Below are 56366 nucleotides of genomic sequence, written 5' to 3'. Positions count from 1 at the left end.
TTCACCGACGAGCCGGTGGATCCGGCCGCCGTGCGGCGGGCCGTGGCCGCGGCGGTCACCGCTCCCGCGCCGCATCACACGACTCCCTGGCGGTTCGTGCTCCTGGAGTCCGAGGAGTCGCGTACGCGGCTCCTCGACGCCATGCGGGACGCGTGGATCGCGGATCTGCGGCGGGACGGGAAGAGCGAGGAGTCGATCGCCAAGCGGGTGCGGCGCGGTGATGTGCTGCGCAACGCTCCGTACCTCGTGGTGCCGTGTCTCGTCATGGACGGGTCGCACACGTACGGCGATCCGCGGCGGGACGGGGCCGAGCGGGAGATGTTCGTGGTCGCCGTCGGCGCGGGGGTGCAGAACTTCCTCGTCGCGCTGGCCGGGGAGCGGCTCGGGTCCGCGTGGGTGTCGTCGACGATGTTCTGCCGGGATGTCGTGCGGGACGTGCTGGAACTGCCGGGGGGGTGGGATCCGATGGGGGCCGTGGCGGTCGGACATGCGGCGCAGGAGCCGCGGGCTCGGCCCGAGCGGGACGCCGGGACGTTCGTCGAGGTGCGGTGAGAGTGGTTGCCGAGGTGTGGTGACAGCCCTTGTCGAGGAGCGCGAAGAGTCTTCGGCCTGGTGCGGTGAGAGTGGTGTGCGTCGCGAGTGGCGTGCGTCGAAAGTGGCGTGCGTCGAGAGTCGGGTGTTCGAAGAGGGTGAGCGCCTACTCTCGTAGGGCACCCCGAGTTTCCTAGGACCCTTTTCGTGGCTGGACGTTTCGCTCCTCGGCCGACGCGTACGACTGTGCGCGGCGGGCATGTCGCCGTGCCCGCGGACGCCTCCGGCGGGGTGCCTCGGCAGGCGGTCGCACCTGGACGTACCCGCACCTGGACGCCGCCCTGGCCGGTCGATCTCGGGCTCGTGCTCGGGCCGCTGCGCCGTGGGCCCGGTGATCCGACCTTCCGTGCGACGCCGGACGGGGCCGTGTGGCGGACCAGTCGGACGCCTGCCGGGGCCGGGACGCTGCGGGTCTCGGCGCGGGGCGGGGTGGTGCGGGGTGAGGCGTGGGGGCCGGGGAGCGAATGGCTGCTCGAACAGCTCCCCGAGATGCTCGGCTCGGCCGACGATCCCGATGCCTTCGAGCCTCGTCATCGGCTGGTCGCCATCGCGCGGCATCGACGGCCGGGGTTGCGGCTGATGCGTACCGGGCTGGTGCTGGAGTCGCTCATTCCGTCCGTTCTGGAGCAGAAGGTCACGACGGACGAGGCGTATCGGGCGTGGCGGTTGCTCGTACGGAAGTTCGGGGAGCCTGCGCCGGGGCCCGCGCCGGAGCGGATGGCCGTCATGCCGGCGCCGCGGACGTGGGCGCTGATTCCCTCCTGGGAGTGGCATCGGGCCGGGGTCGACAACAAGCGGGCGTCGACGATTCTGCGGGCCGTTCGGGTGGCGGGGCGGCTTGAGGAGGCGGCGGGGATGGAGCCGGGGGCCGCGCAGGCTCGGTTGGAGTTGGTGTCCGGGATCGGGCCGTGGACCTCGGCGGAGACCGTGCAGCGGAGTCATGGGGCGGCGGATTCGGTGACCGTGGGGGATCTTCATCTGCCGGGGATCGTGGGGTATGCGCTGGCGGGGGATCGGGATGCGGACGACTCCGTGATGCTTTCGCTGTTGGAGCCGTATGCCGGGCAGCGGCATCGGGCGGCTCGGTTGATTCTGTTGTCGGGGCGGACGCCTGCGCGGCGGGTTCCACGGATGCCGCGGGGGGATATCGGGCGGCTGTAGTCGCCCCGGGTGCGGGCCGGGACTATCTCGCCCCCGCCGCCCCTACCCTCCCCCAAGCTCTCGGCTTCACTCGAGCAGGGGGGACCCCCATCATCCCCAGGGGCTCCGCCCCTTCAACCCCGCCAGGGGCGCTGCGCCCCCTGGACCCCCGCATCGGCCTGAACGGCCTCGTCCTCAAACGCCGGACGGGCTGAGTGATACGGGCCCGGGGGGAGGAGGTGGGTGGGCGACGGGATCCGGGCTCGTTCTCGAACGCCGGGCGAGCCGAGGTTTTTGGGGGCGCGGGGAACTGCGCGACCAGCCCCGCCCACCCGCACTTCGATCTCTACCGGCTGCCGACTCCGCCGGCTCTACTGGTCCGACGAGAAGCGGAGCGCCCCCGCTGGGATCTTGGCCTCACACCAGACTCTTACGCCCTCGCGGAGTTCGTTGTCGGGGCCGACCACCGCGCCGTCGCCGATGACCGCCCCCGAGAGGATGGTGCGTTCGCCGATGTGGGCGCGGGCGCCGATGAGGGAGTCGGTGATGACGGCGCCGGGTTCGACGACCGCGCCGGACAGGATCGCGCTGCCGGTGATACGGGCGCCCTCGCCGATGTGCGCGCCGTCGCCGATGACCGTGCCGCCGGTCAGCTTGGCGTCGGGGGCGACCCTGGCCGTGGGCAGGACGAGGCGGTCCCCGCAGCGGCCCGGGACGGCCGGGGAGGGGGCGCGGCCCAGGACGAGGTCCGCGGAGCCTCGTACGAAGGCCTGGGGGGTGCCCAGGTCGAGCCAGTAGGTGGAGTCCACCATGCCCTGGAGGTGGGCTCCGGTGGCCAGGAGGTCGGGGAAGGTTTCGCGTTCCACCGAGACCGGGCGGCCGACCGGGATCGTGTCGATGACCGAGCGGCGGAAGACGTACGCCCCGGCGTTGATCTGGTCGGTGACGATTTCCTCGGGGGTCTGGGGCTTCTCCAGGAAGGCCGTCACACGCCCCGTCGCGTCCGTGGGGACCAGGCCGAACGCCCGGGGGTCCTCGACACGGGTGAGATGGAGGGAGACGTCCGCGCCGGTCGTCTCGTGGGTCGCCACCAGGGCCCGGATGTCCAGGCCCGTCAGGATGTCGCCGTTGAAGATCAGGACCGGCTCGTCGGGGCCGGAGTGCAGGCGCGCGGCCACGTTGCGGATCGCGCCGCCCGTGCCGAGGGGCTCCTCCTCGGTGACGTACTCGATGTGGAGGCCCAGCGCGGAACCGTCGCCGAAGTACGGCTCGAAGACCTCGGCCAGGTAGGAGGTCGCCAGGACGATGTGCTCGACGCCCGCCGCTCTCGCTCGCGCCAGCTGGTGCGTGAGGAACGGGACCCCGGCCGCCGGAACCATCGGCTTGGGGGTGTTCACCGTGAGCGGGCGCAGTCGGGTGCCTTTGCCCCCGACCAGGAGGATCGCTTCTGTCACCTGTCGTCTCTGCTTCCTGCCGGGACCGGCCGAAGGATGATTCGGCCGGCCAGTGTATGCAGTCCGTAGTAAGAGGCCTTCGACGGCAGTGGGGTGTCCTCGATGGCTCCGCGCAGACCTCAGCGGCCCTGGTAGCGGGCCGCGGCCGTTCTGGCCGAGCCGAGTTTGCCGTACAGAAGCTTCCCCGGGCACTCCGTGGCGAACCCGTCCCGATGGCCGGAGATCACGTTCAGTCGTACGTTCTTACCTTTTCGGTAGAGATTGCCACCGCCGGACTTCAGGTATGTCTTGCCGCGCGGATCGGCTCCGGAGAGACCGAGCTTCCATGCCGTGAGCCGCGCGATGGCGGTCACCGCGGCGGCGGCCGGCTTGGTGTTGCCGAAGCTGCCAAGGACCGCGATCCCCATGGTGTCGTTGTTGAAACCGAGGGTGTGGGCACCCATGACGGGCTTCGCCACGCCCCCGGCTCGGCCTTCGTAGATGTTTCCGCACTTGTCTACGAGGAAGTTGTAGCCGATGTCGCGCCAGCCACTGCTCACCACGTGGTAGCGGTAGATACTGCGGATGAGTGAAGGGGCTTGGGAGCAAAGGTAGTTGTTGCCCGATGCCGTGTGATGCACGAAGGCGGCCTTCACCTTTTTGGTGTACACGAAGCCGCCCTCGCGCAGGCTCTCGTCCGCGCCCCAGCCGCGCCGGGTGACGATGCGTGGGCGCTCACCGATGTACGGCTCCACGAGCGGGGCTCCGTCGCGGAGGGCCGGGAGCTCGCGCTCGGTCTCGGCCCTGGACAGTGCCGGGATCTCCGTCGCGCCGAACGGGGCGAGTTCGGCGTTGGTGGCGAAGGTGGCGTTCGTCTCGGCGCTCTCCGCGCCCGCGCTCCCGTTGCCCGTCAGCATGCCCCTGGGCGCGGGTTCCGCGCCGGGGTCGACGAGTTCGAGGTGCATGCCTCTGGGGAGCGGCGACTCGCCGGCTGCCGTGGCTCTTTCGTCCACCTGCGCCTGGACGCGGACCTCGACCCCGTCCGAGTCGCCCACCCACAGCGGCGCCGTGGAGCCGCGCACCCGGCCCGAGCCGCCCTCGGCGGTGTCCGGGTCGGCCGCGTGCTCGTGGTTGTGGGTCTCGATGTCCTGCCAGCCGGACCAGCGGTTGCCTCCGGTGGCGCGGGTACGGACCTGGACGCGGCCGCGCAGTTCGGTCTCGGGGTCGTCCCAGACGACACCGACCAGCGAGAACGACCGTACGCTCCGTCTGCCGAGGCCCTGTTCGGGCGCGGCGGTTCCGAGCGAGCGGTCGCCGGAGAGCGGGACCAGGGGGAGGGACTGGGTGCTGCCCGTCACGGCGGGCTCGGTCCTCGCCGTGAGGGGTCGGGCCTGTGCCGGTGTGGACAGGGTCAGCGGAAGGGTGAGTGCGGCCGCGCAGGTGACGCCGACCGAGGAAGCAAGGATTCCATGCATGCCCCCGATCGTGGACATAGTCATACATATCTGTCCATTGCGGATTTGACGGACCGTCGGGTCACGCTCCGCCGAACCGGTGGCGCGGGTGCCGCGTCCCACCGGACACCCCCGCGTACGCTTGCGCGCGTGAACGCCACCGACCGCACCCCTGCCGACCTGCTGCGATCCGCGCTCGCCGCGGACCCCGCGCGCCCCCTGGTGACCTTCTACGACGACGCCACGGGCGAACGTGTCGAATTGTCCGTCGCGACCTTCGCCAATTGGGTGGCCAAGACCGCCAACCTCCTCCAGGGCGAGTTGTCCGCCGAGCCCGGCGACCGGGTGGCGCTGCTGCTGCCCGCGCACTGGCAGACGGCGGTGTGGCTGCTCGCGTGTTCCTCGGTGGGGGTCCTCGCGGATGTCGGGGGCGATCCCGGTGCCGCCGACCTCGTCGTCGCGGGGCCCGACGCGCTGGATGCCGGGCTCGCCTGCTCCGGCGAGCGCGTCGCCCTCTCGCTCGCGCCGCTGGGACGCCGCTTCCCGACACCGCCCGCCGGGTACGCCGACTACGCCGTCGAGGTGCCGAGCCAGGGCGACCGCTTCCAGCCGTACGCGCCCGTGGACCCGGAGGAGGCCGCGCTGATCGTCGCCGGGGCCGAGCACACGGGGGCCGAGGTCGTCGAGCGGGCCCGGGCGGAGGCGGCCTCGCTGGATCTGACGGGGCCCGGGTCGCGGATCCTGTCCGCGCTGCCGTACGACACCTGGGAGGGGCTGAGCGCCGGGTTGTACGCGCCCCTCGCCTCCGGGGGGTCCGTGGTGCTCTGTCGTCATCTGGAGCAATTGGGCGAGGACGCGTTGGCCAAGCGGATCGAGAGTGAGCGGGTGACTTCGACGGTTCGGTAGTCGCCGGCCGCCGTCCGGGCCGGCTCGTGGGGGCCGGTCGCCTGTCGGGCCGGCTCGTGGGGGCCGGTCGCCTGTCGGGGCGGGCCCCGTGGGGGCCGGTCGCGCCCGCCGTCCCGCCGCGGATCCGTACCTGCCCGGGCTCCGCGCCCCTGACGGGTCCCGTCACCCGTTCGGCCCCTTATCTGCCGCCGTCGCCGGGCCTCCGAGCCATGGTCGTAGGAGCACCGCACGCTCGCACGCCATGAGGGGTGGACTCCGACGTGACCGACAGGACAGGGCCGGGAGCGGGGGCTTCGCCCACCGGGAGCGGGCTCGCACGACGGCGACGGCGACGCTGGGTGCAGTACTCGGCGCTCGGTGTCGCCGTCGTGGTCCTCGGTGCCGTCGGCGTCGGCCTGGTCGCGTACGAGAAGCTGAGCCGGAACATCACGGCCGACGAGGAAGCCGCCGCCGAGCTCGCCCGCTACGAGAAGGAGCGGCCCACCGCGCTGGTGCGCGACGCGCAGAACATCCTGCTGATCGGGTCGGACTCGCGGTCGGGGGACGGGAACAAGGAGTACGGCCGGGACTCCGGGACCGAGCGCTCCGACACCACGATCCTGCTGCACCTGTCCGCGAACCGGCGCAGCGCCACCGCCGTCTCCCTGCCCCGCGACCTGATGGTGGACCTGCCGAGCTGCCGGCGTCCGGACGGCACCCGTACCCGGCCCATGTTCGCGATGTTCAACTCCGCCTTCGAGGTGGGCGGTTCGGCGTGCACGATCCGGACCGTCGAGAAGCTCACGAACATCCGTGTCGACCACCACATGGTCGTCGACTTCCACGGGTTCAAGGACATGGTCGACGCCGTGGACGGCGTGGAGGTGTGTCTGAAGGAGCCCATCGACGACAAGGCGGCCAGGCTGAAGCTGCCGGCCGGCAAGGTCGTGCTCGACGGCGAACAGGCCCTCGGCTACGTCCGCGCCCGCAAGAGCATCGGCGACGGCAGCGACACCGACCGGATGGAGCGCCAGCAGCGGTTCCTCGGCGCGCTCGTCAACAAGGTGCAGAGCAACGACGTCCTGCTCAATCCGGCACGGCTCTATCCCGTGCTCGACGCGGCCACTTCGTCGCTCACCACAGACCCGGATCTGGCGAGCCTGCGCGGGCTGTACGACCTGGTCCGCGGCATGCGCAATATCCCCACGGAACGTGTCCAATTCCTGACGGTGCCCCGAACGTCGTACGTCTACAACGCCAATCGCGACCAGCTGGTGAAACCCGCGGCCGACAAACTCTTCGCTCTGCTGCGCGCGGACGCTCCGGTGGCGGTCGCGAAGGACCTTCCGACGGACCCGCCGAGCGGCGTTCCGACGAGTCTTCCGACGGACCATCCGGCGGATTCCCCTGCGAAACGCAAGAACTCGTACGAGGGTGGTGGCGAAGGCACGTACGACTCGGCATTCGACTACGAAGAGGAGTCGCACGGCAACGGGAAGTCGAGGGGAAAACTGCCCGCGACTCCCACACCCGCGCCGACTTTCCGCGGGAACACGGCGGCCGAGGACGCCTGCAGGTAAAGCGTGCGCCAAGGCGGGAACTGCCCAGCTGAGAAGTCTCTGAGAAATAGGGCGGATTGCCCAGTTGTAGGAAGGTGGAATTTGTCACCACCGTCGCTCGACCCTGAATCGGCCGGATAGTGTGAGCGATCCGGTGCACCCGGCCACGAGGTCCGTCCTGGGGGTCGCGCACTGCTGACCGAGACCCGAGCGCTCTTTGAGGGGGAAGGGCGCCGCGTGGCCCCGACGGAGGATTCAGACAACCGTGGACGCGCAAGGCCGTGGGCGGGCGGACAACATCGACCCCGCAGACCAGTGGGTACTCAACCCGAACACCGGTGAATACGAACTGCGACTGACCCCTTCCGCTCCGCAGTCGGGAGTCCCGAGACCGCGTCGGGGCAGCCCCGCGAACGCGGGACCGGGAGCGGGGACACGCGCGCGCCGGGCGCCGGAACGAGAGAGTCCGACGGCGCCCGGCCCCGACGTGCCCGGGCCGCGCCGGCGCCGTGGCGCGCCGGCCGAGCCACCGCCGGGCCGCCGCAAGGGGCGGACGAAGCCGAAGAAGTCGAAGGCGAAGAAGATAGTGCTGTGGACCGGCGGCACGATGGCCTTCGTACTCGTCGCCGTCTCGGCCGCGGGATATCTCTACCTCAAGCACCTTGAGGGCAACGTCAGCACGACGGACGTCGGCAGCGCGGGCAAGAAGGGCTTCAGCAAGGACGAGGCCTTCAACATCCTGATCATCGGCACCGACAAGCGCACCGGCGCGGGCAACGAGGGCTACGGCGACAAGGGCAGCGTCGGGCACGCCGACACCAACATCCTGCTGCACGTCTCCAAGGACCGTACGAACGCGACCGCGTTGAGCATCCCGCGTGACCTGATCGTCAATGTGCCGGACTGCCCGACAAAGCAGCCGGACGGCACCGAGAAGGTCATCCCGGGCACTCAGAACGTCCGTTTCAACACCAGCCTCGGGCAGGACGGCCGCGACCCGGGCTGCACCATGCGCACGGTCAAGGCGGTCACCGGGATCCCGGTGGACCACTTCATGATGGCCGACTTCAACGCGGTCAAGACGCTGACCAGCGCGGTCGACGGCGTCGAGGTGTGCGTGGCGCACGCCGTCAACGACAAGGAGTCGCACCTCAAGCTGCCAGCGGGCAAGTCCAAGGTCGAGGGCGAGCAGGCTCTCGCGTTCGTACGGACCCGGCACAGCTTCGGCAACCAGGGCGACCTCGACCGCATCAAGGTGCAGCAGCAGTTCCTGGGCTCGCTGATGCGCAAGATGGCCTCCAGCGACACCCTCACCAACCCGGCCAAGCTGATCAGCCTGGCCGAGGCCGCCACCAAGGCGCTCACCGTGGACACCGGCATAGGAAAGGTCAGCACCCTCAAGGACGTGGCCCTGGAGCTGAAGAAGGTGCCCACGAAGAACATCACCTTCACCACGGTGCCGGTGCTCGACAACCCCGCCGAGAAGGTCAAGGCGACCGTCGTCGTCAACCAGTCTCAGGCCCCCGCGGTCTTCGACGCGATCAAGAACGACGTCTCCTTCACCGCCGTGAAGCAGAAGGCGAAGAAGGAGAAGGCCGAGGTCGCCGCCCGCCTCAAGGGCACGCGTTCCGCCGCCGCCGACATCCGCGTCGACATCTACAACGGCGGCGCCCCCGCCGGCAGCGCACAGGAGACTCTTAACTGGCTGCAGAATACTGAGGGCGTGCTCAAGTCCAGCCAGCTCGGTAACGCCGACGCAACACTGAGCAAGACAACCCTGGAGTACTCTCCCGACCAGGCCGATCAGGCGCGCAAGCTGGCGGATCTCATGGGGCTGTCCGCCTCGGCGTTGAAGCCTGGCAAGAGCGAGAAGAACTCACAGGGTCTGCCCGCGATCGTGCTGACCCTGGGCAAGGACTTCAAGGGCGCGGGGGTGTCGTTGACCACTCCGACCAAGGCGCCCGAGGTCGACAAGTCCACGGCGGACAAGACAGTGTGCGCCAGTTGATGACCTAACGGGTCTGTCAGACGTCTAACAGGACGCGGGGGCGTCCGGGCCGGACGCAAGGGGTGTCCGGCCAGACGTACGCGTCCGATCGGGCGCGAGACGGACCCGTTTGTCAGGCGCAGGGTGGGGAGGGGCAGGGAGATGGCGCGAAGCGGTGTGCGTGGGGAGGGGGCTCGACCACGTGTCCGGCAGGCCGACGATCTGGGCTGGGACGACAGCCTGTACGACGAGAACGGCAATCCCACCGACGGAGGCGGAGCTTCCGGCGGCAGAGGTGACAGTGCCACCAGTGAAGACAGTGGCTCCACCGGTAGAGACACCGGGCGCGACGGGCGTCCGGTCGACAAGGGCGGCGACGACGCGTCGGCCGAACCGCGTGGGCAGGGCCGGCACGGCGGTGGCGGCGGGCGCAGGGGCGGCGGCGACGGGCACCCGCGGCGCAGACGCCGCATACTGCGCTGGTCGGCGTCGGTCCTGGCGGTTTTGATACTTGGCACCGCGGGCGCCGGTTACCTCTACTACCAGCACCTGAACGACAACATCAAGAAGGACGACCTGAACCTCGGCGACGAGAAGGACCGGGCGGCCAAGAGCAAGGCGAACGCGGCCGGGCAGACCCCCCTGAACATCCTTCTGATCGGCTCGGACGCCCGGGACACCAAGGAGAACCAGTCTCTCGGCGGCGCCAAGGAGACCTTCGGCGGTACCCCGCTCGCGGACGTCCAGATGCTGCTGCACCTCTCCGCCGACCGCAGCAACATGTCGGTGATCAGCATGCCTCGCGACACCCTGCTGAAAATGCCCAAGTGCACGGACCCGGACACCAAGAAGGTCTACCCGGCGACCGTCGGGCTGGTGATGACCAACACCTCGCTCGGGCGCGGTGGCCCCGGTTGCACGGTGGCCACCTGGGAGAAGCTCACCAAGATCCACATCGACCACTTCATGAAGATCGACTTCTCGGGTGTGGTGTCGATGGCGGACGCGATCGGCGGCGTCCCGGTCTGCGTGGACGCGAACGTCTACTCCAAGGACAGCCAAGGACACGGCTCCGGGCTGAAGCTCAAGAAGGGCACGACCCCCGTCAAGGGCACGCAAGCCCTGGCGTGGCTGCGGACGCGATACGGCTTCGAGGACAACACGGACATCGGCCGGACCAAGGCCCAGCACCAGTACATGAACTCGATGGTCCGCCAGCTGCGCAAGAACGCCACGATCAGCAACCCCGGCAAGCTGCGCAGCCTCGCGGAGACGGCCACCAAGGCGCTGACCGTCGACAAGGGCCTGGGCAGCGTGCTGAAGCTCTACGACCTCGGCAACGAGCTGAAGAAGGTCGAGCCGAAGCGCATCACGATGACCACGATGCCCTGGCAGTGGGCCGTGTCGGACAGCAACCGCGTGGAGCCCAAGCCGGTCGAGGCCGAGCAGCTGTTCCGTCTCGTCCGTGAGGACATCGCGCTCGACGGCAAGGACAAGAAGAAGACGGCGACCGCGGTGAAGGCCTCCACGGACCCGGCCGCCGCGGACGACCAGATCGGGGTGACCGTGCAGAACGGCACCCGCACAGCCACGCTGGGCCCGGTCGGCGGACGCGCGCGCACGGTGTCCCAGCTGCTCGTCGGCAAGGGCTTCACCAAGGCCGAGGCGGACACCTCGGCGGCGACCGTCGAGGAGACGACGGTGATCCGCTACCCGAGCGCCGACCTGCAGGGCGACGCCCAGGCGGTCGCCAAGGCGCTGGGGGTCCCGCTGAGCGCGGTGAAGAAGTCGACGGACGTCTCGGGCGTCACGCTCGTGGTCGGTGCCGACTGGCGCGAGGGCACGGCGTACAAGGCCAAGGCGCAGGACAACACGACGCCGGAGTCCGCGGACGTGCTCAACGGCGCCAAGGCCGACGCCTGTATGCACGTCAACAAGGACTACACCTGGTCGTAGGCGGTCGATGGAAAGCAGTTGGGCCCCTCTCGACCTCGAGAGGGGCCCAACTGCTGGTGGATGGGGCTCAGTTGGCGGGTTCCGTGGAGCCGAGCACCGCCGGGCGACGGGAGGCGATGACCTTCTTCGCCAGCGCCTTCGGGCTGGTGAGGAAGCCGAAGCCCCACGACATGTGCATGGTCGCGAGGGCGACGGGGATCTGCAGGCGGGCCTTCAGGGGCAGCCCCTTGCCCGCGGGCAGCGAGCCCGCGGCTATCGCCGCGAGATAGCCGCCGGGGATCAGGAAGCCCCAGGGCGTCAGCGCCACGCCCACCACGACGCCCGCCGCGATCGCGCACACGGCGGTCGGCGGGGCGAGATAGCGCAGGTTGATGGAGCCCTCGTGATAGCGGGCGACGACATGGCGCCAGCGCCCGTAGTCCTTGTACTGCTTGGCGAGTGCCTTGACCGAGGGCCGGGGCCGGTACGACACCTTCAGCTCGGGCGAGAACCAGATGAGGCCGCCCGCCTCCCGGATCCGGAAGTTCAGCTCCCAGTCCTGGGCGCGGATGAACTCCTCGTTGTAGCCGCCCTGACGCTCCAGGGCCTCGCGCCGGAAGACACCGAGGTACACGGTCTCGGCGGGAGCGGCCTCGCCACCCGTGTGGAAGGCGGCGTTCCCGACCCCGATCTTCGAGGTCATCGCGGCGGCGACCGCGTGCTCCCAGTCGTTCTCGCCCTCGGCGTGCATGATGCCGCCGACGTTCTGCGCGCCGGTCTCCTCCAGGAGGCGTACGGCCGTCGCGATGTAGTTGGGCGAAAGCATGCCGTGCCCGTCGACGCGGACGACGACGGGATGCCGGGACGCCTTGATCGCCGCGTTCAGCGCGGCCGGGGTGCGACCGGTCGGGTTCGGGACGGTGTGGACGCGCGGGTCTTCGCGTACGAGCTCGGCGGCGATCTCCTCCGTACGGTCCGAGGACGGACCGATGGCGATCACCACCTCCATCTCGCCGTCGTACTCCTGCGCCAGGATCGCTTGGACGGCCCCGCGCAGATGCCGCTCCTCGTCGAGGACGGGCATGATCACAGAAACGGCGGGGGGCCGCACGTCAGACTTCTCGCTCATCGGACGTCACGTTACCGCGAATGGGGGACACGGGCGCGCGCCGCCCGGTCCGCGGGCCGGGCAGCAGATCGTATGGGCCTACGGTGCTCACGGATCCCCACGTTCACCCCCGCGGAGGTGTCCCCCCTTGCCCACGCCGCCCCGCTCCCCCGCACGCCCGCAGCCCCGCCCCCAGAGCCGTCCGCAGCCGCCCCGCTCCCGGCGGCCTCCGGAGCGGTCCACCGTACGGCCCCCCGTACGGAGGAAGAAGCCGCGCTGGGCCATGCGGGTGGTCACCACGATCTCGGTGGTGGTCCTCGCCTCGGCGGGCATCGGGCACGCGGTGGTCACCAGCCTGGGCGAGGACATCGCCCGGGTCGACCCCTTCAAGGACATGAAGAACCGCCCCGCGGCGGGCCACGGCATGAACGTGCTGCTGGTCGGCACGGACGGTCGCGACAAGATCACGGAGGAGGAGCGGCGGAAGTACCGTCTGGGCGGTGCCCCCTGCCACTGCACCGACACGATGATGATCGTGCACATCGCCGCCGACAGGGAGCGGGCCACCGTCGTGAGCCTGCCGCGCGACTCGTACGCCGAGGTGCCCGCGCACACCGACCAGACCACCGGCGCCGAGCACGGCCCCCACCCGATCAAGCTCAACGCGGCGTACGCGGAGGGGGGCCCGCAGCTGACCGTGCGCACCGTCGAGAACATGACCCACGTGAAGATCGACCACTACTTGGAGGTCGATTTCACCAGCTTCATGCAGACGGTGGACGTGCTCGGCGGCGTGAGCATCTGCACCGCGCATCCCCTGAAGGACTCGTACACGGGACTTGATCTGTCCGCCGGCACGCACACGCTGAACGGCGGGCAGGCACTCCAGTACGTACGTTCCCGGCATGTCGACGGCGCCTCCGACATCGGCCGGATGCAGCGCCAGCAGCGGTTCCTGGCAGCGCTGATCGAGCGGGCCACGTCGTCGGGGGTGCTGCTGAACCCGATGAAGTTCCGTGATGTCACCCGGGCCGTGCTCGGATCGGTCCGCGCGGACCAGGGGTTCGGCACGGACGAGCTGCTGGACCTCGGCCGGGCGATGCGGAACTTCTCCCCCGCCTCCTCCGAGTTCACGACCGTGCCGATCGGGCAGATGGCCTACGTCGTCAAGGGCATCGGTTCCACACTGAAGTGGGACGACAACAAGTCCGCCGCGCTCTTCCAGTCACTGCGCGACGACAAGCCGCTCGCTCCCCCGCACAAGGCGGCGCCCGCCAGGACCGTGCGCGTCGAGGTGGCCCCGCAGCAGATCCAGGTCCAGGTGGAGAACGGGACGCCCACGGACGGCCTCGGCAAACGCATGGACAGCGCCCTGGCCGCCGCCGGGTTCCGCACGACGGGCCGGCCCGTCAACGCCGCGGACCGCACCGCCCGGCACAACGTCATCGTCTACGACCCGCGCTGGGACCGCTCCGCGAAGTCCCTCGCCGCCGCGCTCCCGGGCAGCGAGCTGCGCGAGGTCAAGGGGCGGGGGCCGCTGCTGAAGGTGATCGCCGGGGCGGACTTCAAGGAGGTCACACGGGTCCGTGTGCAGGATCCCTACCAGGGGGCGACCCGGGTGGTGACGGGGGATCAGGTGGTGTGCACGTAGGTGACGCGCGCGTCCACGGGACACGCGAAGGGCCCCGCCGATTCGCCCGGCGGGGCCCTTCGTGGTGGTACGGGTCAGTTGCCCGACACGGTCACCGTCTGGTCGTTCTTCAGCTCGTCGACCAGCGCCTTGACCTTGGCCTTGTCCCAGACCAGGTTGCCGCCCGTGGAGCCGGAGATCGGCATGTTCATGGACTTGCCGCTGCCGCCGGTGACACCCTTCATCGCCCAGAACATGCTGCCGAGGTCCCACAGGCTCATGTCCTTGTCGACGGTGAGGCTGTCGAGGCCCGAGCCCATGGTCGGGTAGAGCTTGAAGGGGTTCAGGACGGTCCCCGGGGTCGCGACCTGGTGGGCCAGCGCGGACAGGAACTTCTGCTGGTTCTTGGTGCGCTGGAGGTCGGAGGCCGCGAAGGCGTGGCGGGTACGGACGAAGGCGAGGGCCTGCTCGCCGTTGAGGGTCTGCTTGCCCGCCTTGAAGTCGGCGCCGGAGTACTTGTCCTTGAAGCCCTGGTCGAGGGTCATCTCCACGCCGCCGACCGCATCGACGATGTTCGCGAACCCGGCGAAACCGATCTCCACGTAGTGGTCGATGTGCAGGCCGGTGTTGTACTCGATGGTGCGGACCAGCAGCGTCGGCCCGTCCTCCGCGTACGCCGCGTTCAGCTTCACCTGACGGCCCGTGCCCTGGAAGGTCTTGCCGGACGCGGATCCCTTGTACGTGGGGATCGTCACGTTCGAGTCGCGGGGCAGGGAGAGCAGCGTGTCGCCGTTGTCCCCGACGTGCAGGATCATCATCGAGTCCGTGCGCTTGCCCTCGGCGGACCCGGTGTGCAGCTTCTTCTTGTCCTCGGCCGACATGCCCGCGCGGCTGTCGGAACCGACGATCAGGTAGTTGGTGCCCTTGCCCGCCTCGGGCCGGTCTATGACCTTCGAGAGATCCACGTCACGGTGGAGCTTGGAGTCGGCCCAGAAGTAGGTGCCCACGGAGACAACGACCAGCAGCGTGACCAGCGTGATCGCGGTCCACTTGATCCGCCGCCGCCAGTTCGGCGCGGGGCGCGGGCCACGGCCGCCCTGACCGCCGGGACCCTGCGGACCGCCGGGACCGCCCGGCGAACCGTAGACCTGCCCGGTGTTGTAACCGGAGTCGTACCCGTTGTCATACCCCTGGCCGTCGTCGTACGTCGGCTGCTGGGGCACCCCGCCGTACGGCGGGGCGGACGGGCGCGGACCGGGCGTTCCCGGGCCACGCTGAACCTGCCGCATGACGCGGGCGCCCTCAGGCTGAGCGCCTGCGCTGCCGCGTCCGTAACGGTCGCTGCGGTTGCTGTCGGACCACCCGTCGGGCCAATCGTTCATGCGGACCAGTGTGCAGGTCCGCATGGTGTGCCTAACAAGAGACCGGGGAGATCTGGGTCACGCCTGTTGCAGAGCTGATGCAAAGAGACCGCCGCACGCCCCCGCATAGGGTGGACGTCATGACAGACCTGGCGCCCAACCCGGAATCCGATATTCCGGGCAAGCCGACCTTCGCGTCCCGGACCACCCTCAGCCACATCATGACCCACAACGACACCAACCTTCTGGGCACGGTGCACGGCGGAGTGATCATGAAGCTCGTCGACGACGCGGCGGGCGCGGTGGCCGGGCGGCACTCCGGCGGGCCGGCCGTCACCGCCTCCATGGACGAGATGGTCTTCCTGGAGCCGGTCCGGGTGGGCGACCTCGTCCATGTGAAGGCCCAGGTGAACTGGACGGGGCGCACGTCCATGGAGGTCGGCGTGCGCGTGCTGGCCGAGCGCTGGAACGAGTCGACGCCGCCCCAGCAGGTCGGTTCGGCCTATCTCGTCTTCGCCGCGGTCGACGCCGACGGCAAGCCGCGGCGCGTGCCGCCCGTCCTCCCAGAGACCGAGCGCGACGAGCGTCGCTACCAGGAGGCGCAGATCCGGCGCACCCACCGGCTGGCCCGCCGCCGGGCGATCATGGAACTCCGGGAGAAGCGGGCGGCGGAGGGGCTGGACTAGTACGGATGCGAGCGCCGGAAGAACCAAGGGGTTCGGTGATGCCGGACGCCCGAGGACCGGGCCGGGAAGTCACCCTGGCCGGTGGCCCTGGCCGACAGCGGCTCCCGGGCGGATGTCAGGGTGACGCCATGACCCTCTCCCCCGCCGCCCCGTCCGCTTCCGGCGGACGCCCCTTCGACGCGGTGCTCTGTGACGTCGACAACGTGATCCGCGTCTACGAACCGGACCGCCTGTACGCGCTGGAGCGCGCCGCCGGGCTGGCCGAGGGCACCACCATGAAGGTGGCCTTCGCACCGGAGACGGTGCTTCCGCTGGTGCTGGGCCGGATCACACCGGACGAGTGGGCGGGGTCGATCCTGCGGGGCCTGACCGGGCTGGTGCCCGACGGGACGGCGGTGGAGCTGAGCACGGCGCTCGTACGCTCGCCGTTCCACGCCGACGAGACGGTGGTGGCGCTGCTGCGCCGGGCCCGCGCCCACATGCCCCTGGTCCTCGTCACCAACACCTCGGTCCAGCTGGAGGAGGACCTGGAGGCCCTGGGTCTGACGGACCTCGCCGACCACGTGGTCAGCAGCGCGCGGGTGGGCATCGCGAAGCCCGACCGGCGCATCTACGACATCGCCGTCGAACGGGCCGGCGTCCCGGCCGGGCGCTGCCTGTTCGTGGACGACACCCTGGAGAACGTGGAGGCGGCGGCCGCACTCGGCATGCGGACCGTCCACTACCGCACGCCGGAGGATCTGCGGGGCGCCCTGAACGGCGCGTGAGGCCGCCTGGGGACAAGAACGAGGGGCACCCCGGCGGGGTGCCCCTCAAGTCCGTGGTGCGGGGGTGGGTTACGGGAGGTTGCGGGCCATCACGATGCGCTGGACCTGGTTCGTGCCCTCGTAGATCTGGGTGATCTTGGCGTCGCGCATCATGCGCTCGACCGGGTAGTCGCGGGTGTAGCCGTAGCCGCCGAGGAGCTGGACGGCGTCCGTGGTGACCTCCATCGCCACGTCCGAGGCGAAGCACTTGGCCGCGGCGCCCTGGAAGGTGAGGTCGCTGTCGCCGCGCTCCGACTTGGCCGCCGCCGCGTACGTCAGCTGGCGGGCGGCCTCGATCTTCATGGCCATGTCGGCGAGCATGAACTGGATGCCCTGGAAGTCGGCGATCGCCTTGCCGAACTGCTTGCGCTCCTGGACATAGCCCTTGGCGTAGTCGAGGGCACCCTGCGCGATGCCGAGCGCCTGCGCGGCGATCGTGATGCGGGTGTGGTCCAGGGTCTTCATGGCCGTGGCGAAGCCGGTGCCCTCCTCGCCGATCATGCGGTCGGCCGGGATGCGGACGTTGTCGAGGTAGACCTCGCGCGTCGGGGAGCCCTTGATGCCGAGCTTCTTCTCGGGGGCACCGAAGGAGACGCCCTCGTCCGACTTCTCGACGACGAAGGCCGAAATGCCCTTCGAACGCTTGGTGGGGTCGGTGACCGCCATCACCGTGTAGTACTCGGACTCGCCCGCGTTGGTGATCCAGCGCTTCACACCGTTGAGGACGTAGTCGTCGCCGTCACGGACGGCCTTCGTCTTCATGCCCGCGGCGTCCGAGCCCGCGTCCGGCTCCGAGAGGCAGTACGAGAACATCCCGTCGCCCTTGGCGAGGGGGGTCAGGTACTTCTGCTTCAGGGCCTCGGAACCGGAGAGGATCACCGGGAGCGAGCCCAGCTTGTTCACGGCCGGGATCAGGGAGGAGCTGGCACAGACACGCGCCACCTCCTCGATCACGATCACCGTGGCGAGCGCGTCGGCACCCGCGCCGCCGTACGACTCCGGCACGTGCACGGCGTGCAGGTCGGAGGAGACCAGGGCGTCCAGGGCCTCCTGCGGGAAACGGGCTTCCTCGTCCACCACGGCCGCGTACGGCGCGATCTTCGCCTCGGCCAGCGAGCGGATCGCGTCACGGAGCATGTCGTGCTCCTCGGACGGGCGGTACAGGTCGAAATCAGCCGATCCGGCCAAGGTCTCTCACGCTCCAAAGACGCTAATTACCGTTAAGTAACCCAAATTTTAGGGGTCTGCCCACGGGAGGGATACGTGAGCTTGGCGACAGGGGGGAACCTGCCCGATGAGGGGCCCGGACATGCCCCGACTATGCTCGGGCAGCGCACTGAAGCCATTCATCCCAGGAGCACCCATGGCCCTCAAGATCACCGTGATCGGCACCGGCTATCTCGGCGCCACCCACGCCGCGGCCATGGCCGAGCTCGGGTTCGAGGTGCTGGGGCTCGATGTCGTCCCCGAGAAGATCGAGATGCTGCAGCGGGGCGAGGTCCCGATGTACGAGCCGGGGCTCGAGGAGCTGCTGCACAAGCACGTGGCGGGCATCGAGGGATCCACCGGCCGGCTGCGCTTCACCATGGACTGGGCCGAGGTCGGGGAGTTCGGCGACGTCCACTTCGTCTGCGTGAACACGCCGCAGAAGCACGGGGAGTACGCGTGCGACATGTCGTACGTCGACGCCGCGTTCGAGACGCTCGCCCCGCACCTGAAGGGGCCCGCCCTCGTCGTCGGCAAGTCCACCGTGCCGGTGGGCTCCGCGGAGCGGCTGGCGCGCACGCTCGCCGAGCTCTCCCCCGCCGGTGAGGACGCCGAGCTCGCCTGGAACCCGGAGTTCCTGCGCGAGGGCTTCGCCGTCCAGGACACGCTGCACCCCGACCGTCTCGTGGCCGGCGTGCGCAGCGAGCGGGCCGAGAAGATCCTGCGCGAGGTGTACGCGACGCCCGTCTCCGAGGGCTCGCCCTTCGTCGTCACCGACTTTCCGACCGCCGAGCTGGTGAAGACCTCCGCGAACTCCTTCCTGGCGACCAAGATCTCCTTCATCAACGCCATGGCCGAGGTCTGCGAGGCCGCCGGCGGCGATGTCGCCCTGCTGGCCGAGGCCATCGGGCACGACGAGCGGATCGGGAAGAAGTTCCTGCGGGCCGGGATCGGATTCGGCGGCGGCTGTCTGCCGAAGGACATCCGCGCCTTCATGGCCCGGGCCGGTGAGCTCGGCGCGGACCAGGCGCTGACCTTCCTGCGCGAGATCGACTCCATCAACATGCGCCGTCGCGGCCAGATGGTGGAGATGGCCCGGGAGGCGCTGGGCGGCGGATCCTTCCTCGGCAAGCGGGTCGCCGTGCTCGGCGCGACCTTCAAGCCCGACTCGGACGACGTCCGGGACTCGCCCGCGCTGAACGTCGCGGGGCAGATCCATCTCCAGGGCGGCCAGGTCACCGTCTACGACCCGAAGGGCATGGCGAACGCCAAGCGGCTGTTCCCGACGCTCGGGTACGCCGACTCCGCGGTCGAGGCCGTGCGCGGCGCCGACGTCGTCCTGCACCTGACCGAATGGCGCGAGTTCCGCGAGCTGGACCCGGCGGTGCTGGGCGAGGCGGCCTCGGCCCGGGTGCTCCTGGACGGCCGCAACGCGCTCGACCCCGAGGTGTGGCGCCGGGCCGGATGGACGTACCGGGCGATGGGCCGCCCGACCGCCTAGGGCAGTGCTTCGCCGGTGACCCGGTAGTGCTTCACAGGTGACGGCGGTCCGGCCGAGGCTCAGTCGGCCGGACCGCCGTCATCGCACATTCTCCATGCTCCAGGCGACCGGCGTGGCCAGTTGTTCCACTTTGTATTAACGGACGGCCTACTTCGCGCGGTACCGGCGCATCTTCGCGCGCGCCCCGCAGACCGACATCGAGCACCAGCGGCCGCGGCCCGCCGGGGAGCGGTCGTAGTACGCCCAGTGGCAGGTCGGTGCCTCACAGGCCTTCAGCCGCAGCCAGGTGCCCTCGACGAGCGCCTCCGCGAGGGCCGCAGCGACGCGCGACGCGAGTGAGGCCGCCGCGGGGACGAGCCGCGCCGCGCCGTCGTGCTCGTCGACCGTCACGTGCAGCGGGGCCCGGGCCAGCAGCTCACCGAGGGGGGTCACCGCGCGGTGCGCCGGGTGGCCCGCGTGCGCCAGGCAGGCCGCGCGCAACGACTCGCGCAGCTCGCGGGCCGCCTCCGCCTCGCCCTCCGCGAGGCCGAAGGGCGCCCGGCCCTCGGCGGTGTCCAGCGAGTCCGTGCCCGACTCGATGTCCAGGGTGTTCACCAGCGACTGGATCAGAGCCAGACCGCCGGGTGCGGGCGCACGGTCATTCATGGTTGCGACGTTACCTCCTATGCGGGAGCATGCAGTAACCGTTACCTCTTGAGGAGGTCTAGAGGTAACTCGTCGGTGTCGTTGGTAACCCCTCGGAGGAAGTCATGGCTCTCGCCAAGCTGGGTGTCGTCGTCCTGGACTGTCCCGACCCGCGCGCCCTCGCCGGGTTCTACGCCGAGGTGCTCGGCGGCACGGTCGAGGGAGACGGGGACTGGGTCGACCTGAAGGTGTCCGACGGGCCCTCGCTGGCCTTCCAGGCCGCCCCGGGCCACGTACCGCCGCAGTGGCCCGCGCCCGACGACTCGCAGCAGTTCCATCTGGACCTGACCGTCGACAACCTGGACGCGGCCGAGAAGGGCGTGCTGGCGCTCGGCGCGCGGGCACTCGACACCGAGGACCGTTCCCGCACCTGGCGGGTGTACGCCGACCCGGCGGGGCACCCCTTCTGCCTCTGCGCCTGCTGAGGACGAGTGTTCTCTGCGCCTGCTGAGGACGAGTGTTCTCTGCGCCTGCTGAGGACGAGTGTTCTCTGCGCCTGCTGAGGACGAGCAGGAATAGCGCGCGGGCGCGGCCGAGGGGACCTAGCCGTCCAGTTCGGCGATCCTCGCGGTCGACGGTTCCCGGCGGCACTGCGCGGCGCGGGCCATGAAGTCCGCGCTGCGCAGGACGCGCTGGACGTTGCCCCAGGTCAGCAGGGACAGTTCCGACTCGGACCAGCCCCGGCGGAGCAGCTCGGCGATCAGGTGGGGATAGCGGGAGGCGTCGGCGAGGTCGCGGGGGTGGCTGGCGCCGGAGTCGTAGGTGCCGGACAGGCCGACGCACCCGGGGCCGGCCACGGCGCGGACATGGTCGAGGTGGTCGGCGACGTCCCGGACCGTCGGGCCGGTCTGCTCGGCGGTCAGCGGCACCATGCACAGGCCGCCCGCCGCGCCCAGCTCGGCGAGCAGGTCGTCGGGCAGGTTGGCCGGGTGCGGGCGCAGCGCGCGGGCGGCCGAACGGGTGCACAGCACGGGGGTCTTGGAGAGGGCGGTGGCCCGGCTGACGGTGGCGTCGGAGGCCCCGGAGAGGTCGGCGAGGACGCCGAGGCGGTTCATCTCGCGAATGACCTCCTCGCCGAACCGGGTCAGCCCCGCCTCGCTCGCCCAGGCGGTGCCCGTCAGGGTGAGGAGGCGCAGGCCGAGGGTGTGCAGGATGCGCAGGATGCCCAGGGAGTCGCCGAGCGCGGGCGCGCCGGCCGGACCCAGCACGACGGCGACCCGGCCGCAGTGGTGGGCGTCGATGATCTGCCCGGCGGTGCACGCCAGGCGCAGGCCCTCCGGGTGGGCGTCGATCACCGAGTGGACGAGGTCCAGCTGCTCCAGGGTGGCACCCACCGCCCGGTCCCCGGTGAGCCCCTCGGGCAGGTGCAGCGACCAGAACAGCGCACCCACACGGCCCTCGCGCATCCTCGGCACGTCGGTGTCGACGGCCATCTCGCCCAGCTCCAGGTCGTACCAGGGCAGATGGCGCAGGGCCCACGGCAGTCCGCTGTAGCCGTCGGCGACGGGATGGCCGGCCAGCAGGGAGTGCGCCCGGGCCAGGGTCTCCTCGTCCGGAGGGTGTGCCGTTTCGAGGAAGGGGTCGTCCGGCAGGCCGTCGGCACCGTCGACCTCGGCGGTCGTGGGCATGCCGTTCTGGAGGTCGGCCATGGCGGGCTCCGTGCGTCGTCGTGAGCGGGCTCCGTGCGTCGTCGTGAGCCACGTCGGTCGTGAGCTACGTCGTGATGTGGCTGGCGTACGGTCACGGTCGCACGGAGCGCGCGGAACCCTCCTGGTGAGTGGGGCGTTCGGGGGTACGCCGGTCAGGCGTCCCCGGCCGCGTCGATCACCTCGTCCAGCGTCTCCCGGGAGCGGACCAGGTCGGCGATCATCCGGTCGATGCGGTCGCGTTCCGCGGTGAGATCGGCGACCAGTTGCGGGGTGGCGGTCGCGGAGGGCCCGCCGTCCTGGTCGCGCATGCACGGCAGCAGCTGCCGGATCTTCGCGCTGTGCAGCCCGGCCGCGTACAGCTCCTGGATCCGTACCACCCGGTCGACGGCCGCCTCCGTGTAGTCGCGGTGTCCGCCGGGCGTGCGCTCGGACGCCAGCAGTCCCTGGGTCTCGTAGTAGCGCAGCGACCGCTCGCTCACGCCCGTGCGCCGAGCGAGTTCACCGATCCGCATTCCGCCTCCGCCGTCCGGGACTTGAATCTGACATCAGTGTCAGGTTCTAGCGTACGGCCATGACACGGACGACGGACTTCCTGGCCCCGGCCCGGCTCGGCCGGCTCGGGCTCCCCCACCACCTCGTGATGGCCCCGCTCACCCGCAACCGCGCGGAGGCGGACGGCACCCCGGGTCCGCTCATGGCCACCCACTACGCCCAGCGCGCCACGGCCGGTCTGCTCATCGGTGAGGCGTCGACGCCGAACGCGGTCGGCCAGACGTACCCGAACATCACCGCGATCCACACCGACCGGCACGAGGCCGGGTGGCGGCGGGTCACCGAGGCGGTGCGGGCGGCGGGCGGGCACATGTTCCTGCAGCTCCAGCACGGTGGGCGGGTCAGCCATCCGGCGACCACCGGCCTGACCCCGGTCGCGCCCTCCCCCGTGCCGCTGCCGGAGACGATCTTCACTCCGCAGGGGCACCGGCCCGCCGTCGTGCCCCGGGAGATGACCCGCGACGACATCCGCGCCACCGCCGCCGACTTCGCCGCGGCCGCCCGCCGCGCCGTCGCGGCAGGCTTCGAGGGCGTCGAGGTGCACTCGGCCAACGGGCATCTGCTGCACCAGTTCCTCGCCGGCAACACCAACCGCAGGACGGACGGGTACGGCGGCCCGGCCGGGCGGCGGGTGCGGTTCACGGCGGAGGTCACCGAGGCGGTGGCCGACGCGATCGGCGCCGACCGGGTGGGCCTGCGGATCTCCCCCGGCAGCACCGTCAACGGCGTGCGGGAGGACAACACCGAAGCCCTCTACCCCGCACTCCTGGCCCGGCTGAAGGACCTGGACCTCGCCTATCTGCACCTCGTGCACGCCGACCCGGACACGACGGTGTACCGGCGGATCCGTGCCGACTGGCCAGGCGTCCTGATCGGCAACCCGGTCCTGACCGACCTCACCACCGAGGCCGTCACCCGGGCCGCCCGGGACATGCTGGCGGCCGGCGCCGACCTGGTCGCCCTCGGCCGCCCGTTCCTGGCCAACCCGGACCTGGTGCGACGGCTGCGCCTGGGCGCCCCGCTCAACCCGGTCCGGGACCGGTACCTGATGTACGTGGGCGGGGCGGAAGGCTACACCGACTACCCGGCCCTGGACGCTCAGGCCCCGTTGCCGTCGAGGGACTCGATCGTCGCGACGGACGGACCGCGGGTGGCCTGAAGACCGCGCGCCACGTCTTCCGCGGCACCCAGCACCCGTACCGCGTTCTGCCAGGTCAGCTTGGCGAGGTCGGTCTTCGACCAGCCGCGGTCCAGCAGTTCGGCGATCAGGTTCGGGTAGCCGGAGACGTCGTCGAGGCCGTCCGGGGTGAACGCCGTGCCGTCGTAGTCACCGCCTATGCCGAGATGGTCGACGCCGGCGACCTCGCGCATGTGGTCGAGGTGGTCCGCCACCGTCGACACCGTGGCGACGGGGCGCGGGTGGGACTCCTCGAAGACGCGGTGGACCTTCATGCCCTCGGGGGTGGTGTCGAGGTGGTGGAAGCCGTTCGCGCGCATGTTCTCGTCGGCCGCGGCCGTCCAGTCGACCGCCGCCTGGAGGACGAACTTCGGTACGAACGTCACCATCGCCACTCCCCCGTTGGCGGGCAGCCGCTCCAGGACATCGTCCGGAATGTTGCGCGGGTGGTCGCACACCGCGCGCGAGGAGGAGTGGGAGAAGATCACCGGCGCGGAGCTCGTGTCGAGCGCGTCCCGCATGGTCGTCGCCGCGACGTGCGAGAGGTCGACCAGCATGCCCTCACGGTTCATCTCCCGCACGACCTCACGGCCGAAGGCCGACAGACCGCCGACGGTGGGCACGTCCGTCGCCGAGTCCGCCCACGCGATGTTGTCGTTGTGGGTGAGGGTCATGTAGCGCACACCCAGCGCGTACAACCCCCGCAGCACGGCGAGGGAGTTGTCGATGGAGTGGCCGCCCTCCGCGCCCATCAGGGAGGCGATACGGCCCTGCGCGCGCGCCGCCTCCATGTCGGCGGCGGTCAGCGCGGCCCGCAGGTCGGAGGGGTGACGGTCGATCAACCGCCGTACGCAGTCGATCTGTTCAAGCGTCGCGGTGACCGCGCCCGGCAGGTCCGAGCGGACGTACACCGACCAGAACTGCGCGCCGACGCCGCCGGCGCGCAGCCGGGCCAGGTCGGTGTGCAGGTGGGCGCTCTGGTCGGCGGCGATGTCGCGGGCGCCGAGGTCGTAGCGGACCTGTTCGCGCAGCGCCCAGGGGAGGTCGTTGTGGCCGTCGACGACGGGGAAGTCGGCGAGGAGGGCGCGGGCCTCGTCGAGGGGTGCCGTGGACGTGACGGACGACGTGGCGGACGACGTGGAGGAGGCCATGCGCGTCACTTCCCGGAGCCGAAGCCGAAGCCGCCGCCCGCGCCCTCGACCTTGGCGCGCAGCCGCTTGCCCTTCTCGGTGGCCTGGTCGTTCAGCTCCTGCTGGAACTCCCGCATGCGGGTGAGGAGTTCCTCGTCGTGCGCGGCGAGCATCCGGGCGGCCAGCAGGCCCGCGTTGCGCGCGCCGCCGACGGAGACGGTCGCGACCGGGACACCGGCCGGCATCTGCACGATCGACAGCAGCGAGTCCATGCCGTCGAGGTACTTCAGCGGGACCGGCACGCCGATGACGGGCAACGGGGTGACGGACGCGAGCATGCCGGGCAGATGGGCAGCGCCGCCGGCGCCCGCGATGATCACCTTGAGCCCGCGCTCCGCGGCCTGCTCGCCGTACGTGATCATCTCGTGCGGCATGCGGTGCGCGGAGACGACATCCACCTCGTAGGGGATCTCGAACTCGTCCAGCGCCTGCGCGGCCGCTTCCATGACGGGCCAGTCGGAGTCCGACCCCATGACAATGCCTACGACGGGGCTCATTCGGTGATCGTGCCTCTCAGGTAACCGGCTGCGTGGCGGGCGCGCTCGAGGACGTCGTCCAGGTCCTCGCCGTAGGTGTTGACGTGGCCGACCTTGCGGCCGGGCTTCACGTCCTTGCCGTACATGTGGATCTTCAGCTGGGGGTCCCGGGCCATGCAGTGCAGGTACGCGGAGTACATGTCCGGGTAGTCGCCGCCCAGGACGTTGACCATGACCGTCCACTTGGCGCGCGGGCGCGGGTCGCCGAGGGGGAGGTCCAGGACCGCGCGGACGTGGTTGGCGAACTGGGAGGTGATCGCGCCGTCCTGGGTCCAGTGGCCCGAGTTGTGCGGGCGCATGGCCAGTTCGTTGACCAGGATGCGGCGGGCGCCATCGGCAGTCACGGTCTCGAAGAGCTCGACGGCCAGGTGACCGACGACACCGAGTTCCTTGGCGATGCGCAGCGCGAGCTCCTCGGCCTGGAGGGCCAGCTCGTCCGGTATGCCGGGCGCGGGGGCGATCACCGTGTCACAGACGCCGTCGACCTGCTGGGACTCGACCACGGGGTACGCGACCGCCTGGCCGTGCGGGGAGCGGACGACGTTCGCCGCGAGTTCCCGTACGAAGTCGACCTTCTCCTCGGCGAGGACGGGCACGCCGGCCCGGAAGGGGTCGGCCGCCTCCTCGATCGACCGGACGAACCAGACGCCCTTGCCGTCGTAGCCGCCGCGGACCGTCTTGAGGATGATCGGGAAACCGTCGCCCTCGGCCCCTTCGGCGAGGCCCTCCGCCGCGAACGCGGCCACGTCCTCGACGTCGGTCACGATCCGGTGCCGTGGGCACGGCACGCCGATCTCGTCGAGCTTCGCGCGCATCACGCCCTTGTCCTGGGCGTGCACGAGCGCGTCCGGGCCGGGACGGACGGGGATGCCGTCCGCCTCCAGGGCACGCAGATGCTCGGTGGGTACGTGTTCGTGATCGAAGGTGATCACATCGCAGCCCCGCGCGAACTCACGCAGCGTGTCGAAGTCGCGGTAGTCGCCGATGACGACATCGCCGACGACCTGCGCCGCGGAATCCTGAGGGGTGTCACTGAGGAGCTTGAACTTGATGCCGAGCGGGATGCCCGCCTCGTGTGTCATACGAGCGAGCTGGCCCCCGCCGACCATGCCGACTACCGGGAACGTCACGCTCCAAGGGTATCGGTCGCGCCATGGGGGCCGGATTCCGCGCCCGCGGTCCGGCTGTGATCCCGCCTGTGGCCCCGGTTTTCCCCCGCTGTGACTCGCTCTTTCCGGTCCCGTGGGACCGTCCACAGGCACGAGGGCGGCCCGCTGGTTAGAGTGGCTGGGTTGAATTTTTCGACCGATGTCCGACCTACGGGGGCTGGCGACACCATGGGCAGTGCTTCTTCGGGGCTTCACGTACGGCCCCGCAGCGCGGTTCGCCGCCGGTTCGACCAGCTGTTCCGGGAGATCGCGAAGTTCGGGGCAGTCGGCGGAGCGGGGCTTCTCGTCAACCTGGTGACCTTCAACCTGGTGCGTAGCGCGACCGGGCTGCAGGTCGTACGGGCGAGTGTCATCGCCACGATCGTCGCAATCGTCTTCAACTACATCGGGTTCCGCTACTTCACGTACCGGGACCGTGACCGTGGCGGCCGCACCAAGGAGATGGGCCTCTTCGTGCTGTTCAGCGCGGTGGGGCTGGTCATCGAGAACGGTGTGCTGTACGTGGCGACGTACGGGTTCGGCTGGGACAGCCCGCTGCAGAGCAACATCTTCAAGTTCCTCGGCATCGGCATCGCGACGCTGTTCCGGTTCTGGTCGTACCGCACGTGGGTGTTCCGTACGGTCCCGGACGAGGCGCGTGAGGTCCTGGAGAGCGCGGAGGCGCTCCTCGACGAGGAGCCGGAGCCCCGACGGTCCCGGGCACGCGCACGGGCGAACTGAGCCGTCCAGGGCCGGTCCGGGGCTGTCCTGCCGTCCGCGGCCGTGCGACCGTCCGGGGCTGTCCTGCCGTCCGGGGCTATCTGACCGTTCGTTCCTCGTCCTCCACCAGCGGTGGCCTCTTCAGCGGGGTGCGGGAGAGGAACAGGCCGAACACCGGCGGCTGTGCCTGGAGCATCTCCAGACGGCCCCCGTCCGCCTCCGCGAGATCGCGGGCGACCGCGAGGCCGATGCCCGTGGAATTGCGGCCGCTGATCGTGCGCTCGAAGATGCGGGCGCCCAGGTCGGTGGGGACACCGGGGCCCTCGTCCGTGACCTCCACGACGGCCTGGTTGCCCGTGACACGGGTGCGCAGGGCGACCGTGCCGCCCCCGTGCATGAGCGAGTTCTCGATGAGCGCGGCCAGCACCTGAGCGACCGCGCCCGGGGTGCCGACGGCCTGCAGATGCCGCTTGCCCGAGCTGACGATGGCGCGGCCCGCGCTGCGGTAGGCCGGGCGCCACTCCTCCAGCTGCTGCTTGATGACCTCGTCGAGGTCGAAGGTGACGGCGGAGCCGGTACGGGGGTCGCGGGCGTTGGTGAGCAGCCGCTCCACCACGTCCGTGAGGCGCTCGACCTGCGTCAGGGCGATCGTCGCCTCCTCCTTCACGTTGTCCGGGTCATCCGTGAGGGTGATTTCCTCCAGGCGCATGGAGAGGGCCGTCAGCGGCGTACGGAGCTGGTGGGAGGCGTCCGCGGCGAGGCGGCGCTCGGCGGTGAGCATCCGTGCGATCCGCTCCGCGCTGCTGTCCAGGACGTCGGCGACACGGTCCAGCTCGGGGACGCCGTAGCGCTTGTGGCGCGGGCGGGGGTCGCCGGAGCCGAGCCGCTCCGCGGTCTCCGCGAGGTCGGTGAGCGGGGAGGCGAGTCGGTTGGCCTGCCGCACGGCCAGCAGGACCGCGGCGACGATAGCGAGCAGCGCGACCAAGGCGATGATCAGGAGGGTGCGGCCGACCTCGCGCGTCACGGCCGAGCGGGGCTCCTGGACGGTGACCGTCTCGCCCTCCTCGCCCTTGGCCGTGGAGTGGATGACGTCACCGCTGGGCTGGAGGCCGAGCTCGACGGGGGCCTGGCCGGGGATGCGGATCACGGCGTACCGGTCTTCCGCGATCTGGTTCTTGAGGATCTCCGCGTTGATGTGCTCGTCGCCGAGGATGCGGCTGTCGACGATGCTGGCCAGGCGCAGGGCCTCGGAGTCCACGCGTTCCTGGGCGCTGTTGCTGATCGTGCGGGTCTCGACGATCACGAGGGACACGCCGAAGACGGCGATCACGACGAGCACGACGGCGAGCGTGGACTGGATGAGACGGCGACGCACGGGGTCCTCCGGGCGGGTGGCTGTACGTGGACCAGTGTGCCTTGACGCCGTACCGGGCAGGGGCGGGGGCGGGCGTTCGGGTATCGCCGGGGTTCTTCGGGCGCGAGTGGGTGAGGTGCGCGTGGGGGTGAGGCGCGGGTGCGGGTGAGGCGCGGGTGCGGGTGGGGTCGTTCCCTGTCCGCGGGCCGGTGGGGGCTGGGCGCGCAGTTCCCCGCGCCCCTGACGGGGCGCGCTGGGGCTGGGGGCAGAGCCCCCAAGTAGGGGTGGGACCACCCCCGCCCCCACTTCCGCCCCGCGGGGCCTCAGCTCTTTTCGAAGCGGAAGCCGACTCCTCGTACCGTCGCGATGTAGCGGGGGTTCGCCGCGTCGTCGCCGAGCTTCTTGCGGAGCCAGGAGATGTGCATGTCGAGGGTCTTGGTGGACGACCACCACGTGGTGTCCCAGACCTCGCGCATCAACTGGTCACGCGTGACGACCCGGCCGGCATCACGGACGAGGACCCGCAGCAGGTCGAACTCCTTCGCCGTGAGCTGGAGTTCCTCGTCGCCCATCCAGGCCCGGTGCGACTCGACGTCGATGCGCACCCCGTGCGTGGCGGGCGGCTGCTGCGGCTCCGCGGCGCCGCGCCGCAGGAGGGCCCGGACACGGGCGAGCAGTTCGGCAAGGCGGAAGGGCTTGGTGACGTAGTCGTCGGCGCCCGCGTCGAGACCGACGACGGTGTCCACCTCGTCGGCGCGCGCGGTCAGGATGAGGATGGGGACGGTATGGCCTTCGGCACGGAGGCGGCGGGCCACTTCGAGGCCGTCCATACCGGGCAGGCCCAGGTCCAGGACGACCAGGTCGACGCCGCCCTGCATTCCGGCGTCGAGCGCGGTGGGTCCGTCCTCGCGCACTTCGACCTCGTAACCCTCCCGGCGCAGGGCGCGGGCCAATGGCTCCGAGATGGACGCGTCGTCCTCGGCGAGCAGTACACGGGTCATGGGGTGATGGTAGTCCGCCGCGGACAGCGCCTGTGGTGTGATCGCCAACCGTAATTCTTACCCGGGGCTGTACGGTTTCCCGCCTGCGGCTGTGGGAAGCGATCTTGCCTGACACCTTCGAATGGGTATCCGTGGTTCCATTATTACCTGTGATCCATGTCTCAAGTCCTTCCATATGCCACATTGAGATGTCGTATGGTGACCAGACGCCTGTAGCACCAGTAGGGGACCTTTGGCGCGTACTTGACGCTGAAGGTCTCTTTCATGTGCGGGCTGGTGTTCGCCAGCCTTGAAAGGAATGACCTGTGGCCGGGCCCGAGCGCATCGATGCGTGACGGGCGTGGATCCCGGTGGTCGCCGTCCACCGCTTCGCAATCCGGAGCGGACTCCCCGTGGGCGTGGGGAAGGACGGGCGAACCCCGCCGGTGCCGGCCGCCCCCCACCGGGCGCGTAACGCTCAAGCAGCGCGTCCCGACCAGCAAGGAACGACCATGGCGTCCAGCCTGACGAAGGACTCGGTGACTCCGGGCACCCCCGGTTCCGAGAGGACCTTCTTCGGCCACCCCCGCGGACTGGCCACTCTCTTCATGACCGAGATGTGGGAGCGATTCTCCTACTACGGCATGAAGGCTCTGCTCCCGCTGTACCTGGTGGCACCGGGCGGCCTGCACCTGAGCGCGGCCACCGCGACCGCGATCTACTCGGTGTACCTGTCCCTGGTGTACCTGCTCGCCCTGCCGGGTGGCTGGTTCGCCGACCGTGTCCTCGGCCCCCGCAAGACGGTCGCCGTCGCGGGCGTCATCATCATGCTGGGCCACCTCACGCTGGCCCTGCCGTCGTCCGGCACGTTCTACGGCGGCCTCGGGCTCGTCGCGATCGGTTCCGGTCTGCTGAAGGCCAACATCTCCACGATGGTCGGTCACCTCTACGACGGCCCGGACGACCCGCGCCGTGACGGTGGCTTCACGCTCTTCTACATCGGCATCAACGTCGGCGCCTTCGCCGCTCCGCTGGTCATCGGCACCGTCGGCGAGAACGTCAACTGGCACCTGGGCTTCGCGCTCGCCGCGCTCGGCATGGCGCTGGGTCTGGCCCAGTACCTGCTCGGCGGCCGTCACCTGAACCCGCGCTCGCACGAGGTTCCCACGCCGCTGTCGGCCGAGGAGAAGGCCGCGACGCTGCGCAAGTCCGCGCTGTGGGCGGCCGTCGCGGTGGTCTTCTACTGCATCGTCGGCTTCTCGGGTCACTACACCCTGAACTGGCTGCTGGTCCCGATCACCATCGCCGGTCTGATCATCCCGGTCATGGTCATCGGCCGGATCAAGCGGGACAAGGACCTCGACCGCGCCGAGCAGTCGAAGATGTCCGCGTACATCTGGTTCTTCGTCGCCGCGGCCGTCTTCTGGATGATCTACGACCAGGGCGGCTCGACCATGTCGATCTTCGCCGACTCCTCCGCCGAGAACACGATCTTCGGCTGGGAGTTCCCGGTCTCCTGGTACCAGTCCGTCAACCCGGTCATGATCATGGCGCTCGCGCCGGTGTTCGCCTGGGCGTGGCTGGCGCTGAACAAGCGCGGCAAGGAGCCGAGCACGGCCACCAAGTTCGCGTCGGGTCTGATCCTGATCGGTGCCTCGTTCTTCCTGTTCCTGGCTCCGCTGACGATCGCCGAGGGTGGTCACAAGGCGGCCGCGATGTGGCTGGTCGCGATCTACTTCGTGCAGACCGTCGGTGAGCTGACGCTCTCCCCGGTCGGCCTCTCCGTCACCACGAAGATGGCTCCCGCGAAGTACGCCTCCCAGATGATGGGCGTCTGGTTCCTGGCCGTCACCGCCGGTGACGCCACGACGGGTCTGCTGTCCATCGCCAACGTCGACCTCAACAAGACGGGCATCGTCGCCCTGGAGGCCACGCTCGCCGTGATCGCCGGTGTCGCGGTGTGGATGTACCGCAAGAAGGTCAAGGTCCTGATGGGCGACGTCCACTGACGCACGCCACCACGTAGGCGCTGTTTTCCGTACGCCGAAGGGCCGCCGCACCACTTGGTGCGGCGGCCCTTCGGGTTTTCCCCGCACCGTCGGTATTCACTTGTGTTCTCTCACCATGGGTGACACCACGATCAAGATCAGCGAGTCGATAAGGGACCGTCTGCGCACACTCGCGGAGGAGCGCGGCCTGAGTACGCGCGCCTATGTCGAGCGCGTGGTCGCCGCGACGCCCACGGAGGCCGAGCGCGCCAAGCGCACGGCCCGGGCCATCGCGTACGTCCGGGCCAATCTGCGCGAGGACTTCACCGAGGCCGACGTCCGCGAGGCGCAGGAATGGCGTGCCGCGATCGCGTCGGGGCAACTGGGGGAACGCCGGTGATCATCCTGGACCACACGGCGGTGCTCGCGCTGTGCCGCGGCCACCGACTGTTGTCCGGCCTGGCCGTCGTCGAGGTCGACGGCCCCGGCCAACGGGCGCACATCCCGGCGTTGTGCCTGGTGGCCGCGGGCCTCCAACTGCCGGGTGATGCCGCACGCCTCGGCGCGCTGCCCGGCCTGGAGTTCCTGCCCCTCGACTTCGCCGGCGCCACGACGGTGGAGCATGCGGTGTCCGCCGGCCTGGAATGGGCCTACGGCCATGCAGTCCACGCGGCGGCCGCCGGTTCCGTCGAGGGGCAGGTACTGACAGCGACACCCGAGGCCTACAACGGCACGGGCGTGTGGGCCGTCGACATCGGCAAGCCCTGACCTGCCTCCACCTCAGCGCAGGCGCTTGCGTGGCATGAACGTGAAGATCGCTCCGCCCAGCAGGATCACCGTCCCCGCGACCAGGCCGAGTGCCCTGAGCATGCCGTGATCGTCGGCGCCCGTCTGGGCGAGGCCGCCGCTGGAGGACGTACCGCCCGAAGAGCTGCCCGAGTTCCCCGAGGAGCCCGAGGAGTCGCCGCCCGACGCGCCGCCCGCCTGTTGTGTGGTGTCCAGGGTCAGGGAGACCTCGGACTTCGTCGGGGTGCAGGTCGTCGTCGTACCGAGGGCCTTGATCGTCAGCACGCCCGGGGACAGCGTCGACCGCCCGCTCGCGCCCGGCTTGTACGTGCCCGTGAGGTCGGGGATCTCGATCGGGTCGCCCGACTTGATCGCCTGGGAGTTGGTCGGCCCCTCGACATGGACCGTGCCCTTGTCCGAGCCGCCCAGGGCCACCTCCATCGACGGCTTGACCGAGTCCGCCGGGATGTCGGCCGGGCTGTCCATCACGGACTTCTTGAACTGGACGGTGAGGTCGAAACTCCCCCCGTTCTTCTTGGCGTCGATCTGCACGGGAGAGGTGGCGTTCTTGTCCCCGATGGGCGTCTTGCACGCGTAGGGGACGGAGACTTCCTTGCCGGTGAAGTCGGTCTGGCCACTGTCACTGGGACTCGCCGACGACGATCCGGTGGGCTGCGTCGACGGTGTGGTGGAGGGAGTGGTCGTAGGAGTCGTCGAGGGCGTGGTGGAAGGTGTCGTCGTCGGTGTGGACGAAGGTGTCGTCGACGACGCCGTCACCTCGATGGTCGCCGCCGGCGCCACCGTCTGGGTCGGTGCGCACTTCGTGTCCGTCGAGAAGGCGTTGATGCTGTACGCGTCCGGTGTCAGCGTCACCTCGCCCGGCGCCGTCAGCTTCAGCGTGCCCTTCATGTCGGAGAGCACCATCGCCCCGCCCTTGGGGATGGCCGGGTTCTCCCGAGGTCCCTGCATCGCCACGTCGGCGGTCTGCGCACCGGCCGCCTTGAGGGTGCCGCTCGGCTGGACCGAGTTGGCCGGAAGGTCGATGAGGTCGGGGTTCTTGGAGGCGGCCTGTGTGAACTTCCAGACCACCGTGACCTCGTCGCCCACACTCGCCGTCGCGGGCGCGTTGATCTCCACCTTGGTGGTGCCCTCGACGGGATCAAGGCCCGAGGCCGCGGGCGGAACGCATCTGGTCGCGTAGGACACCTCGGCGGCCTGGGCGGGGCCCGCGGCCACGCCCACCAGAATGCCCGCGCCGCCGAGCATCAGCGCGACCCCGGCCGCGCTCGTTCTGCGACCTCCGGGCACAACTCTCCGTCGCCTGTTCACGTGTTCCCCTTCGTCGTCGGACTGGTGTCGTGCGGTGCGGAGAGCTGACCGTTCGCCGCGGTCCCCGGAACGTTGTCCGGCGTGAACCACGGCAGGGTCGGGTTCGTAGCGGTGCCGGGTGGCACGGGCGTGGCCGCGGAGGCGCTCGCCCCGGGCACACGGGACGGGCTCGCCTCGGCCATGCGGAACGGGGCGGGCCTCGGCACACGGGAGGCGAGTCCGGGCAGGCGCAGGCTCCGGTGGCGCCCCGCCCGCCCCGCCGATCTGCGCGGGCGCACCCGGTCCACCACGGCCATCCCGACCCGGAAGACCGCGGCCGGCACCACCACGGCGAGCAGGATCCAGAAGAGGGTCACCCCCCAGGGGCGGCCCACCCCCCAGGGCTGCTCGGCGAGGACCTTCCCGCCGTACCGCAGCGAGACCGTGTAGTCGCCGTGCGCCCCGGCCGCGAGCTCGACCGGCAGGTTGATCTGCGCCTTCTTGCCGGGTGCGATCGTGCCGCGCCAGTCCTGGTCCTCCCACTGCGGCGCGAACACGCCGTGGGAGGTGCCGATCTGGAAGACGGGGTCCTTGACGGCGGCGGTACCGACGTTGCCGACGGTGAAGACGAGCTCGCGCGAGGCCGGCGCGCCGAACCAGGTCAGCAGCCCGCTCGACCCGTCGAGGCGAGTGTCGGTGAGCACCGAGAGCCGCCCCCCGCCCACCTCCTTCGGCAGTGGTTCGACCGAGTGCCCGGCGACCATGAAGATCGCGTCGGCCTCCGCCTTCTCCCCCGTGACCGTGGCGACGTGCACCACGCACGGGCACGGTTCGGGTGGCTCGGTGACCGGCAGTTCCTTGCTGAAGTGGCCCTGCGCGTCGGTGGTGACGGCGCGGCCGTCGGCGTTGGCGCAGGAGTTGGTGCCGCCGATCACCCCACGGGACGGCACGGCCTGCCCGCAGATCAGCATCATCAGCAGGGTCTTCGGCCGCCATCCGTTGCCGGTCACGGTGATCGAACCGCCCGTCCCCGCCTCGGACTTGGACAGGCTCACACCGGGTTTCCCGGCTGCCGACGCCGGGGACACCGGCCCCGCCAGCGGGGCCAGGACGAGCGCGAGCGCCGCCATCAGCGCCGACATCCGCGCCTTGCCGCTCAGGACTCCGCTCACGACACCGCTCCCGTCCACTCGACTTCCGTACGCGGCCGTTCACTCGTCCCGCCGTCCGTCGTACGACGCCTGTGACGTCGTACGCCCCACCAGACGCCCAGCGCCGCGAGCCCCGCCCCGGCGGTGGCCGCGAGCGCGCCCCACGGCACGAACCGCACCGACGCGGACGCCGTGGCGCGCGCCCCGCCCGCCGCCGTCACCGTCAGCCGTACGTCGACCGCGTCCAGCGTCGGGGGGTCGCGCCAGGGTTCGGTGAGCGTGACGCGGCGGCCGGGCAGGAGGTCGAGGGGCAGGGTGCGCGGGGCGCGGTCCAGGGCCCGGCCGAGGACGCCGTCGGCGCGTACCGCGAGTTTCGGGGTGAGCACGGTGTTGCCTCGGTTGACCAGCTCGTACGAGATGCGCCCGCCGTGCACGGCGACGTGCTCGACCGTGAGCGCCGACACCGCGGGACCGCCGACCCGCAGCTGGACCTGGACCGCCGAGGACCGGCCGCCCGCGCCCGCCACGATCGCGCCGGGGTGGTCCCCGGGCGTCGCGCCCGCCGGAACACTCACGGTGAACGGCACGTCGGCCCGGGTGCGCGCGGGCACCCGCAGCGAGAGCGTGCGCACCGGGACCCGGCGGCCGTCCCGGTCTCCGGCGAAGGCGATCCACGCGCCCGTGTCCGTGGACTTCCCGGCCGCACGCACGGTGAGGTCGCCGTTCTTGGTGTTGTCGGCGTCCGCGCCGCGCAGCCGCACGGTCACGGGCCGCGCGCCCGGGTTGAGCACGGACACGGAATCCTGCAGCACCGTGCCGGGCGCGCCCTCCGCGTAGACGTACGGCCGCCCCTCCGGCGCGCTCGCGGACGGCGCGAGGGACCAGCCGTCGTCGGCCGCGGCCACCGGGGCGGCGGCGGCCGACAGCAGCACGGCGACGGCACAGCGGAGGACGGGGGCGTACGGCATCGGCGGCTCCTGCTGGTCGTACGGGGGCGCGGCGCCCTCAGCGGCGGGTCGTCTGATGCCTGCGGGTCAGCCACAGCGTGCCCGCCGCGCCCGCGAGCAGCACCGTGCCGCCGAACGTGCCGAGGGCGATCGCCGAGTCGGCGGGACCGGTCTGCGGGAGCTGGCCGCCGGAGTCGGTGCCGGTCGAGCCCGTCGAACCGCCCGAGCCGCTGGATCCGCTGGATCCACCGCTTCCCGAACCGCCCCCCGCCGCCGTGACGTCGAGGGTCAGCGACGGCCCGGGGTTGTTCGTGGGGGTGCAGGTGGTCGTCGTGCCGAGCGCCTTGATCGTGAGCACGCCCGCGGTGAAGGTGACCTTGCCGGTCTTCTTCGGCGTGTACGTACCCGACAAGTCACTGATCTTGATGGGGGTGTTGGCGGGGATCGCGGCCGCGTTGGCGGGGCCGCTCACGGCCACCGTGCCGCTGTCCGCGCCGCCCACCTTGATCACGGCGCTCGGGCTCATCGCGCCCTTGCCGAGCTCCACGGGACTGGAGGAGACGCCCTTCTGCCAGGACATGGTGAGCTTGTAGCCGCTGCCGCTCTTGACGCTCTTGATGTCGATGGGCGAGACGGCGCTCTTGTCGCCGATCGGCGTCTTGCACTGGTAGTTGACGTTCACCACGCTGGCCTCGGCGGCGGGGGCGGCCATCAGCACCGCCGAGCCGGCCAGGGCCGCGGCGAACGCGAGCGCGGCGGTTCGTTTCTGGTACGTCCGGTACGACACCTCGGGGCCTCATTCCTGACGGAACATCAGATCGGCCGTCAAGGTACGCCCGGTCCCTTGTGGAGGGAAGACAAAGTGCGCGCCGGATCCGAGGAGATCCGGCGCGCGTTCGGCAACGTACGAAGAAGGGTTCGAACCGCGGGTAACCCAAGGTGGGAGTTGCACCCGGGATCGGGTGGACTACGCGGGCGCCCCGAGTTCCGCCCACACCGTCTTGCCGGTGACCCCCGGAGTGCGTACGACTCCCCAGTCCAGGCACAGCCTCTGCACGATGAACATGCCGTGGCCGCCGGGGCGGCCGGCGCGGTGCGGGGTGCGCGGGGCGGGCTGGCCCGCGCCACGGTCGGAGACCTCGACACGCAGTACCTTGTTGTCGCAGGCGATCCGGAGCTCGTCCGGACCCTCGGCATGCAGACAGGCGTTGGTGACGAGTTCGGAGACGACCAGCAGGACGTCCTCGGCGGCGGCCCGCCGGTCGGCGCTCGCGGCGGGCAGCCAGCCCCACGCGTGCAGCGCCTGGCGGGCGAAGTCGCGGGCGAGCGGCACGACGCCGCTCTCGCCGTCGAAGCTCAGCCTGCGGGCCTGACGCCCTCCTGACGGGACGGCCAGGCCGCCGCCCCCAGGTGCCCCGGAAGCGCCGCCGTCGCCCGACTCCGGGCCGCGGTCGCCCGGCGAGTAAGGCCGGGTGGTGCTCATCAGCGCTTCACCTCACCGATTCACCAGTTTCACGATTCAAGACTCAGCACTCAACATGTGGTACGCGCCGCGGGTGCTTCCGCACTCAGGGCGTTCCGGACGAATATCTACGACGATCACCTACGACGTTCCCACCGATTGTTGCCGACATAGTCAGGATGTCTCCTGCCCGACCGATCCGTCGGAACACCCCCTTTGTTCGACGGGGATGGTGTGACGCGGGCGATGCCGCGATCGCAGAGGGGACTCCGGAGCACGCCGAGGCGGGGCCCCGACCGCCCCGCCTAGTCGGCCAGGGCCGCATCGAGCGTCTCGTGGACGGTGAAGACGGCCTCCGCCCCGGTGATCTCGAAGACCCGGGCCACCACCGGCAGCATTCCCGCCAGGTGGACTCCGCCACCCGCGGCCTCGGCTTTCAGCCGGGCGCCGAGCAGCACGTTCAGACCGGTGGAGTCGCAGAACTCCAGTCGCGAGCAGTCCACGACCAGTCGCGAGTGCCCCTTGTCAAGGCAGTCCTCGAGTGGCTCACGCAACAATTCAGCCGTGTGGTGATCCAACTCACCCGCGGGGGTCACGACGGCGCTTGAGCCCTCTTCCCGCACCTCGACTAGAAGCCGGCCCGACTGTGCGCTGCCGACCGTCTGGCGGTCCATGCCGTCTCTCTCCCGAGCGTCGCGACTGCTGGTGTACGCACTCGAACACTACGCCTTCCTTACGATCCCCGACACCCGAACAACCCCCCGAAAATGGACATTTCGTCACGCAACGCACTTGCGGGCGGCGCGCGAAAGCGGGTAGGGCTAGTAGCGACACCTATTCGACACGGCCGGCTTCGGAGGCGCCGCACACCGCAGTGCACGCATTGGCATCGGCGGCCATATGCCGAGAACGATGGAGGACACCATGTCACCCCGGCTCGACGGATCGCAGACCCAGACGGCGACGTCGACACCTTCTCTGGAACGCCCGGAGCGTCTCGACGAAACCGGAACCAGCGGACTCGACGGACTCGACGGACTTCCCGAGATCCCCCCGTACGACGAGGTGGGACCGGTGGACGCACGGGCCCTGTCCAAGACCCTCTTCGAGCGGCTGGAGTCCCTCGAAGAAGGCACCCACGACTACTCGTACGTGCGCAACACGCTGGTCGAGCTCAACCTCGCGCTGGTCAAGTTCGCCGCCTCCCGCTTCCGCTCCCGCAGCGAGCCGATGGAGGACATCATCCAGGTCGGCACGATCGGCCTGATCAAGGCGATCGACCGCTTCGAACTGAGCCGCGGCGTCGAGTTCCCCACCTTCGCGATGCCGACCATCATCGGCGAGATCAAGCGCTTCTTCCGCGACACCTCCTGGTCCGTGCGCGTACCGCGCCGACTGCAGGAACTGCGTCTCGCCCTGGCCAAGGCGGGCGACGAACTCGCCCAGCAGCTCGACCGGGCGCCCACGGTGGGCGAGTTGGCGCAGCACCTGGGCATCACCAACGACGAGGTCGTCGAGGGCATGGCCGCCTCGAACGCCTACACGGCCAGTTCGCTGGACGCCCAGCCCGAGGAGGACGACTCCGAAGGCGCGCTCGCGGACCGCATCGGCTACGAGGACCACGGCCTCGAGGGCATCGAGTACGTGGAGTCCCTCAAGCCCCTGATCGCCGAACTCCCCTCGCGCGACCGGCAGATCCTCTCGCTGCGCTTCGTCGCCAACATGACGCAGTCCGAGATCGGTGACGAGCTCGGGATCTCGCAGATGCATGTGTCGCGGCTGCTGTCGCGGACGCTGGTGCGACTGCGGAAGGCACTGACGGTCGAGGAGTGACGGTCGAGGAGTGACGGTCGAGGAGTGACCGCTCCCTGCCCCCTCCGGCACCTCTCTCCTTCAGCCGAGAGCGGTCCGGCGCCGACGGCGCCGGACCGCTTTTTTTCTTGCGCCTCCTTCCTCCCTCTTTCCTCAAAGGGCCACCCCCGTCACTATGAGCACTCCAAACTGGCTGGTACGTCAGGACGGGAGCGAGTGACCGCACGGGGTACGAGGAGGCCGACACATGGCTCAGGACGACGCGGGCGCGTCCGACACGCGGCTCACCGAACTGCTGAGCGCCGACACCGACAGCGCGTATCCGGCCCTCCAGGAACTCCGCGAGCGGCACCGCCCGTCCGTCCTCGCCTACGCCCGTCTGTGCACCCGTAGCGAGTCGGCGGCGCGGCAGCTCGCGGCGCAGGCGTTCACCCTGGCGGCCCAGGAGACGGCGCGCGGCTCGAACCCGAGCGTCCCCTGGCGCCACCGACTCCTGCTGCTGGCGGCGCAGGTGGCCGCCTCGTGGGCGAGGGACGAACGGGCCGCCGGCCTCGACCCCGGTCTGCTCCTCGTGCTGAGCACGGCGGGCCCCGGCGGGCCCGTGCCGCCCATGCTCGCCCCGTTCCAGTCCCTCCCGTCCCGTACCCAGGGCCTGCTCTGGTACGGAGTCGTGGAAGAGGAGCCAGCCGACCGGGCGGCCGTCCTGCTCGGCCTCACCCGTGAGGACGTGACGTACGGCGGGCAGCCCGCGCTGCAGGCCCTGGGCCAGGCCTGTCTGAAGTCCCGGCTCGCCGCCTCCGACGACCCGCGCTGCGGGGACTTCCGGCGGCTGATCGAGGAGTCGCTGCGGCCGGACAACCCCCGTTCCAGCCCCGACCTGCACGCCCACATGGCGCACTGCGCGCACTGCACGACGGCGTACGAGGAGCTGTCCGCCCTGCGCGACCATCCGCGCACCGCCCTGGCCGAGGGACTGCTGCCGTGGGCGGGCACGGCGTACGTCATGAGCGAGGCGGGCGAGCCCCGGCCCGGCGTCCCCACCTCGTCGGGGCCCTGGCCGCCGTCCCGCCGCTTCGTCCTGACCTCGGCGGCGGCCCTCGGCGTCGCCCTGGTGCCGCTGCTGTTCGTCGTGCTGTCGTCGGGCGGCTCGCCGTCCCAGAACACGGCGGGCTCGGTCACCACCCCGTCGAGCGTGCCGCAGGTGACGGTGACGGCGACCGTCTCGGCGACCCCCTCGCTCCCGGCCCCGCTGCCCTCCGCGACCAGCAAGTCGCCTTCCCCGACGCGGAGCCCCTCCCCGTCGAGATCGGCCAGTCCGACGCCGTCCCCCACGCCCACCCCGGCCTACCCGCCGGGCAGCGACTACGCCCAGGTCGTGAACATCGCCTCGGGCCTGTGCCTGGACATACGCGACGGCGATCTGACGCAGGGCACGGACGTCGTCACGGCCCCCTGCACCTCGGCCCGCACCCAGCGGTGGCGGGTCGACTCCGGGCGCGGCGTCCTGCAGTCGTACGCCGACTCCGACCTCTGTCTGGACAGCCGCGGCTCCGTCGACAACGGCGTCGGGATCTGGGACTGCGGCTCGATCGACGGCAGCCACGGCCAGAACCTGAGGTTCACCGTGGACGACGACGGCGTGATCCGCCCGTCCATCGCCGTCGAGACCGCGGTCACGCCGAGCGGCGGGGACGGCGTGTCCCTGCTGCCGCTCGACGGGGGTACGAGTCAGCGGTGGCGGGCGGGGGCCTCGTGACCCCGGCGTCGTGACCCCTGCGTCAGAGCTCGCGTACGCCGCGCCGCCAGACGCCGGTGACCAGCGGTACGCCCGGCCGGTAGGCGAGGTGGACGTGGCTGGGCGCGTCCAGGAGGGCGAGGTCGGCGCGGGCGCCGACGGTGAGGCGGCCGATGTCCGTGCGGCGCAGGGCCGCCGCGCCGCCCGCCGTGGCCGACCAGACCGCCTCGTCCGGGGTCATGCCCATGTCCCGTACCGCCAGTGCGATGCAGAACGGGACGGAGGAGGTGAAGGACGAGCCCGGGTTGCAGTCGGTGGAGAGGGCGACGGTCACGCCCGCGTCCAGGAGGCGGCGGGCGTCCGGCCACTCGGCGCGGGTGGAGAACTCGGCGCCGGGGAGCAGGGTCGCGACCGTCCGGCCGTTCGCCAGGGCCTCGACGTCCGCGTCCGTGAGGTGGGTGCAGTGGTCGGCGCTCGCCGCGTCGAGTTCGACGGCGAGCTGGACGCCGGGGCCGTACGAGAGCTGGTTGGCGTGGACGCGCGGGTGCAGGCCCTTGGCCTTGCCGGCCGTGAGGATCGCGCGGGCCTGGTCGCCGTCGAAGGCGCCCTTCTCGCAGAAGACGTCGACCCAACGGGCGTACGGGGCACAGGCGTCGAGCATCTCGCCGGTCACCAGGGCCACGTACGCGGCCGGGTCGTCGGCGTAGTCCGGGGAGACGATGTGCGCGCCGAGGTAGGTGACCTCGTCGGTGTGCGCCGCCGCGATGCGCAGCGCACGGGCCTCGTCCTCGACGGTGAGGCCGTAGCCCGACTTGGTCTCGAAGGTGGTGGTGCCCTGGCGCAGGGCCTCGTGGAGGTAGTGCGTGAGGTTGGCCTCCAGGTCCTCGTCGCTGGCGGCGCGGGTGGCGGCGACGGTGGTGCGGATGCCGCCCGCCGTGTAGCTGCGGCCCGACATACGGGCGTTGAACTCCTGGGTGCGGTCGCCCGCGAAGACCAGGTGCGAGTGGGAGTCCACGAAGCCCGGGATCACCGCCCGGCCACCGGCGTCGACCCGGTTGTCAGTGGCGGGTGCTTTTCTTGAGTCACCGGTCCACGCGACGCGGTCGCCTTCGATGACGACGGCCGCGTCCTGGATCAGGCCGAGGGGGGAGCCGTCACCGAGGGAGGGATCGTTGGTGACCAGCGTGGCGATGTTGGTGATGACGGTGGTCGTGCCGGTGGTGCTGCTCATGGCGTCCTCGTGGGGGCGGAGTTCGGCGGTCGTCTCTAGGCGCGCAGGGCTTCGACTGCCTGCGCGAGGGCCTGCGGCACATCGGGAACAAGGGCGTGCGCTCCGTCTCGTACGACATGCCGGCCGCCCACGACCGTGTGCCGTACGTCGGCCGCCGTCGCCGCGAATACGGCCGTCTCGGCGCCCAGGCGCGGCACCGGCCCCGCTGTTCTGACCGAGTCGAGGGCGATCGTCGTGAAGTCGGCGAGCGCGCCCGCTTCGAGGATGCCCACGTCCTGCCAGCCGAGGGCCGCGTGGCCGTCGGCGGAGGCGGCGCGCAGCAGGGCGGCCGCCGTCCAGTGACCGCGGGTGCGGGTGCGCAGGCGCTCGTTCAGCTCCATCGCGCGGGCCTCTTCGAGCAGGTCGATGACGGCGTGGCTGTCGGAGCCGAGGGAGAGGGGCGAGCCGGCTCGCTGGAGGGCGACGGCGGGGCCGATGCCGTCCGCCAGGTCCCGTTCCGTCGTCGGGCACATGCACGTGCCCGTCCGGGAGTCGCCCAGCAGCGCGATGTCCTCGTCCGTGAGGTGCGTGTTGTGGACGCCGGTCGTGCGGGAACCGAGCACGCCGTGGTCGGCGAGCAGCCTCGTCGGGGTGCACCCGTGGGCGGCCTGGCAGGCCTCGTTCTCCGCCGTCTGCTCCGACAGATGCACGTGCAGCGGGGCCCGCCGCTCCTCGGCCCAGCGCGCGACCGTCGCCAGCTGTCCGGCGGGCACGGCCCGTACGGAGTGGATGGCCGCACCGATCCGTGCGTGATCACGGTCCTTGAGAAGTGAAGAGCGTTCCGCCCAGGCATCCGCGCTGCCGTCGGAGAAGCGGAGCTGGTGGTGGTTGGGCGGCTGCCCGAAGCCCGAGGACACGTAGGCCGTGTCGAGGAGGGTGATCCGGATGCCGGCCTCGCCCGCGGCTGCGATGAGCGCCTCGCCCATCGCGTTCGGGTCGGCGTACGGGGTGCCGCCGGGGGTGTGGTGCACGTAGTGGAACTCGCCGACGGCCGTGACGCCCGCGAGCGCCATCTCCGCGTACACGGCGCGGGCGAGCGCGTGGTACGTGTCCGGGGTCAGCTTGTCCGCGAAGGAGTACATGATCTCGCGCCAGGTCCAGAAGGTCCCGGAGCCGACCTGGACGGTGCCGCGCAGAGCGCGGTGGAAGGCGTGCGAGTGGGCGTTGGCGAGCCCGGGGAGGGTGAGTCCGCGGAGGATCTCGGCGCCGGGGGGCGGGGTGGCGGTGTTCTCGCGGACGGCGGTGATCCTGCCGTCCGTCACGTCCAGGGCCACGCCCGGCTCGACGTGGGTGTCGAGCCAGGCGTGTTCAAGCCAGTACGTCTGCGTCACCTGCAGGCCAGCCCTTCGAGTACGTCGGCGAGTGCGGTCACCCCGGCCACGCAGTCGTCCTCGGCGGCGTACTCGGCCGGGGAGTGCGAGACACCCGTGGGGTTGCGTACGAACAGCATGGCGGTCGGGACGGTCCCGGAGAGGATTCCGGCGTCGTGTCCGGCGCCCGTACCCAGGACGGGAACCGTGAGTCCCGCGGCCCCTTCCCCGTCCTTGCCCAGGATGCGGGCGAGCTCGTCGCGCAGGGCGTGCTCGAACTCGACGACGGGGGTGAACGACTCGCGGACGACGTCGAGTTCGACGCCCTGGGCCTCCGCGTACTCGCGGGCGGCCTTCTCGACGCCGGTGACGACCGTGTCGAGGGTCGCCTGATCGGCGGCGCGGGAGTCGAGCCAGCCGCGCACGAGGGAGGGGATGGCGTTCACGCCGTTCGGCTCGACGGAGATCTTGCCGAAGGTGGCGACGGCGCCGGCGAGCTGGGCTTCGCGGCGAGCGGCGAGCACGGTCTCGGCGTACGACAGCATCGGGTCGCGGCGGTCGACGAGCCGGGTGGTGCCCGCGTGGTTGGCCTCGCCCCGGAAGTCGAAGCGCCAGCGGCCGTGCGGCCAGATGGCGCTGGCGATGCCGACCTGGTCGCCGCTGAGGTCGAGGGCGCGGCCCTGCTCGACGTGCAGTTCGACGAAGGCGCCGATGCGGGCGAGGCGCTCGGGGTCAGGACCGATGGTGTCGGGGTCGTGTCCGGCGCGCTCCATGGCCTGCGGGAGCGTGATGCCGTCGCCGTCGGTCAGCCGGTGCGCCTGCCCGACGGTGAGTTGTCCGGCGGCCAGCCGGGAGCCGACGCAGGCGAGTCCGAAGCGGGCACCCTCCTCGTCGCCGAAGTTGACGATGGCGAGGGGGCGGGTGAACTCGGCCTTACGGGCGCGCAGTTCGTCCAGGGCGGCGAAGGACGACACGACGCCGAGGGGCCCGTCGAAGGCCCCGCCGTCGGGCACGGAGTCCAGGTGGGACCCGGTGACCACGGCGTCGCCCTCGGCGGGGTCGCCGAGCCAGGCCCACTGGTTGCCGTTGCGGTCCAGCTCGTAGCGCAGCCCGCGGGACTCGGCCTGGGCCCGGAACCAGGCCCGGCAGTCGGCGTCGGCCCCGGTCCAGGCGAAGCGGCGGTAGCCGCCGGAGGCGGAGCTGCGGCCGATCGGCAGCAGCTCCGCCCACATGCTGTGGAAGGTCACGCGGCGCCACCCTCGTCGCCTTCGCGCATCGGGATGCGCACGCCGCGCTCCTGGGCAACGGACTCGGCGATGTCGTACCCGGCGTCGACGTGCCGGATGACACCCATGCCGGGGTCGTTGGTGAGCACGCGGCGGATCTTCTCGCCGGCCAGCTTGGTTCCGTCGGCGACGGACACCTGCCCGGCGTGGATGGAGCGGCCCATGCCGACGCCGCCGCCGTGGTGGATGGAGACCCAGGAGGCGCCGGAGGCGACGTTCACCATGGCGTTCAGCAGCGGCCAGTCGGCGATCGCGTCGGAGCCGTCGAGCATGGCCTCGGTCTCACGGTACGGGGAGGCGACGGAGCCGCAGTCGAGGTGGTCGCGGCCGATGGCCAGGGGCGCGGCGAGCTCGCCGGACGCCACCATGTCGTTGAAGCGCTCGCCTGCCTTGTCGCGCTCGCCGTAGCCGAGCCAGCAGATCCGGGCGGGCAGGCCCTGGAAGTGGACGCGCTCACCGGCCAGCTTGATCCAGCGGTGCAGGGACTCGTTCTCGGGGAAGAGGTCGAGGATCGCCTTGTCGGTCTTGGCGATGTCCTGCGGGTCGCCGGAGAGGGCCGCCCAGCGGAAGGGGCCCTTGCCCTCGGAGAAGAGGGGGCGGATGTAGGCGGGGACGAAGCCGGGGAAGGCGAATGCCCGCTCGTACCCGGCGAGCTGGGCCTCGCCGCGGATCGAGTTGCCGTAGTCGAAGACCTCGGCGCCGGCGTCCATGAAGCCGACCATCGCCTCGACGTGCTTGGCCATGGACTCCCGGGCGCGGGTGGTGAAGCCCGCCGGGTCCTTGGCGGCCGCGTCGGCCATGTCGTCGAAGTCGATGCCGATGGGGAGGTAGGCCAGCGGGTCGTGGGCCGAGGTCTGGTCGGTCACGATGTCGATCGGGGCGCTCTCGGCGAGCATGCGGGGCAGCAGCTCGGCGGCGTTGCCCAGGAGGCCGATGGAGAGCGGCTTTCGCTGGTCGCGGGCCTCGACGGCGAGCTGAAGGGCGTGCTCCAGGGAGTCGGCCTTCACATCCAGGTAGCGGTGCTCGATGCGGCGCTCGATGGCCCGCGGGTCGACGTCGATACAGATCGCGACGCCGTCGTTCATCGTCACGGCGAGCGGCTGGGCGCCGCCCATGCCGCCGAGACCGGCGGTCAGGGTGATGGTGCCCGCGAGTGTGCCGTTGAACTTCTTGGCGGCGACGGCGGCGAACGTCTCGTAGGTGCCCTGGAGGATGCCCTGGGTGCCGATGTAGATCCAGGAGCCGGCGGTCATCTGGCCGTACATCGTGAGGCCGAGGGCCTCCAGACGGCGGAACTCCTCCCAGTTCGCCCAGTCGCCGACCAGGTTGGAGTTGGCGATGAGGACGCGCGGGGCCCACTCGTGGGTCTGCATGACGCCGACGGGGCGGCCGGACTGGACGAGCATCGTCTCGTCCTGCTTGAGGGTCCGCAGCGTGCGGACCATGGCGTCGAAGGAGCGCCAGTCACGGGCGGCCTTGCCGGTGCCGCCGTAGACGACGAGCTTGTCGGGGTGCTCGGCGACCTCGGGGTCGAGGTTGTTCTGCAGCATCCGCAGGGCGGCTTCCTGCTGCCATCCCAGGGCACTCAGTTCCGTACCGCGCGGCGCTCGGACGGGGCGGGGTCCTGACATGGTCTGCCTCCTAGCGGACTGTTGCAGTAGATATTCACATCCTGGCTTCTTGAATAGAGCTAGTCAATAGATGAGTGGGCCAGCGGGGGCGTGGCGCGGATGTTTGGCTGGGATGTATGGGTGCAGACAGGGACACGAGGGAGGATTCAGTGAGCGATGGGGCGGCAGGGACCGGGGTGTCTTCGACGGGGACGCCTTCGACCGGGATGCCTTCAGCGGCGGCGTCTTCGGGTGGGGCGCCTTCGGCGGGCGGGGCGCCATCGAGTGAGGCACCCTCGGCGAGCGGGGGTGAGTCCGGCTCCGATCGCGTGACGCGGCGCGACGATGCCGTCCGGGCCGCCGTGGAGCATGGACTGCTGGGGCCCGAGGCCCCCATCATCGCCCTCCTCGACGTTCCCGGCATCAAGGCCTCGGCGGCGGAGCTGCGGGCCGCCTTCGACGCGGTGACGGCGCCGGGCACACCCGTGCTGCACGCCTTCGCGGTGAAGGCGACCCCGCTGGTGCCCGTACTGCGGCTGCTGCACGAGCACGGCATCGGCGCGGAGGTCGCGAGCCCCGGCGAGCTCGCCCTCGCACGGGCGGCCGGCGTGCCGCCCTCCGAGACCGTGCTCGACTCACCCGCCAAGACGATCGCCGAGCTGCGCGAGGCGCTGGCACTGGGCATCGCCGTCAACGCGGACAATCCGCAGGAGCTGGACCGCATCGACGGCCTGGTGGGGGACCTGCCCGACGGGCCGAACGGCGGTCCCGCGGGATCCCCGCACCCCCGCCCCCCCATCGGAATCCGGGTGAACCCGCAGGTCGGCGGGGGTTCCATCGAGGCGTTGTCCACGGCGACGGCGACCTCGAAGTTCGGGGTCGCACTGCGCGACGAGGGTGCCCGGGAGTGGATCGTCCAGGCGTACGCCGACCGGCCGTGGCTGACCCGGCTGCACGCGCACACCGGGTCGCAGGGGATCCCGCTCTCGCTGATGGCACGGGGGATCGCGGAGACGTACGCGCTCGCCGAGGAGATCAACCGGCGTGTCGGGCGGCAGCAGATCGACACGCTCGACATCGGCGGCGGACTGCCGGTCAACTTCGGCTCCGACGTCACGACCCCGACGTACGCGCAGTACGCACGGCTGCTCGCCGAGGCGGTGCCGGGGCTCTTCGACGGGCGGTACGGGCTGGTCACCGAGTTCGGGCGGTCGCTGCTGGCCAGGCACGGGACCGTGGTCGCGCGGGTCGAGTACGCGAAGTCCGCCGGAGGCCGGCCGGTCGCGGTCACGCACGCCGGGGTGCAGATCGCGACCCGCACGGTGTACGCGCCCGGGTCCTGGCCGCTGCGGATCGCCGCGTACGACGCGTTGGGGCACCCCAAGGCGGGGCCGGACGTCGTCCAGGACATCGCGGGGCCCGCCTGTTTCGCGGGCGACCTGCTCGCCGAGGGGCGCGCGCTCCCGCTGCTCGAACAGGGCGACTACGCGGCGGCGTTGGACACGGGCGCGTACTACTTCGCCCACCATTACGCGTACAACTCCCTGGCCCGGCCGGGCGTTTACGGCTTCGCGTCGGTCGAGGGCGGGAACCGCGACGGCGGCAGGAGTACGGATGTGCGGTTCGCGGTCGTACGGGAGCCGCAGGGCGTCGAGGAGATCGTCGCGGAGTCGGGCGGCGCACGGCCGACAGCACTCACGGCGCTGTAGCACCCGACACCCGGCACCCGGCGCCCCGAAACAGAACACGGCGTGCGTGGCCTCGCCGCGCACCCCGGTGGACCTGCGAGCGCCCCCCGGTGCGCCTCCACAACGCCCTCACCAGCATCCGAACAGCGCCAAGAGGACTGAAAATATGGTCAGTTGACCCACCTTAGTCACCGCGCGCATGTTCCACAGGAAAATGCCAGATCCCTCACCCGTCGCGCACACGTTGCGTAACTTCGGCGTCACTCGGCCGAACCCTTTGGCGGGAGGGGATACGTGGTGCCCGGAATCGACGAGTGCCTACTGGAAGCCATGCGACTGCCCGGTGCCCGGGGCGCCGCGGTGGTCGACTGGACCAGCGGGCTGGCCCTGGGCACGGTCGGGGATGCCCCGGGCGGTGACCACGAGACGACCGCGGCGGAGGCGGCCGAGCTCGCCCGGCTCGCCGCGGAGCACAAGGCGTTCGCCCCGTCCGACGGGTCCGACTGGTCCGAGCAGGAGACCCCGGTCGAGGACCTGATCGTCAGCAACCGTGACAGCTACCACCTGCTGCGGTTCGTCAGGACCACGTTCGACAGCAGCGTGTTCCTGCATCTGTGGCTGGACCGGGCGGACGGCAATCTCGCGCTGGCCCGGATCCGGCTCGGTGAGATGGCTGGACGGCTGGTGCTGGGATGACGACGGTCAGAACACCGCCCGCACTCGAACTCGCCGTGCGCAAGGACAGCGACCAAGACCACGACAAGCACAACGACACCGACAGGGCGGCGGTCCCCGTCGGCCTCTCGCCCATGCTCAGCCGACTCGCCGCCGAGCGGGCCACCGGCGTGCTGGTGCGCGAGCGCGGGGTGCTCTACCTCTGTGACGGCGAGGTCGTGCACGCCGAGAGCCCCGCCACCCCCTCGCTCGACGTGCTGCTCACCGCGCGCGGAGTGCTGGCGGCCGAGTCCTGGCGGGAGGCGGTCGCCGAGGCCGGGGCGCGGCGCCGGGTCGGGCGGTTCCTGGTCGAGCGCGGCCGGATCGCCGAGGGCGCACTGGAGCTGTGCCATCTCGGGGCGCTGTACGACGCGGCGTACTTCGTGCTGGGGCCGAGCAGCACTCCGGCCCGGTTCCGGTACGGGGCCGCGCACTGGCTCGGTCCAGTGCGTCCCGTGTCCGTGGCCGCGGTGGAGCGTGAGACGCTGCGCCGCCGCCAGCTGCTGCACCGGGTCTGGCCCGACCCGGCGACGGACACCGCCCCGTTGGCGCGCGCCCGGCGCGCCGCCGAGCCGTCGGTCCCCCTGCGCCAGTGGGCCGTGCTCGGCCGGGTGGACGGTATGCGGACGGCGTCGGACATCTCGCTCGCCCTGGGGCGGCCCGCGTTCCACACCCTCGTCGACGTCCGCCGACTGGCCGCGGCCGGGTTCGTCACGGCGGCGAACGCGCCGGAGCGTGCGCCGTTACCCAAGGTGCTCACCCAGTCTTCCGCCGATCCCGACGTCGCGTTGTTGCGCCGGCTCCGAGACGCGCTGGAGGCCCTGTGATCCGCGCGCTGCGACAGCGTGCCGAGAGGAGACTGCTGATGGCGGCGGAACCCGAAGTCCTCGACGAGCTGCACCGGTTGAGGGCCCGCGTGCCCCAGCTGACCGGTGCGTTGGCGGCCAGCGTCGACGGACTCGTACTCGCCCACGACACGCCCGGAGTGGAGCCCGAGGGCGTGGCCGCGCTCACCGCGGCCGCGCTGGGGGTGGCCGTGCGGATGGCGGACGCCACCGGGCAGGGCGAGTTCCGCGAACTGCTGGTGCGCGGCGTCGACGGCTATGTGGCGACGTACGCGGCGGGCGGCTCCGCCGTGCTGACGCTGCTGGCCCAGGACCGGGTCAATGTCGGCCGGCTGCATCTGGAGGGGCGCCGTTCCGGTACCCGGATCGGCGAGCTCGTGGAGGCCGCGACGGCGCGCGGTGAACCGGTCGCCCCGGCACGGGCTCCCGCGCGGCCCGCCTCCATGCCGACGCGTACCCGTACGGCGCGCGGCACGCCCCGCACGCCCCCGACCCCCACCCCCAACACCCCCACCGCATCGGAAAGCTGACCGAAGAGTCGGCCCGAGCGTCGGACCGAAGAAGTCGGGCCGACAAGCCGAAAGGAAGAACCACACCATGACGAACACCGAAACCGCGCTGAAGGAAGCACTCGCCTCCATCGAGGGCGCGACCGGAGCCGCCCTCGTCGACTACACCAGCGGAATGGCGCTGGGCACGATCGGCGGCAGCAAGGGCTTCGACCTCACCGTGGCGGCGGCGGGCAACACCGACGTGGTCCGCGCCAAGATCCGCACCATGGAGCACCTCGGGCTGAAGGGCGAGATCGAGGACATCCTGATCACGCTGTCCGACCAGTACCACCTGATCCGGCTGATCAAGGGGCGCGGCGGCAACGGGCTCTTCCTGTACCTGGTCCTCGACTCCAAGCGGGCCAACCTGGCGATGGCCCGGCACCAACTGAAGAGGATCGAGGCGGACCTCGAGGTGTAGCGGCCCCCGGTCGCCGCCTCGGGTCAGCGGCGTCGCGCTCCGCCGGGCGCGGCGTCGCCGGCCGCCACTCCGGTGGTCCGGCAGGCCTTGACCGGCTTTCCGGCGGGAGCACCGGCACGTCGGCCGAGCCAGTCGACGCGCACCCAGATCAAGGCCTCCTCGGCCCGTTCACGGCGCCCGAGCCGGCCGGCCTTCAGCCACAGCCCGACGCCCGCACCGGCGAGCAGCATGCCGCCCGCGGCAGGCACCGCGAAGGAGCTGCCGAGCGCGGCCACGAAGGCAAGCAGCAACCACCAGCGATGGCCCCGGCGCCAGTTGCGTACCGTCACGGCCCGGTCCTGGAGCACGTCCTGCTTGCTCGCGCGTGCGGCCGAGCGGGCGAGTGCGGCGTACCGCTTCCCGCGGGTGTACGCCACCACGACCGCCGCGAGGATGAACAGCGCGGCGCCGGCCATGACCCCGATCCGGCGTCCGGTCAGCCCCGGCAACAGCACCCCGATACCGGCCGCGAACACCCCGAACCACCACAGTGGTGCCGCCCCGGCCCTCACCACGACGGCCACCCGAGCCAGGCCCTGCCCTCCGCGCGCCACGTTCTCCGCCTCCCGTGCTTGCGTCTTCGGCTGCTTGCGTCTTCAGCGTCTTTGGGCGCGCACGCTAACGAGCGAAGGTGAGACGAGTCTGAGAAGCGGGGCCACTCCACCGAACCGTGACTACTCCGCCGAACCCCGCCCCCCGCATGGGACCGCGGCTACTCCACGAACAGGCCCCTGGCCGCCGCCCGCGCGTCGAACTCCTCCAGCCGCGTCTGGGCGTCCGGGATGTCGTCGCACATCGCCTCCAGAAGGACGCGCCCGAGGAGCATCGGGGAGCAGGCCGTGTCGAAGGCGAGCCCGGTGCCGACGGCGGCGGGCAGGAGCAGGTCCGAGACCTTGGCGACCGGAGCGAACGCGGAGTCCGCGACCGTCACCACCGTCAGCCCGGCCCCCTTGGCGTAGGCGAGCGAGTCCACGACCTCGCGCGGGTGGCGGGGCAGCGCGAAGCAGAGCAGGGCGGTGGCTCCGGCGTGGACGGCCGCGTCGATGCGGTCGTGCAGCATCGTGCCGCCCTCGTGCAGCAGCCGTACGTCCGGGTGGACCTTGGCGGCGAAGTACGCGAAGCCGTACGCCTGGGAGGCGGCGGCGCGCAGTCCGAGCACCGGCAGCGGACGGGAGGCGGCGAGCAGCCGTCCCGCGCGCTGCACCGGGCGCGGGTCGGCGAGCACCTCAGCGAGGTGCTTCAGGTTCTCGATCTCGGCCTCGACGGCCTGCTGGTACTCGTTGTACGAGCCCGGGGTCGCCGACTGTTCGGTGGGCGCGACCTCGCGCAGGTGCTTGCGCAGCGCCGGGTAGCCGTCGAAGCCGAGCGCGACCGCGAAGCGGGTGACGGAGGGCTGGCTGACCCCGGCGAGTTCGGCGAGTTCGACGCTGGAGAGGAACGGCACGTCGGCGGCGCTGCGCACCATGCTGTGCGCGATGCGCCGCTGGGTGGGCGTCAGCCGGTGCCCCTCGAAGAGCGCCTGCAGCCGCCCGGCCGGACTGTCCATCACGCTCTCGTCGGCCTGTACGTCGGCCTTCACGCCGGCATCCAAGCCGGCTTTCACGTTGGCTTTCACGTCGGCCTTCACGCCGGCTTTCGCCTCCGCGCTCACGTCCATGCTCCTGTCCACGCTCATGACTCGCTCCCCCTCCAGATGTCCGTGAACCGGTCGAGCAGCGCGGCCGCCGCCGTCACGTCGTCCGTCAGCGGCCGGTCGGTCTGGTCCAGGCCGAGCACGGACTCGGCCAGTTCCATCGCCCGTCCGACCGGCAGCTCCGGGTCGGGCCGCAGATCGCGCTGGCGCAGAGCCCGTACGGCGGAGACCAGTTCGCAGCCCACGACGAGACGGTAGGCACCGCACGCCCGCAGTGTCTGCCGTGCGGCGAGTGAGGCGAAGCTCGCCTGTTCCTCGACGCCCCGGGAGAGTACAGCGTGGCCGAGCGAGGCGGGCGCGGAGAAGGCGCGCAGGTCGCCGAGGGCGGCCGCGGCGGCGTACTCCAGGATCATCACGCCGGAGGACGCGGGCTCCTGGTCGGCGAGGAAGGGGCGCAGGCGGGTGTAGGCGGGTTCGTTGAGGGTGGAGAGCCGCGAGGTCGACAGCCGCGCCACCTGCGTGACGGCGAGCCTGAAGTGGTCCAGGGCGAGGGCGAGTTGGGCCTGGTAGAAGCCACCGTGGTGGTATGCGGCCATGTCCTCGGGCGAGATGAGGGGGTTCTCGGCGGCGGCGTTGATCTCGACGACCAGGACCCCTTCCAAGGCGTCCGCGGCGTCCTGCGCGGGCCCGTGGATCTGCGGGACGCACCGGAAGCCGTACGGATCCTGGATCCGGCCGAGCGGCGGGGTGGGCCGGTCCGCCGCTCCGATCAACTCCCGCATCCGACGGGCGACTTCGGCCGAGCCCTTGTGCGGGCGCGCGGCGTGCACGGGTGCCGCGTACGGCTCGTGCGATCCGTCGACGGCCAGCAGTGACAGCGCGGCGACGACCTGTGTGGCCTCGATCAGCCCCCGCAGCTCGTCCAGGGCGAGCGCGGACTGCCCGAGGGTGAGGGCGTTGCTGCTGATGAGGGCGAGGGCGTCGTTGTTGTCGAGGGGCTGGGGTTCGGGGGGCAGGCCCTGCCCGACGGACGACACCTCCTCCCCGAAGGACGCCACCCTCTCCCCGAGACCGAGCGGCGACAGCCCCTCGGCCGACGGACCCTGACCCTGACCCTGACCCTGGTCCTGGTCCTGGGACGGCACTCCCTGCCCCGCGAGCGGCGCCCCCTGCCCCGGGGACCGTGGCCCGGACGGTACGGACGACGTCCGTGAGCCATCCGGCCCCCGCCAGGGATGCTCCCCCACCAGCGCCAGCCCCACCTGGGCCAGCGCCGCGATGTCCCCCGTACCCACCGACCCGAACTCGTTCACGACCGGGTACGCGCCGGTCTCCAGGGCCTCGCACAGAGCCGTGACGACGGTGGGCCGCAGGCCCGCTCCGCCCGCCAGGAGCTGGTTGGCGCGGACGGCGAGCATGGCCCGGACCTGGCGGGCGGGGAGCTCCTCACCGATGGCACCGGCGTGGCTGCGCAGCAGGCGCAGCCCGTGCTCGGCGGCGGCCTCGGTCGGCACGTCCTCGTTCCGGTTGGCGCCGACGCCGGTGGAGCGCCCGTAGACGCGACCGGTGGCGGCGATCTGCCGGGCGGCGTCCCAGGACTGCTCGACGCGCTTCATCGCCTCGGTGCCGGGAACGGGCCGAGCGGCCCCGTCGGCGAGCCGCACGATGTCGGCGACACCGGTGCTGCACCCGTCGAGCACCACCAGACCGGCGGTGAGACCGGCCACCACCGCACTCGGCGTGTCCGCATTCCGAGACGACATAGAGCTCAAACTCCCCTCAATCCCGACATTGGATCTTGCCTGGCGGTCATAAGTAACCAGCGATTAACACCGGACCGTTGACAACCTATTCAGGTACAGAGAACTCTGCATGACGATATGCAGACCGGGCAAGGGACACCTCATGATCCAGTTCGACACGGTCCACAAGCGCTTCCCCAACGGCACCACCGCAGTCCACGACCTCTCTTTGGAGATGCCGGAAGGCGGCGTGACCGTCCTCGTCGGATCTTCCGGTTGCGGTAAGACCACCACCCTCCGGATGATCAACCGGATGGTCGATCCGACCTCCGGCACCATCCGCGTCGGTGGCAAGGACGTCCTCGAGCAGGACGCGGCCGAACTGCGCCGTTCCATCGGTTATGTCATCCAGCAGGCCGGCCTCTTCCCGCACCGCACGGTGCTCGACAACATCGCCACCGTGCCGCTGCTGCTGGGCTGGGGCCGCAAGAAGGCCAGGGCGCGGGCGGCCGAGCTCCTGGAGACCGTCGGTCTCGCCGCCGACGCCGGCAAGCGCTACCCGCACCAGCTCTCCGGCGGCCAGCAGCAGCGCGTCGGCGTGGCCCGCGCGCTCGCCGCCGACCCGCCCGTCCTGCTCATGGACGAGCCCTTCGGCGCGGTCGACCCGGTCGTCCGCGCCCAGCTCCAGGACGAACTGCTCCGCCTCCAGAAGGAGCTCAGCAAGACCATCGTCTTCGTCACCCACGACATAGACGAGGCCGTCCGGCTCGGCGACCAGATCGCGATCTTCCGCACCGGCGGCCATCTGGTGCAGTGCGCGACCCCGGCCGACCTGCTCGCCCGCCCCGCGGACGACTTCGTCGCCGACTTCCTCGGCGCCGAGCGGGGCCTGAAGCTCCTCTCTCTCCAGCACCTCGCCGACGTGCCGCAGGGCCCGGCCCCCGAGGGCGGCTCCTGGACCCTCGTCCTCGACGAGGCCCGCAAGCCGCGGCACTGGCGTGCGACGGCGGACGACGCCGAACTCCCCGTACGACCGCTCAAGGACACCGACTCCCTGCTGGCGGCGCTCAACGAGTCCATCGCCTCGCCCACCGGACTGGTGGCACGTGTGGACGTCGACGGCGTGCTCACCGGCGTCACCTCCCGCGACGACATCCACGAGCACGCGAGCAAGGCGCACGGCACCCACGGCACCGCGAGCGTGGCGATATGACCGTCGACTGGTCCTGGATAGGCGACCACACCCACGACCTCACCTCCCTCGCCCTCTCCCACCTCCAGGCCGCGCTGCTGGCCGTCCTCTTCGGCCTGCTGATCTCCCTCCCGCTGGCCGTCGTGGCCCACCGGGTGCGCGCCCTGCGCGGCGTGCTCCTCGGCCTCTCGAACGTCCTGTTCACGATCCCGTCGATCGCGATCTTCGTCCTCCTGCTCCCGGTGAGCGGCCTGACCCGCACCACCACGGTCATCGGCCTGACGGTCTACACCCTGGTCGTCCTGCTCCGGAACACGGTCGAGGGCCTCGACTCGGTCCCCGTGAAGACCAAGGAAGCCGCCAAGGCGATGGGCACCCGCCCGCTGCGGACCCTGCTCACCGTCGAACTCCCGCTCGCCCTCCCCGTGATCATGGCGGGCGTTCGGATCGCGACGGTCATGTCGATCTCCCTGGTCTCCGTCGCCACCTACATCGGCGACGGCGGACTCGGCCAGCTCTTCACGGACGGCTTCCAGCGCAACTTCCCGACGCCGGTGATCGTCGGCGTGGTCCTGACCCTGCTGCTCGCGCTGGTCGCGGACGCGCTGCTGGTCGCGATCCAGTACGTACTCACTCCGTGGACGAGGCGGCGAGCCTGACATGTACGAACTCTTCAAGAACCTCGCCAAGTGGCTGGTCAGCGGCGATCAGTGGGCCGGCACCGACGGCATCGCGCACCGCATCGCGGAGCACCTGGAGTACTCGCTCTTCGCCACGCTCATCGCGGCCGCGATCGCGCTGCCGCTCGGCCTGCTGATCGGTCACACCGGCAAGGGCGCGTTCCTCGCCATCAACCTGTCCTCCTTCGGCCGCGCGCTGCCGACCGTGGGCCTGGTCGTCCTGGTCTTCCTGGTCAGCGGCCTGTCCCTGTGGTCGGTGTACGTGGCCCTTGTCGTCCTCGCGGTACCGGCCATCGTCACCAACACCTACGCCGGTATGAGCGCCGTCGACCCGGAGGTGAAGGACGCGGCGCGGGGCCAGGGCATGCGCGGCCACCAGGTCCTGTTCCAGGTCGAGATCCCGCTCGCCCTCCCCCTGATCATGACGGGCCTGCGTCTCTCCCTCATCCAGGTGGTGTCCACCGCCACGATCGCCGCGTACGTCAGCTTCGGCGGCCTCGGCCGGTACGTCTTCGACGGCCTGGCGCAGCGCGACCTCGTCCAGGTCCTCGGCGGAGCGGCACTGGTCGCGATCGTCGCCGTCGTGCTCGACCTCGCGCTGGCCGGACTCCAGCGCTACCTGTTCCGTCACCGCCGTACCGCCGCCCACTGAGGAGCCGAAGAACCATGAACCGTAGGACTCTGCTCGGCGGCCTCTTCGCCGCGGCCTCCGTCCCCGCCCTGGCCGCCTGCAGCAGCGGCATCACCTCGCTGGACGGTTCCGGCGGCGGCAGCGGCGGCGGATCCGGATCCAGCGCCGGCGGCGTGACCATCGGCACCGCCAACTTCACCGAGAACCAGATCCTCGGCTACCTCTACGCGGGTGTCCTGGGAGCCGCGGGCATCAAGACGAAGGTCCGCCCCAACCTCGGCTCGCGCGAGATC

The 56366-nt window shown here is 71.0% G+C and carries 53 protein-coding genes (2 of these 53 running past the window's edge); 27 read left to right on the top strand and 26 right to left on the bottom strand.

Translation table 11 applies throughout. The features are described 5' to 3' along the window. Both SMIR_RS22855 and SMIR_RS22850 read left to right on the top strand, forming a co-directional pair. Window positions 1-552: the end of a coenzyme F420-0:L-glutamate ligase gene (locus SMIR_RS22855; RefSeq protein WP_168492232.1), read on the top strand. The gene continues 759 nt to the left of window position 1, outside the view; only the last 552 of its 1311 coding nucleotides appear in the window; its start codon lies off the left edge, out of view; its stop codon occupies window positions 550-552. 186 nt (window positions 553-738) lie between these two features. Continuing rightward, window positions 739-1752 carry a DNA-3-methyladenine glycosylase family protein gene (locus SMIR_RS22850; protein ID WP_168492235.1) on the top strand — a complete coding sequence of 338 codons (1014 nt, stop codon included), beginning with the start codon at window positions 739-741 and terminating at the stop codon, window positions 1750-1752. Window positions 1753-2102: 350 nt separating this feature from the next. Here SMIR_RS22850 and manB read toward each other — a convergent pair whose 3' ends face one another. Continuing rightward, window positions 2103-3185, bottom strand: a complete 1083-nt coding sequence (manB, locus tag SMIR_RS22845; RefSeq protein ID WP_168492239.1) for a mannose-1-phosphate guanylyltransferase — start codon at window positions 3183-3185, stop codon at window positions 2103-2105. Between the two features lie 119 nt (window positions 3186-3304). Further along, a complete protein-coding gene (locus SMIR_RS22840) occupies window positions 3305-4639 on the bottom strand; it encodes a peptidoglycan recognition protein family protein (protein WP_248002947.1) in 1335 nt (444 codons plus the stop codon). 129 nt (window positions 4640-4768) lie between these two features. On the opposite strand from SMIR_RS22840, the gene SMIR_RS22835 reads away from it, so the two are divergent. The 4 genes from SMIR_RS22835 (at window position 4769) to SMIR_RS22820 (ending at window position 11005) form a co-directional block, all read left to right on the top strand. Next, complete coding sequence (locus tag SMIR_RS22835) at window positions 4769-5524, top strand: TIGR03089 family protein (protein WP_168492242.1); 756 nt, start codon at window positions 4769-4771, stop codon at window positions 5522-5524. A 260-nt stretch (window positions 5525-5784) separates the two neighbouring features. Further along, a complete protein-coding gene (locus SMIR_RS22830) occupies window positions 5785-7083 on the top strand; it encodes an LCP family protein (RefSeq protein ID WP_212727308.1) in 1299 nt (432 codons plus the stop codon). Window positions 7084-7327: 244 nt separating this feature from the next. Continuing rightward, complete coding sequence (locus SMIR_RS22825) at window positions 7328-9070, top strand: LCP family protein (RefSeq protein WP_168492249.1); 1743 nt, start codon at window positions 7328-7330, stop codon at window positions 9068-9070. 141 nt (window positions 9071-9211) lie between these two features. Then, the gene (locus SMIR_RS22820; RefSeq protein WP_168492252.1) at window positions 9212-11005 is read left to right on the top strand and encodes an LCP family protein; all 1794 of its coding nucleotides are present in this window, start codon (window positions 9212-9214) and stop codon (window positions 11003-11005) included. Between the two features lie 67 nt (window positions 11006-11072). Here the strand turns inward: SMIR_RS22820 and SMIR_RS22815 are convergent, their stop codons facing one another. Next, window positions 11073-12113 (bottom strand): glycosyltransferase family 2 protein, encoded by a 1041-nt coding sequence (locus SMIR_RS22815; protein WP_101404817.1) that lies wholly within the window; start codon window positions 12111-12113, stop codon window positions 11073-11075. 127 nt (window positions 12114-12240) lie between these two features. On the opposite strand from SMIR_RS22815, the gene SMIR_RS22810 reads away from it, so the two are divergent. Further along, window positions 12241-13743 (top strand): LCP family protein, encoded by a 1503-nt coding sequence (locus SMIR_RS22810; RefSeq protein ID WP_168492255.1) that lies wholly within the window; start codon window positions 12241-12243, stop codon window positions 13741-13743. A 74-nt stretch (window positions 13744-13817) separates the two neighbouring features. Here SMIR_RS22810 and SMIR_RS22805 read toward each other — a convergent pair whose 3' ends face one another. Next, the gene (locus SMIR_RS22805) at window positions 13818-15104 is read right to left on the bottom strand and encodes an LCP family protein (protein WP_168492258.1); all 1287 of its coding nucleotides are present in this window, start codon (window positions 15102-15104) and stop codon (window positions 13818-13820) included. A 119-nt stretch (window positions 15105-15223) separates the two neighbouring features. On the opposite strand from SMIR_RS22805, the gene SMIR_RS22800 reads away from it, so the two are divergent. Next, complete coding sequence (locus SMIR_RS22800) at window positions 15224-15769, top strand: acyl-CoA thioesterase (RefSeq protein WP_054236896.1); 546 nt, start codon at window positions 15224-15226, stop codon at window positions 15767-15769. A gap of 128 nt (window positions 15770-15897) precedes the next feature. After that, window positions 15898-16536: an HAD family hydrolase gene (locus tag SMIR_RS22795; RefSeq protein WP_212727307.1), complete on the top strand. Its 639-nt coding sequence runs from the start codon at window positions 15898-15900 to the stop codon at window positions 16534-16536. A 69-nt stretch (window positions 16537-16605) separates the two neighbouring features. Here SMIR_RS22795 and SMIR_RS22790 read toward each other — a convergent pair whose 3' ends face one another. Continuing rightward, window positions 16606-17763: an acyl-CoA dehydrogenase gene (locus SMIR_RS22790; protein ID WP_168492263.1), complete on the bottom strand. Its 1158-nt coding sequence runs from the start codon at window positions 17761-17763 to the stop codon at window positions 16606-16608. 175 nt (window positions 17764-17938) lie between these two features. Between SMIR_RS22790 and SMIR_RS22785 the strand changes: the two genes are divergently transcribed. Continuing rightward, window positions 17939-19282 (top strand): UDP-glucose dehydrogenase family protein, encoded by a 1344-nt coding sequence (locus SMIR_RS22785; RefSeq protein WP_168492265.1) that lies wholly within the window; start codon window positions 17939-17941, stop codon window positions 19280-19282. 147 nt (window positions 19283-19429) lie between these two features. Here SMIR_RS22785 and SMIR_RS22780 read toward each other — a convergent pair whose 3' ends face one another. Then, window positions 19430-19927, bottom strand: a complete 498-nt coding sequence (locus SMIR_RS22780; RefSeq protein ID WP_168492267.1) for a CGNR zinc finger domain-containing protein — start codon at window positions 19925-19927, stop codon at window positions 19430-19432. Window positions 19928-20031: 104 nt separating this feature from the next. On the opposite strand from SMIR_RS22780, the gene SMIR_RS22775 reads away from it, so the two are divergent. After that, complete coding sequence (locus SMIR_RS22775) at window positions 20032-20391, top strand: VOC family protein (protein WP_168492271.1); 360 nt, start codon at window positions 20032-20034, stop codon at window positions 20389-20391. 117 nt (window positions 20392-20508) lie between these two features. On the opposite strand, the gene SMIR_RS22770 is transcribed toward SMIR_RS22775, so the two are convergent. Beyond that, on the bottom strand, window positions 20509-21615 hold the full coding sequence (locus SMIR_RS22770; protein WP_168492273.1) for a dipeptidase: 1107 nt from the start codon (window positions 21613-21615) through the stop codon (window positions 20509-20511). Between the two features lie 152 nt (window positions 21616-21767). Further along, window positions 21768-22127, bottom strand: a complete 360-nt coding sequence (locus SMIR_RS22765; protein WP_168492275.1) for a MerR family transcriptional regulator — start codon at window positions 22125-22127, stop codon at window positions 21768-21770. A 59-nt stretch (window positions 22128-22186) separates the two neighbouring features. Between SMIR_RS22765 and SMIR_RS22760 the strand changes: the two genes are divergently transcribed. After that, window positions 22187-23326 carry an alkene reductase gene (locus SMIR_RS22760; RefSeq protein WP_168492277.1) on the top strand — a complete coding sequence of 380 codons (1140 nt, stop codon included), beginning with the start codon at window positions 22187-22189 and terminating at the stop codon, window positions 23324-23326. On the opposite strand, the gene SMIR_RS22755 is transcribed toward SMIR_RS22760, so the two are convergent. Genes SMIR_RS22755 through SMIR_RS22745 form a run of 3 tightly spaced genes read right to left on the bottom strand, consistent with a single transcriptional unit; the run spans window position 23266 to window position 26200 of the window. After that, window positions 23266-24495 carry a dipeptidase gene (locus tag SMIR_RS22755; RefSeq protein WP_168492279.1) on the bottom strand — a complete coding sequence of 410 codons (1230 nt, stop codon included), beginning with the start codon at window positions 24493-24495 and terminating at the stop codon, window positions 23266-23268. The genes SMIR_RS22760 and SMIR_RS22755 overlap by 61 nt on opposite strands. Window positions 24496-24500: 5 nt before the next feature. After that, on the bottom strand, window positions 24501-25031 hold the full coding sequence (purE, locus tag SMIR_RS22750) for a 5-(carboxyamino)imidazole ribonucleotide mutase (RefSeq protein ID WP_168492281.1): 531 nt from the start codon (window positions 25029-25031) through the stop codon (window positions 24501-24503). Then, a complete protein-coding gene (locus SMIR_RS22745; RefSeq protein WP_168492284.1) occupies window positions 25028-26200 on the bottom strand; it encodes a 5-(carboxyamino)imidazole ribonucleotide synthase in 1173 nt (390 codons plus the stop codon). The genes purE and SMIR_RS22745 overlap by 4 nt, the downstream gene beginning before the upstream one ends. 207 nt (window positions 26201-26407) lie before the next feature. Between SMIR_RS22745 and SMIR_RS22740 the strand changes: the two genes are divergently transcribed. After that, complete coding sequence (locus SMIR_RS22740) at window positions 26408-26959, top strand: GtrA family protein (RefSeq protein ID WP_060894562.1); 552 nt, start codon at window positions 26408-26410, stop codon at window positions 26957-26959. A gap of 76 nt (window positions 26960-27035) precedes the next feature. Here the strand turns inward: SMIR_RS22740 and SMIR_RS22735 are convergent, their stop codons facing one another. Together SMIR_RS22735 and SMIR_RS22730 are read right to left on the bottom strand one after the other, a co-directional pair. Beyond that, window positions 27036-28313, bottom strand: a complete 1278-nt coding sequence (locus tag SMIR_RS22735; protein WP_168492287.1) for a sensor histidine kinase — start codon at window positions 28311-28313, stop codon at window positions 27036-27038. Between the two features lie 302 nt (window positions 28314-28615). After that, window positions 28616-29293: a response regulator transcription factor gene (locus SMIR_RS22730; protein WP_018566970.1), complete on the bottom strand. Its 678-nt coding sequence runs from the start codon at window positions 29291-29293 to the stop codon at window positions 28616-28618. A gap of 491 nt (window positions 29294-29784) precedes the next feature. Here SMIR_RS22730 and SMIR_RS22725 point away from each other — a divergent pair, with 491 nt between their 5' ends. The 3 genes from SMIR_RS22725 (at window position 29785) to SMIR_RS22715 (ending at window position 32028) form a co-directional block, all read left to right on the top strand. Then, complete coding sequence (locus SMIR_RS22725; protein ID WP_168492292.1) at window positions 29785-31281, top strand: oligopeptide:H+ symporter; 1497 nt, start codon at window positions 29785-29787, stop codon at window positions 31279-31281. A gap of 115 nt (window positions 31282-31396) precedes the next feature. After that, entirely contained in the window at window positions 31397-31660 is a 264-nt protein-coding gene (locus SMIR_RS22720; protein ID WP_212727306.1) for a hypothetical protein, read from the top strand. Then, window positions 31657-32028 carry a PIN domain-containing protein gene (locus SMIR_RS22715; RefSeq protein WP_212727305.1) on the top strand — a complete coding sequence of 124 codons (372 nt, stop codon included), beginning with the start codon at window positions 31657-31659 and terminating at the stop codon, window positions 32026-32028. Before SMIR_RS22720 ends, SMIR_RS22715 begins: the two co-directional genes overlap by 4 nt. A gap of 12 nt (window positions 32029-32040) precedes the next feature. Here SMIR_RS22715 and SMIR_RS22710 read toward each other — a convergent pair whose 3' ends face one another. From SMIR_RS22710 to SMIR_RS22685, 6 genes are all read right to left on the bottom strand, one after another. Beyond that, window positions 32041-33312 (bottom strand): hypothetical protein, encoded by a 1272-nt coding sequence (locus tag SMIR_RS22710; protein WP_168501075.1) that lies wholly within the window; start codon window positions 33310-33312, stop codon window positions 32041-32043. 59 nt (window positions 33313-33371) lie between these two features. Beyond that, a complete protein-coding gene (locus SMIR_RS22705) occupies window positions 33372-34496 on the bottom strand; it encodes a hypothetical protein (protein WP_168501076.1) in 1125 nt (374 codons plus the stop codon). Between the two features lie 26 nt (window positions 34497-34522). Then, entirely contained in the window at window positions 34523-35473 is a 951-nt protein-coding gene (locus tag SMIR_RS22700; RefSeq protein WP_168492304.1) for a COG1470 family protein, read from the bottom strand. Window positions 35474-35510: 37 nt separating this feature from the next. After that, window positions 35511-36239, bottom strand: coding sequence for an LPXTG cell wall anchor domain-containing protein (locus SMIR_RS22695; protein ID WP_168492307.1), 729 nt, complete (start codon window positions 36237-36239; stop codon window positions 35511-35513). Between the two features lie 180 nt (window positions 36240-36419). Continuing rightward, window positions 36420-36935 (bottom strand): ATP-binding protein, encoded by a 516-nt coding sequence (locus tag SMIR_RS22690; RefSeq protein ID WP_099922298.1) that lies wholly within the window; start codon window positions 36933-36935, stop codon window positions 36420-36422. A gap of 284 nt (window positions 36936-37219) precedes the next feature. Beyond that, on the bottom strand, window positions 37220-37588 hold the full coding sequence (locus tag SMIR_RS22685) for an STAS domain-containing protein (RefSeq protein WP_054236877.1): 369 nt from the start codon (window positions 37586-37588) through the stop codon (window positions 37220-37222). A 238-nt stretch (window positions 37589-37826) separates the two neighbouring features. On the opposite strand from SMIR_RS22685, the gene SMIR_RS22680 reads away from it, so the two are divergent. Then, window positions 37827-38747, top strand: coding sequence for an RNA polymerase sigma factor SigF (locus tag SMIR_RS22680; protein ID WP_211118723.1), 921 nt, complete (start codon window positions 37827-37829; stop codon window positions 38745-38747). A gap of 226 nt (window positions 38748-38973) precedes the next feature. After that, on the top strand, window positions 38974-40482 hold the full coding sequence (locus tag SMIR_RS22675) for a ricin-type beta-trefoil lectin domain protein (RefSeq protein ID WP_212727304.1): 1509 nt from the start codon (window positions 38974-38976) through the stop codon (window positions 40480-40482). A gap of 22 nt (window positions 40483-40504) precedes the next feature. Here the strand turns inward: SMIR_RS22675 and hutI are convergent, their stop codons facing one another. From hutI to hutU, 4 genes are read right to left on the bottom strand one after another with little or no spacing between them, the layout of a single operon-like run. Next, a complete protein-coding gene (gene hutI, locus SMIR_RS22670) occupies window positions 40505-41692 on the bottom strand; it encodes an imidazolonepropionase (protein ID WP_168492313.1) in 1188 nt (395 codons plus the stop codon). Window positions 41693-41727: 35 nt separating this feature from the next. Beyond that, window positions 41728-43068, bottom strand: coding sequence for a formimidoylglutamate deiminase (locus SMIR_RS22665; protein WP_212728390.1), 1341 nt, complete (start codon window positions 43066-43068; stop codon window positions 41728-41730). After that, entirely contained in the window at window positions 43059-44288 is a 1230-nt protein-coding gene (locus SMIR_RS22660; protein ID WP_212727303.1) for an allantoate amidohydrolase, read from the bottom strand. The genes SMIR_RS22665 and SMIR_RS22660 overlap by 10 nt, the downstream gene beginning before the upstream one ends. Beyond that, window positions 44285-45958 (bottom strand): urocanate hydratase, encoded by a 1674-nt coding sequence (gene hutU, locus SMIR_RS22655; protein ID WP_168492321.1) that lies wholly within the window; start codon window positions 45956-45958, stop codon window positions 44285-44287. The genes SMIR_RS22660 and hutU overlap by 4 nt, the downstream gene beginning before the upstream one ends. Before the next feature lie 149 nt (window positions 45959-46107). Here hutU and SMIR_RS22650 point away from each other — a divergent pair, with 149 nt between their 5' ends. From SMIR_RS22650 to SMIR_RS22630, 5 genes are all read left to right on the top strand, one after another. Next, window positions 46108-47646: a type III PLP-dependent enzyme domain-containing protein gene (locus SMIR_RS22650; protein WP_422664458.1), complete on the top strand. Its 1539-nt coding sequence runs from the start codon at window positions 46108-46110 to the stop codon at window positions 47644-47646. Between the two features lie 276 nt (window positions 47647-47922). After that, a complete protein-coding gene (locus SMIR_RS22645) occupies window positions 47923-48321 on the top strand; it encodes a hypothetical protein (RefSeq protein WP_054236907.1) in 399 nt (132 codons plus the stop codon). A 113-nt stretch (window positions 48322-48434) separates the two neighbouring features. Continuing rightward, the gene (locus tag SMIR_RS22640) at window positions 48435-49166 is read left to right on the top strand and encodes a transcriptional regulator (RefSeq protein ID WP_168501078.1); all 732 of its coding nucleotides are present in this window, start codon (window positions 48435-48437) and stop codon (window positions 49164-49166) included. Between the two features lie 38 nt (window positions 49167-49204). Next, window positions 49205-49714, top strand: a complete 510-nt coding sequence (locus SMIR_RS22635) for a roadblock/LC7 domain-containing protein (RefSeq protein ID WP_168492325.1) — start codon at window positions 49205-49207, stop codon at window positions 49712-49714. Between the two features lie 67 nt (window positions 49715-49781). Then, window positions 49782-50156: a roadblock/LC7 domain-containing protein gene (locus SMIR_RS22630; protein ID WP_075027337.1), complete on the top strand. Its 375-nt coding sequence runs from the start codon at window positions 49782-49784 to the stop codon at window positions 50154-50156. Window positions 50157-50179: 23 nt separating this feature from the next. On the opposite strand, the gene SMIR_RS22625 is transcribed toward SMIR_RS22630, so the two are convergent. From SMIR_RS22625 to SMIR_RS22615, 3 genes are all read right to left on the bottom strand, one after another. Continuing rightward, window positions 50180-50749: a hypothetical protein gene (locus SMIR_RS22625; protein ID WP_168492327.1), complete on the bottom strand. Its 570-nt coding sequence runs from the start codon at window positions 50747-50749 to the stop codon at window positions 50180-50182. A 158-nt stretch (window positions 50750-50907) separates the two neighbouring features. Continuing rightward, window positions 50908-51741 carry a MurR/RpiR family transcriptional regulator gene (locus SMIR_RS22620; protein ID WP_101408063.1) on the bottom strand — a complete coding sequence of 278 codons (834 nt, stop codon included), beginning with the start codon at window positions 51739-51741 and terminating at the stop codon, window positions 50908-50910. A 125-nt stretch (window positions 51742-51866) separates the two neighbouring features. After that, a complete protein-coding gene (locus SMIR_RS22615; RefSeq protein ID WP_212727302.1) occupies window positions 51867-53591 on the bottom strand; it encodes an aromatic amino acid ammonia-lyase in 1725 nt (574 codons plus the stop codon). A 142-nt stretch (window positions 53592-53733) separates the two neighbouring features. On the opposite strand from SMIR_RS22615, the gene SMIR_RS22610 reads away from it, so the two are divergent. The 4 genes in view from SMIR_RS22610 to SMIR_RS22595 are tightly spaced (at most 14 nt apart) and all read left to right on the top strand, a layout consistent with a single transcriptional unit that may run on beyond the window. Further along, on the top strand, window positions 53734-54783 hold the full coding sequence (locus SMIR_RS22610; protein ID WP_212727301.1) for an ABC transporter ATP-binding protein: 1050 nt from the start codon (window positions 53734-53736) through the stop codon (window positions 54781-54783). Beyond that, a complete protein-coding gene (locus SMIR_RS22605; protein ID WP_075027333.1) occupies window positions 54780-55421 on the top strand; it encodes an ABC transporter permease in 642 nt (213 codons plus the stop codon). Before SMIR_RS22610 ends, SMIR_RS22605 begins: the two co-directional genes overlap by 4 nt. Before the next feature lies 1 nt (window position 55422). After that, window positions 55423-56094, top strand: coding sequence for an ABC transporter permease (locus SMIR_RS22600; protein WP_075027332.1), 672 nt, complete (start codon window positions 55423-55425; stop codon window positions 56092-56094). 14 nt (window positions 56095-56108) lie between these two features. Further along, on the top strand, window positions 56109-56366 hold the beginning of the coding sequence (locus tag SMIR_RS22595; protein ID WP_168492334.1) for an ABC transporter substrate-binding protein. Its footprint extends 675 nt past the window's final position; 258 of the gene's 933 nt are visible here — the first part of the coding sequence; its start codon is at window positions 56109-56111; the stop codon falls past the right edge of the window.

Source organism: Streptomyces mirabilis (assembly GCF_018310535.1).
Taxonomy (GTDB): domain Bacteria; phylum Actinomycetota; class Actinomycetes; order Streptomycetales; family Streptomycetaceae; genus Streptomyces.
This window is presented reverse-complemented; position numbering and strand designations above follow the sequence as displayed.

What these genes read in the sequence shown, in the direction of transcription:
- SMIR_RS22840 (WP_248002947.1), bottom strand. Translation starts at nt 4,639, where the DNA reads ATGCATGGAATCCTTGCTTCCTCGGTCGGCGTCACCTGCGCGGCCGCA.
- SMIR_RS22820 (WP_168492252.1), top strand. Translation starts at nt 9,212, where the DNA reads ATGGCGCGAAGCGGTGTGCGTGGGGAGGGGGCTCGACCACGTGTCCGG.
- SMIR_RS22815 (WP_101404817.1), bottom strand. Translation starts at nt 12,113, where the DNA reads ATGAGCGAGAAGTCTGACGTGCGGCCCCCCGCCGTTTCTGTGATCATG.
- SMIR_RS22805 (WP_168492258.1), bottom strand. Translation starts at nt 15,104, where the DNA reads ATGAACGATTGGCCCGACGGGTGGTCCGACAGCAACCGCAGCGACCGT.
- SMIR_RS22800 (WP_054236896.1), top strand. Translation starts at nt 15,224, where the DNA reads ATGACAGACCTGGCGCCCAACCCGGAATCCGATATTCCGGGCAAGCCG.
- SMIR_RS22795 (WP_212727307.1), top strand. Translation starts at nt 15,898, where the DNA reads ATGACCCTCTCCCCCGCCGCCCCGTCCGCTTCCGGCGGACGCCCCTTC.
- SMIR_RS22785 (WP_168492265.1), top strand. Translation starts at nt 17,939, where the DNA reads ATGGCCCTCAAGATCACCGTGATCGGCACCGGCTATCTCGGCGCCACC.
- SMIR_RS22780 (WP_168492267.1), bottom strand. Translation starts at nt 19,927, where the DNA reads ATGAATGACCGTGCGCCCGCACCCGGCGGTCTGGCTCTGATCCAGTCG.
- SMIR_RS22775 (WP_168492271.1), top strand. Translation starts at nt 20,032, where the DNA reads ATGGCTCTCGCCAAGCTGGGTGTCGTCGTCCTGGACTGTCCCGACCCG.
- SMIR_RS22770 (WP_168492273.1), bottom strand. Translation starts at nt 21,615, where the DNA reads ATGGCCGACCTCCAGAACGGCATGCCCACGACCGCCGAGGTCGACGGT.
- SMIR_RS22765 (WP_168492275.1), bottom strand. Translation starts at nt 22,127, where the DNA reads ATGCGGATCGGTGAACTCGCTCGGCGCACGGGCGTGAGCGAGCGGTCG.
- SMIR_RS22760 (WP_168492277.1), top strand. Translation starts at nt 22,187, where the DNA reads ATGACACGGACGACGGACTTCCTGGCCCCGGCCCGGCTCGGCCGGCTC.
- SMIR_RS22755 (WP_168492279.1), bottom strand. Translation starts at nt 24,495, where the DNA reads ATGGCCTCCTCCACGTCGTCCGCCACGTCGTCCGTCACGTCCACGGCA.
- purE (WP_168492281.1), bottom strand. Translation starts at nt 25,031, where the DNA reads ATGAGCCCCGTCGTAGGCATTGTCATGGGGTCGGACTCCGACTGGCCC.
- SMIR_RS22740 (WP_060894562.1), top strand. Translation starts at nt 26,408, where the DNA reads ATGGGCAGTGCTTCTTCGGGGCTTCACGTACGGCCCCGCAGCGCGGTT.
- SMIR_RS22730 (WP_018566970.1), bottom strand. Translation starts at nt 29,293, where the DNA reads ATGACCCGTGTACTGCTCGCCGAGGACGACGCGTCCATCTCGGAGCCA.
- SMIR_RS22725 (WP_168492292.1), top strand. Translation starts at nt 29,785, where the DNA reads ATGGCGTCCAGCCTGACGAAGGACTCGGTGACTCCGGGCACCCCCGGT.
- SMIR_RS22720 (WP_212727306.1), top strand. Translation starts at nt 31,397, where the DNA reads ATGGGTGACACCACGATCAAGATCAGCGAGTCGATAAGGGACCGTCTG.
- SMIR_RS22710 (WP_168501075.1), bottom strand. Translation starts at nt 33,312, where the DNA reads ATGCTCGGCGGCGCGGGCATTCTGGTGGGCGTGGCCGCGGGCCCCGCC.
- SMIR_RS22705 (WP_168501076.1), bottom strand. Translation starts at nt 34,496, where the DNA reads ATGTCGGCGCTGATGGCGGCGCTCGCGCTCGTCCTGGCCCCGCTGGCG.
- SMIR_RS22700 (WP_168492304.1), bottom strand. Translation starts at nt 35,473, where the DNA reads ATGCCGTACGCCCCCGTCCTCCGCTGTGCCGTCGCCGTGCTGCTGTCG.
- SMIR_RS22690 (WP_099922298.1), bottom strand. Translation starts at nt 36,935, where the DNA reads ATGAGCACCACCCGGCCTTACTCGCCGGGCGACCGCGGCCCGGAGTCG.
- SMIR_RS22685 (WP_054236877.1), bottom strand. Translation starts at nt 37,588, where the DNA reads ATGGACCGCCAGACGGTCGGCAGCGCACAGTCGGGCCGGCTTCTAGTC.
- SMIR_RS22680 (WP_211118723.1), top strand. Translation starts at nt 37,827, where the DNA reads ATGGAGGACACCATGTCACCCCGGCTCGACGGATCGCAGACCCAGACG.
- SMIR_RS22675 (WP_212727304.1), top strand. Translation starts at nt 38,974, where the DNA reads ATGGCTCAGGACGACGCGGGCGCGTCCGACACGCGGCTCACCGAACTG.
- hutI (WP_168492313.1), bottom strand. Translation starts at nt 41,692, where the DNA reads ATGAGCAGCACCACCGGCACGACCACCGTCATCACCAACATCGCCACG.
- hutU (WP_168492321.1), bottom strand. Translation starts at nt 45,958, where the DNA reads ATGTCAGGACCCCGCCCCGTCCGAGCGCCGCGCGGTACGGAACTGAGT.
- SMIR_RS22640 (WP_168501078.1), top strand. Translation starts at nt 48,435, where the DNA reads ATGCTCAGCCGACTCGCCGCCGAGCGGGCCACCGGCGTGCTGGTGCGC.
- SMIR_RS22635 (WP_168492325.1), top strand. Translation starts at nt 49,205, where the DNA reads ATGGCGGCGGAACCCGAAGTCCTCGACGAGCTGCACCGGTTGAGGGCC.
- SMIR_RS22630 (WP_075027337.1), top strand. Translation starts at nt 49,782, where the DNA reads ATGACGAACACCGAAACCGCGCTGAAGGAAGCACTCGCCTCCATCGAG.
- SMIR_RS22620 (WP_101408063.1), bottom strand. Translation starts at nt 51,741, where the DNA reads ATGGACAGTCCGGCCGGGCGGCTGCAGGCGCTCTTCGAGGGGCACCGG.
- SMIR_RS22615 (WP_212727302.1), bottom strand. Translation starts at nt 53,591, where the DNA reads ATGTCGTCTCGGAATGCGGACACGCCGAGTGCGGTGGTGGCCGGTCTC.
- SMIR_RS22610 (WP_212727301.1), top strand. Translation starts at nt 53,734, where the DNA reads ATGATCCAGTTCGACACGGTCCACAAGCGCTTCCCCAACGGCACCACC.
- SMIR_RS22605 (WP_075027333.1), top strand. Translation starts at nt 54,780, where the DNA reads ATGACCGTCGACTGGTCCTGGATAGGCGACCACACCCACGACCTCACC.
- SMIR_RS22600 (WP_075027332.1), top strand. Translation starts at nt 55,423, where the DNA reads ATGTACGAACTCTTCAAGAACCTCGCCAAGTGGCTGGTCAGCGGCGAT.